Source organism: Streptomyces sp. TOM-9, assembly GCF_056858595.1.
The window spans coordinates 5582140-5638196 of the sequence record NZ_JBXEQB010000001.1 but is presented as its reverse complement, the minus strand read 5'-3'; the positions used below and the strand labels follow the sequence as shown (position 1 = coordinate 5638196).

Below are 56057 nucleotides of genomic sequence, written 5' to 3'. Positions count from 1 at the left end.
TCGACCCGCGGTTCGGGAAACTGCTGCTCGTACCGGTGGCTCTCGGTGCCCGGCACCACCTCCGGCGCGGGTGCGTCCGGAACATACACGGGAGCAGCCGTCGCGGTATGCCCGGACTGGTGGACATCGGACTGCGGCGGCCAGTACTGGACCTGCCGGAGGTCGGGGTCGGCGTACCGGTTGGGGTCGGTCTGCTCGGGGTCCCAGTTCGGTGGTGGGCTGGAACGGCTGAACCAGGAGTCAGTCTGTTCGCTCATTGCTGCTTCCTGATGTCGAAGCCGAAGAGGGACTTGGACGCACGCTTGCGGAACTCACCGAGGGCGAGCGGGCTGATCTCGATGCGCCAGTCGGCGCGCTTCGGGATGTTGAACCACACGAACCCCAGGACGTCGTCGTTCGCCTCGACGCCGTCGAAGAGGTCGTTGACGTCGGCCCGGCGGCGCTGTCCCTCCTCTGAAGCGGTCTCGGCGATGAAGAACGGCTTCTTGGTGAAGCTCCTGATCTGGTCCATCGTCGGGCCGTACAGGGTGTCGAAACTGGTCGCCCCGGTCATGGTGTAGTAGCCGATCATCCCGGCCCAGTCCACGTAGGCGTCGCCGGGGTAGAACGGCTTGAGCTTGACCTTGGGCATCGGGTTGATGATGTTCGGGGTCCAGACCCAGATCACGTTGGTCGCGCCCTCGTCCTCGAACACGTCGTGGACGTGCCGCCAGGCGCGTACGAAATCGGCGGGGGTCGCCTTGGTGCGGCCCCACGGGTACCAGTTGCCGTTCATCTCGTGGCCGAAGCTGATGGCCACGGGCAGGTTGAGGCGGACGATGTCCTGCGCCATGGTCTTGATGTACTCGTCCGAATCGCCGTCCGCGATGGACTTGAGCGAGGGCTTGAAGGGCTCCCAGGCGATGAAGGGCAGTGCGCCCGACTGGTAGATGTGACGTACACCGCTGGTGTCGAAGCCGTCACCGAAGGCGGTGTAGAACTCCAGCACATTGGGCTTCTTGCCGGTCTTCGCGGTGAACTTCTCGACCGCGTCGAGGGACCTGGGCACACCGTCCAGCGCGACCCCCAGGTACTTGCCGTCCGGCTTGAGCAGCGGGCTGACGTCGTAGGGCGTGACCGGCGCTGCCTGGTCGGCGCCCCCGGCGGCGCCCGGTCCGGCGGCCTTGTCGCCCTGCCCACCGGCGCTCCCCGTACCGCCGGTCAGACCGCAGCCGGTCATCAGCATCAGGCAGGCCGTGAGCAGGGCCAACAACGGCAGGGTGCGCCGGGACATCGCAGTGAAGTGGTGAGTGGACACAGGGATCAGATGGCTTCCCGGGAACGGGGCTGGACCAGGACGCGTCCGACCACCACGGCGTAGAACAGCCCGGAGGCGAGGACGAGGGCGAAGTCCAGCGGATTCATGGTGAGCATGCGCCAGGTGGCGGCACCCACCCAGACGACGGCCGTGCCACCGCTCCAGACGACCATTCCGGTCCAGAAGCGCCTGGTCTTGTTCTTCTTCGCCCCGCTCGATCCGGTCGGCTGCCACCCCATGCGGTTCCTGCGGAGGATGTCCCAGATGGCGAAGAGGTGCGCCCAGCCGTACATCATCCGGGCCGCCCACGCCTCCAGACGGTACGGATTGCGGTGCCAGAGCGGGAAGATCAGCGTGGTGTACAGCAGGCTGGGAATGATCAGGCCCATGTACTCGATCCGCAGCTTGCCCGGCATCGCCATCAGCAGCACGATCGGGATCAGCGGCGAGAGCAGGGTGAAGAGCGCGGTGTGGATGTAGTAGAAGAAGCCGGACATGTAGCACATCCGGGATTCCGGCCGCAGGTTGGCCTTCCAGAACTTCTTGCTGCCCAGCAGGCTCATCGAACCCGAACACCAGCGGTACTGCTGGTTGAAGAACGCGCCCGCCGTGTCCGGGCAGACACCCGTGGACAGGGCGACCGGGACGTAGCGCAGGTCCCAGCCGAGGCCACGCAGGTCGAAGCCGGTGTGGACGTCCTCGGAGTGCTCGATGAGCGTCGTACCGCCGTTGGTCTCCAGGGCGGCCCGCCGGTAGACGGCGCAGCTTCCGACGCAGATCGCGCCGTCATTGCTCTGCCGGGACACCTGGACGGAACGGTAGAAGAGTTCCTGCACCGCGCCCGCACCGCGCTCGATCCAGTTCTGGGAATCGAGGATCCGGAAGAACTGGGGGGACTGGACGATGCCCACGTCCGGGTCGTTCTCCATGTAGGGGAGAAGTTCCTCCAGGAGATCCTCACGGGGGGCGAAGTCGGCATCGAGGATGAGGATGTACTCGCCATCGGAGTTCTGGAAACCGAAGTGCAGATTGCCGGCCTTCTTGAACCAGCCGCGCTTGTGCCGGGTTCCGTAGACGAAGCCGAAATCCACCGCCATGGACGCGAGCTCCGGGCTCGCACCGTCGTCGAGGACGTAAGGCGTCACCACACCGGGATAGCGGTCGCGCAGCCGGGCAACGTGCGTCCAGGTGTTGTGCAGGACCTCGATCGGTTCACCGCACACGGGCAGGAACACGTCGACGGTCGGATAGCGCTCCGGCCGCCAGCCGCGCACCAGCGCACGGTGCGCCTTGAAGTCGAAATCCTTGGTGAAGCCGTTGACCTTCAGGGAAACCAGGTAATACACCACGGTGAACAGCAGGAACGGCATGTACAGCCACAGCCACGGGGAGGACCCCACCAGCGCGATCTGGCTCACTACCAGACAGCAGAAGCTGATGACGGAGAAACAGGTCAGCACCCACAGGTTCCGGCTGGTGTAGGAGTACTTCTCTTCGTTGTCGGGCGGCTGCGGCAGTAGGCCGCGCAGCGTGCGGACGGGCTGCCCGCGCTTCAACCTGCGATGCGAGGCATCCCTGCCTGCGCCCGCGGCCGTGTACTCGTTCGTAGTGGTGGTCATTAGGTTGTCCCCCCCAGGAAGACTCCTGAGTATCCTCAGCCAACGGATGAGGAGCATACGTGAACACTTTTGAGAGATCCTGAGTGCCTGGAGCGACAAAACGGCACGCTTCCGGCATGCAAACATGGCCGATACACGATCGTGACGAGTCGCCGGAGTGATGTACGTCTCAATGAATTCCTGGTTCCGCATATCGGCCTGCTCCGCCGCGCTCCTCCTGGTCACCGCCTGTGCAGGCCGGGGAGCCGTTCCCGCCCCGCGCCACACGACCGGTCCGGCCCTTTCGGATAGCGTGTGCACGTCAACTCAGGAGCCCTATCCGCAGCGCCTGGTGAAGGCCGACAAGTACAGCATCGAGCCGAACCGATGGAACGCCGCGAAGGGCACCCTCTGCCTGAAAGCCCCCGGAGACACCGGATTCACCGTTTCCGAGGCGCGAGGACTCGTCCCCAAGAACGCCAAGGCCCCACTGGCCTACCCCAACATCGCCACCGTGCCCGGCACCGCGGGACTCCCGGTGCCCGTCGCCGAACTGGGGGACGCGACCAGCGACTGGACCGCCCGGCCCGCCGCTTCGGGCTCGTACAACCTTGCGTACGACCTCTGGTACAGCCCGGACAAGGACAGCTGCGATCCCGCCGGGAGTGCAGAGCTGATGATCTGGCTCGACGCCACCGACAACGTCGCACCGGCCGGCAGCCGACTCCCCGGGACGGTGACGCTGGGTGACGCCTCCTACGGAGTCCACACCGCCCACGTCACCGGCGCCCATAGCGTGATCAGTTACGTCAGGACCGAGGCGACCCGCAGCGTGCGTGGGCTCGACCTGCGCCTGTTCACGGCGGACGCCCTCCAACGCGGTTTCGTCCCTGCCGAGTCGTACCTGTGCAAGGTCGCCGCGGGCTTCGAGATCTGGAGCGGCGGAGTGGGTCTGCGCACCTTCTCCTTCGCCTTCCACAACAGCACCGGCCTGCCGACCGGGATCGTGCGGTCCGGGGCGTCGGGAATCTGCCTGGCACGGAAGGACGGATCCGGTGCCGGCGACCCGGTCGTCACGGGGCCCTGCGGCGGCACCGCCGGCAAGACCGACTGGACGGTGGCCAATGACGGCACGCTCCGCACCGGCGGACGTTGCCTCCACGCAGACGGGGACCGTGCCGTGCTCGCCGACTGCGACGGAAGCCCTGCCCAGCGGTGGGCGGCAGGGACCGCGCGGAGCCTGCGCAGTACGAACGACGGCCGCTGCCTGGACACCGTGAACGGCTCACTCGCCGTCGGCGTACCGGTCGAACTGCGGCCCTGCCATCAGCACCCCGCACAGCATTGGCGGCTGCCCTACAACGGTCTGCCGTCACAACGATGACCTATCATCTCATCCGCACATCCTCCACACATGTGAGCGAGACCGGCGGGGGGCGATCCGTCGGGTCAGGGCGCGCCGACTTCCGATCAGAAAGACCGCCTGATGACTGCTGATGGAACCTGGATAAGACCCGAGGGATCCGGGGGGCGCTCCGCCACCAGGCCCGTCCCGGGCACGATCGGCCGGCCCGGCCCGGACGATTCGGGCACGATGCCGCTCGGCACGGTCTCGCAGGAAGCCGCCGCTCGCCGCGCGGCGGACAGAACGGCCCGCCGGGGTCTGCAGCCGGTCGCCAAACCCCCGAAGGCCGTCTTCAGGACGGACTGGCTGCCGCTGCTCTTCGTCCTCCTGGTCCAGGCGGTCCTCTCGTTCCGACTCACCGGCGCCAACACGGCGTTCGTGGACGAGGGCACCTACATCTACTCCGGTTACCAGGAGATCGCGCACCTGGTGCACGGAGACCCCGTCGCCGACTACCAGGGCTTCTTCTCCGGCTCCCCCATGATCTACCCGGTCGTGGTCGCGACCGCCGACATCATCGGCGGCCTGCGCGGGACGAGGCTGCTGAGCCTGGTGTTCATGCTCTCCGCCACGCTCGCGGTTCACCTGGCCACCCGGCGGATGTACGGCTCGGTGGCGGCGTTCTTCGCGGCTGCGCTGTTCGTCGCCACCGGACCCACCCAGTTCCTCGGCGGCTACTCCACCTACGACTCGATGGCGCTCGCGCTGCTCGCCTGGGCGGGCTACTTCGCGGTACGGCTCACCACCGGAGGCGGCTACCCCAGCATGGTCATGGCCGGCGTCGCCATGTCCCTGGCCGACTGGACGAAGTACGCCTCGCTACTGTGGGCCCCCGTCGTGATCGGCGTCGCGGTGTTCGCCGGACACGGAGGTTCCCCCTGGGAGCGGTCCCGCTGGCGGCGTGGCATCGAGTTGACCGTCGTCTGGCTCGTGGCGCTCCTGATACCGGCCGTCGGCGCGAAGGCCCACATCGCCGGCTTCACGCACACCACCCTCATGCGGAACCCGGGCACCGATGCCGCCTCGTACGTCGCCGGGGAAGCCGCCAAGTGGGTCGGGCCGCTGCTGGTCCTGGCCCTCATCGGAGTGCTGGTGACCCTGGTCGCCGCCCGGCGCGGCACGGCCGCCCGAGCCGACGTATGGCTGGCACTGGTGCTGTTCGTCGCGGGTCTGCTCGCCCCGGTCAACCAGGTCCGCATCCACACCTGGCTCTCGCTGCAGAAGCACGTCGACTTCGGCGCCTGGTTCGCCTGCATCGCGGTCGGCGTGCTGCTCGCCCGGGTCTTCGCCGGCCTCCGCAACAGGGTCCACGTCGGGGCCGGCGTACTCGTCACCGCCCTCGTGGTCGGCCCGCTCTGCTACGTCGGGGCGAGTCAGGCCTCGCACATGTACGGCGAATGGCCCGACTCCTCCGGTCTGGTCTCCACCATGCGCCCCTACGTCCACAAGGGAAGCGACGAGTACCTCGTCGAGAACTACGACGTACCGGCCTACTACCTGCGCGAGTCCACCAACTGGCAGCAGTGGCAGGACCTCATCGGCAAGAGCTACACCGACCCGGAAACCAAGAAGACGCTCACCGGAGCCCCGGCCCTCCAGGCCGCCGTCCAGGACCGCGTCTACTCGATCGTCGTCCTGGACTTCACCCAGACCCCCGACATCGACACGGCCCTCCAGCCCGCCCTCAAGAAGGCCGGGTACCGCGTGCACAAGGTCATCAAGAGCACCCGGACCGGCGACGGCACGTACACGGTCTACTTCGCTCCGGGCTTCGGTACGAAGTGACGCCGGGCGCCGGGAAGTAGGCCGAGGGCAGCCCGTGGAGGGGCGCACCGTCGCCGGGCGGCACGAGAAGGCCGGCGATGTGCTGACGGTGCGTCCGTCCTCCGGGCGGGCGGCGAGCGCCGGCAGGGTCCGTTGCGGGTGTGCTCCTCCCGCGGCTCGTCGTTCCGGGTGAGGAAACGGATCAGGAACGCTCGCGAAGTGCCTTTACGGGACACCACGGTGCTGCTCTAGCATCCGTGGTGTGACTGACCCCGTGGAAAACCCGGAAGACGCGGCTGCCGCTCCTGGGCGGAGCCCCTGGAACACCCCGTCCGCTCCCGAGCCGTCCGCGGCGCCGGGCGGTTACGGGTACCCACAGCACCACATACCCGAGCAGCAGCCCGGGTACGGGCAACCCGGCTTCGGGCCGGCCACCGGCTACCAGCAGCCCTCCTACTCGCCCCAGCCCGACTGGCAGGCCCTGGCCGACGCCAACGAGACCAGACAGCGTCGCCGCCACAGACTCAGGACGGGTCTGATCGTCCTGGTGGCGTGCGTGCTCGGGGTGGGAGCGGGCGTCGTCGCACTCCACTACACGAAGGACACGGACGACACGGCCGCCCCGTCGCCCTCCCCCAGCGCGTCGGCCTCCCCCTCCGCCACGGCCGATTCGCCGACGGTCCCCGGGGAGGACAACGCCCTCGCGGACAAGTCCGGGCAGAACAACCTCATCCTCGGGCCGGACGCCGGGGTGAGCAAGGTGACCAACGGCTTCGTGGTCAGGCTCAGGAGCAACGGCAATTCCTACGCCCAGTCAGCTGCGCAACTGATCGACGTCACCAAGAGCTTCAGCATCTCGGCATGGGTCTACAACGAGGCCCCGGGCGGTTCCCGCTCCGCGATCAGCCAGGGTGACGGGGTCTCGCCCTCGTTCAGCCTGGGCCGGGAGGCCTCGGGCGCCGACCGCAAGTGGGTCTTCAAGGTGCAGACCGCCGACGGCGGGGCGGACAGCACGGTCCTGCAGGCCGAGGCGGCCGCGAACGTCAACACGGTCGGCCAGTGGGCTCTGCTCACCGGCACGTACGACGCCGGGAAGAAGACGATCGCGCTCTACGTGGACGGGAATCCGGCCGATTCCACGAAGGTCCCCGGGATCTGGGCCGGAAAGGGTCCGCTGCAGCTCGGCCGCGTCCGTACGCACGGGGTGTGGGGAGGTTACTGGGCCGGCGTCCTCGGTCACGTCATGGTCTGGGACAAGGCACTGGCACCGGACCAGGTGGCGGGCCTCAAGAAGGGCGGGGCGGGCGGGGACGCCAAGCCCATCGCCTCTTGGCTCGTCGGCTGACGAGCGCTTTTGCCCGTTCGCCATCACGAGTTGGTCACACCATCGACAGTGGTTCGCGGTATTGGACTAGAGTCGCATCCGTTCCGCACATCATTGACTGCCGGGTGAGCGGCGAGCTTCGTTGGCCGGAGTTCCCCGTCATCGCCACCAAGCGTCGGCGATCCTTCCCATGCACCGAGATGCCTTGCGGAGAAACTCATACGGGCTTGCCGCCCCGACGAGCGCCCGGGGGGGATGACACATGAGAAGCCTGTCCGGAGTCGTCCCTGCGTACGGTGAAGTGTCCCCCCTGCCCGGTGTCACGGCCCCGGCGGCCGGGGGCCGGGAGACCGCAGAGCGGTGCGGAACGACATGACCGAACCGGCCGACGAGCCCGACGAGCCCGGCGACCACGCTCCGGAACCGGACCCCGAACCGGATCAGCCGTCACCCCGCCAGGCACCTGTGGACCAGCAGGACCCTGAGACACGCCGTCCCCCGGCCTCGCCGCGACGCAGGATCGCCGGTGCGGCGGTGGCCGTGGTGGTCGCCGTCGCTCTGGGGGCGGGGCTCTGGTCGGTGCCGGCGGTACGCACGGTGCTGCTGCAGTCCTTCACCCGGCAGCCGGCCCCGTTCACCGAGATCTACTTCACGGCTGCGCCCCGCTTCGACGGCAGCACGCTGATCGTCCCCGTCGCCGTGAACGCCCACGGCACGGGCCCCGCACCGCTGCGGCTGAAGCTGACGCTGGAATCGGCCAAGGGCAAGGTCGTGGCCACCAGGACGGTGGGGCTGAAACCGAAGGACGGCAAGGCCGTGCCCGTCGTCACGCGCTTCACCAAGACCACGGGCACGACGCTCGTACGGGTGGCCCTCGTCGGGCACGAGCAGACATTGCACTACAACTTCGTGACGCCGAAGGCCGTGACCGGGCCGCTCGGTACGCCGCCCCCTGACGTACGAGACTGAAGCCTGATGCGACGCACCATTCTGCAGATCACCCCGTACTACCCGCCCCATCTGGGCGGGCTCGAACGCGTGGTGGAGCACCTCGCCATCCAGCTCGGGCAGCGCCACGACGTGCGGGTCATCACCACCGCCCTCGGTGCCGACGGCGGACCGCGCCGCTACGGCGCCGGCCGGGTCACCATACGGCGGCACCGCGCGGTCGAGGTCGCGCACACCGCGCTCGCACCGGGCCTGCCCGTCTCGCTGGCGGTGCGCGCGCCCCGCGACGCCGTGCTGCACGTGCACTGTGCGCACGCGTTGATGCCCGAGCTCGTCGCCGTCATCGCCCGCATGCGCGGACAGCGCTTCATCCTCCACTTCCACCTCGACGTCGAAGCCTCCGGGCGCTTGGGTGGGCTGCTGCCCGCCTACAAGAAGCACGTCTTCGGACGGTCGATGCGCGCCGCCGCCGGGGTGATCGTGCTGACCGAGGAGCAGGGCGCCTTCGTCCGCGAGACGTACGGCGTCCGGGCGGACAGGGTGTTCGTCGTCCCCAACGGCGTGGGGGCCGGCTACTTCATGCCGGTGCGGGAGACGGCACAACGTCCCTTGCGGTTGCTGTTCGTCGGCCGTCTGAGCTCGCAGAAGAACGTGGCACGGCTGCTGGAGGCGACGGCCCTGCTGCGGGAGCCGGTGCAGCTGCGGATCGTCGGCGACGGCGAGCTGCGGGAGAAGCTGGAGGCGCACGCCGCCGAACTGGGTCTGCGGAACGTCGAGTTCTCGGGCGGGCTCCTCGGCGAGCACCTGGTGCGGGCGTACGCGGACGCCGACGTCTTCGTGCTGCCCTCCGACCGGGAGGGCATGCCGCTGGTCGCCTTGGAGGCGATGGCCGCCGCCCTGCCGGTCGTCGCGACCGACGTCCCCGGCACCGCCGAACTGCTCAAGGGTGTCGGGCTGCTGGCCGCTCCCGAACCGGCGGCGCTGGCCGCCGCCATCGACTCGGTGGCCGCCGACCCCGGTCTGCGCCTGCGGCTCGCCCGCAGGAGTGCCGCGACCGCCCCCGACTACTCCTGGGAGGCCGTGGCAGCCCTGGTCGAGCAGGTCTACGCCCACGTCTACCCAGAGGCCGGCGCATGACGGCCCGTGGCACGGGAAGCAGCGGTCGGCGCACGACCTCCCGCCCGTCGTGGGCCGTCGTGGCGGACGACGCGGACGACGCGGATCTGGACAGGGAGCCGGAGCCGGCCGAGAGCGACGCCTCGCCGGCCGGGTCCGGGCACGAACGGAAGCGGCAGGGCCGGGGCCCGCGCCGCCACGCGGCGTCGGCGGGCGATGCCCAGGCCGCCGGCCTGCGGCTCCCGGACCTCGTACGGGGACGCCTCGGGGTGCTGCTCGCCATCGCGGTGGCCTGTGTCGTGGAGATGCTGCCCGGCGTGCCCGGGGTGCTGCTGACGGTGGCCGGCCTGTGGCTGCTGTTCGGTGCGCCCGTCGCGGTGTGGCGCGGCGTCGCCTCCCGGGTGGTGTCCACCAGGGACGGCAGCTTCCTGCTCGCCGTCGGCATGGCGGTCATCACGGATCTCGTGATCGCCCTCGCCGTGAACACGGTGCTGCCGCTGGCCGGGGTGGAACGCCCGCTGACCAGGGTGTCCCTGGCCGGGGCCACGGCGCTCACGCTCATCGTGATCGGCGCGTTCGTGCCGGAGGAGGAACGGACCGACAAGAGCAGGTCCTGGCTCCGCGACGGACTGCCGCCGGGCGCGATCCCCGTGGGGGCGTTCGCCGGCGTCGCCCTGGTGCTGTCGGTCGCAGGGCCCATCAGGCTGAACAACGGCTACGGCGGGGCGGTCAGCACGGCTGCGATGCCGGCCGTCATCGCGCTGCTGGTCCTGCTCATGGTCCGCCGCCGGCGCTACCCGGTCAGCGTCCTCGAGACCGGTCTGTTCCTCGGCGCGACCGCGCTGCTCATGCTGAACTCGTTGCGCGGCTGGTCCATCACCGGACACGACATCCAGCGCGAGTACGAGTACTACCGGCTGACGCTCGGCGGATCGCTCTGGGACGTCTCCAAGTACCCCGACGCCTACAACGCCTGCCTCAGCGTCACGCTGCTGCCCGTGAGCGTGTTCCGGCTCACCGCGATCCCCGACGTCTACATCTTCAAGATCGTGCTGCCGGTGCTGTTCGCGCTCACTCCGGTGCTGGTCCACCGCTCCGTCCGCAACGTCGCACCGCATCTGGTGTCGCTGTTGTCGGCCGTCTTCTTCATGCTCTTCCCCACCTTCCTGTCCGACATGACCTTCCTGGGCCGCCAGGAGGTCGCGTTCGTGCTGCTCGGTTGCGGCATGGTCGTGCTCACCGACTCCGGGCGGCCCCTGCGCGTGCGGCAGATCGCCTTCGTGGTGCTGCTGGCCGGCATCACGCTCTCGCACTACTCGACGATCTACGTCGTGATCGTCGTCCTCGGGGTCGCCCTCGTCGCCGACGTGATCTGGCGCACGGCGGACCGCTACAAATCCAGGCGCGCGCGCAAGCGCACATACCGCCCTACCGTGGCCGCACCCTTCCTGACCTGGTGGATCGTGGCGGGGGCAGCGGTCATGGCGCTGGCCTGGGCGGGCCCGGTCACGCACACGAGCGGGCAGCTACGGAGCACGCTGAGCGCGGTCGTGCAGGAGATCAAGAACCCGGGGCACGCGCGCGCCGGTTCGTCCGACACCTCGTACAGCCTCTTCGGAGGCGGGCCCTCGCTGACGGCCGAGCAGCGGCTGGGCGACTACCGCGAGGAGACCGTGCGGGAGACGGCCGCCGACCGGGCGAAGGGGACGTACCTGCCCCTCGGGACGGTGGACGCCTACCCGACCCCTGTCGTGCCCAAGCAGAACATGGCCCCCACCGCCGCGGGGCGGGTGCTGGAAGGCATCGGCCTGAAGGCGACCACGGTCAACTCCCTGCTGCGCCAGTTCACCGCCGGCCTGATGCAGCTCCTGCTGATCATCGGCCTCATCGTCATCGACGTCGGGCGACGCGGGGCCTTCCGCCCACGGCGCGAGCAGACCACGCTGGCCATCGGCGCCATCGCCCTCCTCGGGGTCCTCACGGTCGTGCCCCAGCTCTCCGTCGACTACGGCGTGCTCCGCGCCTTCCAGCAGGGCCTGTTCTTCTTCGCGCCCTTCATCGCGGCGGGCATGCTCTCCGCCCTGCGCTGGACCGGGCGCCGTCGGGCCGTGACGGTGTACGCGCTGGTGGTGGCCCTCTTCCTGGACCTCACCGGCGTGGTGCCCAAGCTGCTGGGCGGCTATCCGCCGCAGTTGCAGCTCAGCAACGCCGGCCAGTACTACGACGTCTACTACCCGAGCGCCGAGGAGCGCATGGCCGCCTACTGGCTGTCGCAGCGCTTCGCGGCCGAGGGCAAACCGTCCCTGGTGCAGACGGACCGCTTCACCTTCTACCGGCAGCAGACCATCCTGACCGGACCCGTCGTGGGCGACGTCTTCCCGACCAGGCTGCGCACCGACTCCTACGTCCTGCTGGGCACTTCGACCGTGCGCACCGGACGCATGACGTTCTCCTACCGGGGCGACCTCGTCACCTTCCGCTACCCCACGGGCCTCCTCGAGGCGACCAAGAACGAGATCTACAGCAGCGAGGGAGCGAGGATCTACCGATGAGGGTCCTCCTGGTCAGCCACTACTACCCGCCGCACGTCGGCGGCATCGAGAACGTCGTCCGGATGGAGGCCGTGCACCTCGCCGCACGCGGTGCCGACGTCACGGTGCTCACCAGCGGCGCGCGCAGCGCGATCAGCCAGGAGGACGGCGTACGCGTCGTCCGTGTCGCGGCGTGGAACGGCGCGGAGCGGGCCGGCGTGCCCTTCCCCGTCCTGTCGCCCCGGGTGCTGACGGCCGCACTCCGCTGGGCCCGCCGGGCCGATGTGGTCCATGTGCACGACTGCCTGTACCTGACCTCGTGGACGGCCGGACTCGCCTGCGTGCTCACCCGCACCCCGCACCTGGTCACCCAGCACGTCGCCCTGGTCGAGCACCCGTCCGCGCTGGTGCGCGGGGTGCAGCGGGCCGTGTACGCCGTCGCCGGACGCGGCCTGCTGCGGCGGGCCCGTACCGTGATCACCCTCAACGCCTCGGTCGCGGAGTTCGTACTCCGCCACGGCGCCCGTCCCGCCCGGGCCCGCCACCTCGCGAACGGCGTGGACACCGCCCTCTTCCGGCCGGCCGCCTCGGTCGAGGAGCGGGCGCTGGCCCGCAAGCGCTTCGGGCTGCCGCAGGACCGGCCGCTGGTGCTCTTCGTGGGGCGCCTGGTGCCGAAGAAGGGCTACGACCTGCTGCTGTCCGGCTACGACCCCTCCGCCGGCTACGACCTGGTGTTCGCCGGGGACGGCGACTCCGCCGCCCTGGCGGGCCGGCCGGGCGTGCACCACCTGGGCGGGCTGCCCCCGCTGGAACTGGCCGAGGCGTACCGGGCCTGCGACGTCTTCGCGCTGCCGTCGACCGCGGAGGGCTTCCCCCTCACCGTCCAGGAGGCCATGGCCTCCGGCCTGCCCGTCGTCACCACCGACGACCCCGGCTACGCGCCCTACCGCCTCGACCGGTCGCGCGTCACACTGCTGGACCGGGACGCCGAGGGGATCCGTTCCGCGTTGTCCGCGCTCGCCGGGGACGAGCGGCGGCGCGAGCGCATGGGCCGGTACTCGCGCGAGCTCGCGACGACGGCCTTCGCCTGGGAGGAGCACGTGAGCGCGCTGGCCGAGTGCTACCGCGAGGCGGCGGGAGCGACCACCCATGGCTAGGAACGGCAAGCGTGCCCTGTCGCAGGACCAGGTGTACCGCAACTCCTTCTTCCTGATGGCGTCCACGGTGACCACGGCCGGACTGGGCTTCGTCTTCTGGGTCGTGGTGGCCCGCTTCTACACCCCCGAACAGGTCGGACTCGCCACATCGCTCATATCGGCGACCTCGCTGATCTCCTATCTGAGCCTGTTCGGACTGAACAGCACGCTGATCCGCTTCCCCGCGCCGGCCGCCTCCCGCAACGGACAGCTCACTCAGTCCCTCGTGCTGGTCGGCGTGGTCTCGTCCGTGATCGCCACCGTCTACCTGCTCGGCCTGCCGGTCTACGCGGAGAAGCTGGTCTTCGTCCGCGACCACGCGTCGGCGGCCGCCGCGTTCGTGATCTTCTGCATCTGCGCGGCGGTGAGCCAGCTGACCTTCTCGGTCTTCGTCAGCGCCCGCATGGCCCATCAGAACGCGCTGGTCTACGGCCTGCTCCAGGGGTTGGTCAAGCTGGCCCTGCCGGTCGCCTTCGTCGCCTACGGCTCGGTCGGCATCCTCGGGGCCAACGGCGGCGGCTACGTGGCGACGGCGCTGGTCTCGCTGATCCTGATGCGCCGCCGGCTCGGCTTCCGGTTCCACCTGCGCGCCCGCGGCACCCGGATGCTGGAGCAGTTCCGCTTCTCCCTCGCGAGCTACGTCTCCAGCCTGCTCAACCTCGCGCCGCTGCTGGTCCTCCCGTTGATCGTCCTGGAGCAGTTGGGCGCGGCGGCGGCGGGCTACTACTTCATCGCCTTCCAGATCGCCAACCTGCTCAACTCCGTGTCGTTCTCCGTCGGTGAGGCGGTGTTCGCCGAGGTCTCGTACGATCCCTCGCGCTTCTCCGTACTGCTCCGCCGGTCCGCCGGCATCATCGCCGCGGTGCAGGTGCCCTCGGTCCTCGTCGTCGCCTCGGGCAGCGGACTCCTCCTGCGGATGTTCGGAGGTCCCTACGCGGACCGCGCGCAGACGCTGCTGGCCGTGCTGGCCTGCGGAGCCCTCGCCGTCGCACTGAACACGTGGGCCAGCTTCGCCCTCAAGCTCGCCCGGAAGATGACGCAACTGGTCCTCAGCAACGTCGTCTACGCCGTGGTCACCATCGGTCTGGCCGCGCTGTGGGCGCCGCGCGGACTGGTGTGGCTCGGCTGGGCCTGGGGCGTGGGCAACCTCGCCAGCGGTCTCTACGCCGCCGTCGCCCTGTTCGGCAAGCGCGCGGCCGTGCCGCAGCTGCAGGCTCCGGAACCGGGCATCCCCGTGGAAGAACCCGAAATGAGCCCAGTCGAGGGGTACCACCGGTGAGAATCGTCGTCATCAACGCGTACGTGCGGGAGAACGCGGGGGACGCCGCGCTGCTGTCGGTCTGCCTTCGCCACGTCAAGGAGGCCTTCCCGGGCGCCACGCTCGCCATCGCGGGCATGGAGGACGCCGATGCCCACCCCTCGTTCGAGGGGGTGGCCAACCTCGGCTCGATCCGCCGCCACGTCGCCGACGGCGGGGTGTCCCGGTCCCGGCGCCTGCTGCGCAAGCTGCTGGTGGCTCTCGTGGGCACGGCGGCGCTGCTGCTGCCACGGGCCGTCGCCGACGTGCTGCTGAAGCTGCTCCCCGCGGAAGCGCGCCGGGAAGCCGCCGCCGTGTGCGAGGCGGACATGGTGGTGTCCATGGGCGGCGGGTACCTCCTCGCACGGCCCGGGCTGGACGGATACCAGAACGTGTTCTTCGTCCTGCTGCCCGCGCTGCTGGCGCAGAAGGCGGGGGTGCCCGTGGTCTTCGCGCCCCAGTCCTTCGGTCCGTTCCCCGGCAGGCCGCAGCGCCGGCTGGTCGGCCACGTGCTGCGCCGCGCGGCGCTGGTGCTCGCACGCGAGGACGTGAGCGTCGGTCTGCTCCAGGAGTGCGGCGTGTCCGCGCGGCAGGTGCGGCGTGCCGTCGACTCCGGCTTCGCCTTCGCCCCCGAGGTCACCTCCAACTGGCGCGGCAGGCTCCAGGTCGGGGCCCAGGAGCCGCTGGTGGGTCTCACCGCGCGTCGTTGGCTCGCTCCGGCCGCCCAGGAACGCTACGAGCGGGCGCTCGCCGGGACGATCGACGCGCTCCAGGCGGACGGGGCCCGCGTGGTGCTCATCCCCCAGGTGACCACGGACTACCTCGGCGACGACGACCGCATCGTCGAACGTCGTGTGGCGGACTACTGCGCGACCGCGCCGCTGCGGATCGAGGAGCGTGTCGACTACCGCGACCTCAAGGGTCTGTACGGCGAGTGCTCCCTGCTCATCGGGACCCGCTTCCACTCGGTGATCTTCTCGCTCACCAGTGGGGTCCCGTGCGTCGCGATCGAGTACGAGCACAAGACACGGGGCATCATGGCCGACCTCGGCCTCGGTGAGTGGGTCGTGCCGATCGCCGAGGTCACCCACCCGGGCCTGTGGGCACTGGTGGACAAGCTCCGCGCGAACCCCGAGGAGTACCGTGCGGTGCTCCAGCAACGGCTGCCCGCGTACATCGCCCGGGCGGAGGAGTTCCCCGCCCTGCTCCGCGCCGCCGCGGGCACGGTCGCATGACCCGCACGGTGGCGGTGGTCGCCCCCTATTACCCGCCCAAGGTCGGCGGCGTGGAGAACTACGCGGCCCGGATCGCCCGCGCGGTCGGCGAGGCCCAGGGGCTGCGTCCGGTCGTCATCACGACACGGCTTTCCGGACTCCGCACCACCGTGGACGTCGAGGAGGGCGTGCAGGTCATCCGGCTCGGCGCCTGGCTGAAGCTGTCCAACACCCCGCTCAGCCCCCTGTGGCCGCTGCAACTGCGCCGCTGGCTGCGCCGGACCGGGGCCGAGGTGGTGAACGCCCACGCCCCGGTCCCCGGGCTGGCCGACCTGGCGGTGGCGGTCTCCGGGAAGCGGCCGGCCGTGCTCACCTACCACGCGGGCTCGATGCACAAGGGCGAGCCCGGCAGTGGTGCGGCGGACCGGCTCATCGGCCTGTACGAACGCCGCGTGCTGCCGCGGGTGTTCCGGCGGGCGCGGACGCTGGTGGCGGTGTCGCCGGTCTCGCTGGCCGCCGGGCACCCGCAGGCGGTCGAGATCACCCCCGGCGTCGACGTCGGGCGCTTCACCCCCGGGCGGCCCGCCTCGGAACGTCCCCGGACGGTCGTGTACGTCGGCCGCATGGACCGCTCGTCGGCCTGGAAGGGCGTCGACGTCCTGGTGAGGGCGTTCGCCGGGCTGGCGGCCGAGGTGCCCGATGCGCGGCTGCGCCTGGTCGGCGGCGGCGACGCGGTGCCGGACCATCTGCGGCTCGCGGCGGAACTCGGCGTCGCGGAACGGGTGGAGGCGGCCGGAGAGCTGACCGGGGACGCCCTGGTCGACGTGGTGCGGACGGCCGCCCTCGCGGTGCTGCCCTCGCGCACCGAGGCGGAGTCCTTCGGCATGGTGCTGGTCGAGGCGATGGCGTGTGGCACCCCGGTGGTGGGCTCCGCCGTGGGGGGCATCCCGCACGTCGTGACGGACGGCGGGACCGGGCTCCTGGTCCCGCCCGGCGATCCCGGCGCGCTGGCCGCCGCGTGCCGCAAGGTGCTGACCGACGCCGCACTCGCCGACCGGCTGGGCGCGCGGGGCCGGCAGGAGGCGGAACGACGTTTCGCCTGGGACGGCCTGATGGAGCGCTACATCAGGCTGTTCCGGTCGCTGTAGCGACGGCCGGCCCGCGGGCCGCTACTTCTTCTTGCGCTCGTAGGCGGCTATCGCCGCCTTGAGCGCTTCGAAGGCCGGCTTCTTCGTACCGTCGTAGCTGCGCATCCCGTAGTAGAGCGACCGTGACTTCTTCTCCTCGGGGCGTGCCTGGTCCTGGTCGGTGTACCAGAACATCGCCTCGACGTACGGGTTCGCCACCACGGCCGGGATCGTGTCGGTGGCGATCTCGGCCTGGCGGGCCTGCGTGACGTGCGTGGTCCCCGGGGGGGTCACCTTGCCGTCCGACACCTCACCGGGCCCACTGGTCGGTGCTCCCGTCTCGGTGAGCCAGATGGGCATGTCGGGGGTGCCGTACTTGTCCAGGATCCCCACCAGGTTCTCCCGGAAGTTGCTGATCCGCTCGAAGGCGGTGCCGGTGCCGGGTGTCGCGCTGGGCAGGGTGGGATAGTTGAACGGGTGGTAGCCGACGGCGTCCACGTACTTGTTGCCGCCCAGCTTGCAGACGGCGGTCAGGAAGTCCGTCTGGGAGAGCCTGTGGCGCGCGGGCTCGGTCTTGGCCACCGCGAGGCCGCCCATGATGACGTACGCCTTGGGGTCCGCGGCCCGCAGGGCCTGGCTCGTCGCCCGGAGGAGGGTGGTGTAGCCCTTCGGGTCGGCGGCGGGCTTCCAGAAGCCGATGTTCTCCTCGTTCCACACCTCCCAGGTGTGGATCCCCATCGCGGAGTACCGCTCGGCGGCCAGCTTGGCGAAGCTGGCGAAGATCTCGGGGTCGGCGGGTGCGCAGCTCTGGCCGGACGTACAGCCCGCCGCACGCGCCCACTTCGGGGTGTAGGCGAGCACAGGGAGCACCTTCAGACCGCGGGCCTCGGCGGCCTTGGCGACCCGGTCGAAGCGGTGCCACGAGTAGGTGTAGGGCGAATCCGGCTGGATGTTGTTCCACGACAGGTCCATCCGGACCCAGGTGACGCCGACCGCGACCGCGTCGTCCAGACCCCGTGCGAGGTCCGCGTCCGACTTCCACGTCAGGGTGTCGCCGTACGAGATGCCCATCTTCACCTCGCGCACGCCGCCGCCCTCCGCCTCGGAAGGCGACGACGACGGCTTGCCGGTGACGGGCGGCGAGGCCGCCGGGCTCTTCGACGGCATGGACGCGGCGACGACGGTCGCGACCGCGGACACCACGAACGCCACGAGGGCGACGAGCAGGCGCTGCCGTCGACTGGGATCCTTCACCATGCGCACAGCGTAGGCCAATCATTCATCAGGTCCTCCCGCCCCAGGACGTGCCCGTCAGGCGGTGTAGTGCTCGCTCGGCACTCGTTCCCACTCCTCGTCGCTCCCTTGGGACGACTGCGCCTGCCCCTGCGCGGACATCAACGGCGCCGGTTCGGGCCGCGTGGAGCGGTCGTACCACTGGGCCCGGGTGTCGGTGCGCAGAGCGTTGTCCCGCAGCCGGTGGCGGAACAGCTGCGCCAGGTTGGCCACGCCGTCGGACAGCGCGTTGAGCTTCACCTGGCCACCGCGGGGCCGGTACTCGATGGGCACCTCCATGCAGCGGAAGCCCTCCCGCACGGCGGCGTTCTTGATCTCCTGCGAGAAGCCCATCCCGTCGGAAGTGACCTTGAGGGTCTCCCAGATGTAGCGGCGGAACACCCACATGCCGCTCTGGGAGTCGCGTATCCCGCTCTTGAAGAGCACGCGGCTGAGGAGGCTGAGAGCGTGGTTCGCGACGGTGTGGGAGGGCTTCATCGCCGCACGGTTCTCCGGGCCGAGCCGGTTGGTGTTGAGGAACTCGACCTGGTGCTCGTCGACGATCCTCAGCAGCCGGGGCAGGTCGTCGAAGGGGTAGGTGCAGTCGGCGTCACCGGTGGCGATCACGTTGCCGTACGCCGCGGCGATCCCGGCCTTGTAGGCGTTGCCGTAGCCGCGCAAGGGCTGGTGGACGACCCTGGCTCCGTAGGACGCGGCTATCTCGGCGGTGCCGTCCGTGGAACCGTTGTCCGCTATGACCACCTCGACACCCCAGCCCTCCGCGGCGAGTTCTTCGAGCGGGATCGTCCCGAAGACGTGCGGCAGGTTCTCGGCCTCGTTCAAGGCGGGAATGACGATGGACAGAGTGGACACGGCAGGCTCCCCCAGCTGGCAGTGTGCGCAGAGGCCAAGTCAAGACCCGGCTTCCGTGCTCTCCCACCCCCCAGCCGGACCGTCCGATGGCATCGAACACTGTAGACGACGGTTAGCACAGCAGAACCACGGATACGCGATCGTAACCGAAAATCACATGCTCATCCACGGCACTTAACCTTCCGGTTGTCGCCGTTCACCCGTAAGTCCCCCTTCCACACGGAGATGTGACGATCCATCAGGGACCGCTCCGGAACCGGCTCGGCCGAACACCCCCTGCTCCGCGCGGCATCCGCCGGCCGGCCACGGAACGCACCGGGGCCCGTACCGCCGGGCGGCGGTACGGGCCCCTGGAGCCTGGAACGGCGGTCAGCGGTGGTGCGTCGGCGACACGGTGACCTCGACCCGCTGGAACTCCTTCAGTTCGGAGTAGCCGGTCGTGGCCATCGCGCGGCGCAGCGCGCCGAAGAAGTTCATGGAGCCGTCGGGCGCGTGCGAGGGGCCGAGCAGGATCTGCTCGGTCGTGCCGGCGGTGCCCAGGTTCATGCGCTTGCCACGCGGCAGTTCCTCGTGCGTGGCCTCCATGCCCCAGTGGAAGCCGCGGCCGGGTGCGTCGGTGGCGCGGGCCAGCGGGGAGCCCATCATCACCGAGTCGGCGCCGCAGGCGATCGCCTTGGGCAGGTCGCCGCTGGAGCCGAAGCCCCCGTCGGCGATGACGTGCACGTAGCGGCCGCCGGACTCGTCCATGTAGTCGCGACGGGCCGCGGCCACGTCGGCGACCGCGGTCGCCATCGGCACCTGGATGCCGAGGACGTTGCGGGTGGTGTGGGCGGCGCCGCCGCCGAAGCCGACGAGGACGCCCGCGGCACCGGTGCGCATCAGGTGCAGCGCCGCGGTGTAGGTGGCGCAGCCGCCGACGATGACCGGGACGTCGAGCTCATAGATGAACTGCTTCAGGTTGAGCGGCTCGTGGGAGCCCGACACGTGCTCGGCGGAGACCGTCGTGCCGCGGATGACGAAGATGTCCACGCCCGCGTCGACCACGGCCTTGGAGAACTGCGCGGTGCGCTGCGGCGAGAGCGCGGCCGCCGTGACCACACCGGCGTCGCGCACCTCCTTGATCCGCTGGCCGATCAGCTCCTCCTTGATCGGCGCCGCGTAGATCTCCTGCAGGCGCCGGGTGACGGAGGCGTCGTCCAGCTCGGCGATCTCGGCGAGCAGCGGCTCGGGGTCCTCGTAGCGGGTCCACAGACCCTCGAGGTTGAGCACGCCCAGGCCGCCGAGGTTGCCGATGCGGATCGCGGTCTCCGGGGAGACCACGGAGTCCATCGGGGCCGCCAGGAAGGGCAGCTCGAAGCGGTAGGCGTCGATCTGCCACGCGATCGAGACCTCCTTGGGGTCCCGCGTACGGCGGCTCGGGACGACGGCGATGTCGTCGAATGCGTATGCCCTGCGGCCGCGCTTGCCCCGCCCGATCTCGATCTCAGTCACTGTCGCTATGCCTTTCCTTCGTGGCCTGCCCGTCCAGTATCCCAGGCAGGGCAGCCGGAAGCCCGCGGCCGTGCGGCGCCGCGGGCTCCGGGTGATCCGCTCGTACCGGTCAGCGGGTGTGGTAGTTCGGCGCCTCGGTGGTCATCTGGATGTCGTGCGGGTGGCTCTCCTTGAGCCCGGCCGCGGTGATCCGCACGAAGCGGCCCTTCTCCTTGAGCTCGGGGATGGTGTGGGAGCCGACGTAGCCCATGGAGGAGCGCAGGCCGCCGATGAGCTGGTGGGCCACCGCGGAGAGCGGGCCGCGGTAGGGCACCTGGCCCTCGATGCCCTCGGGGACGAGCTTGTCCTCGGAGAGGATGTTGTCCTGGAAGTAGCGGTCCTTCGAGTACGACTTGGCCTGCCCGCGCGACTGCATCGCGCCGAGCGAGCCCATGCCGCGGTAGGACTTGAACTGCTTGCCGTTGATGAAGAGCAGCTCGCCCGGCGACTCCTCGCAGCCCGCGAGGAGGCTGCCCAGCATGACGGTGTCCGCGCCGGCCGCGATGGCCTTGGCGATGTCACCGGAGTACTGCAGGCCGCCGTCGCCGATCAGCGGGACACCGGCCGGGCCGGCCGCGAGGGAGGCCTCGTAGATCGCCGTCACCTGGGGCGCGCCGACACCGGCGACCACCCGGGTGGTGCAGATCGAGCCGGGGCCGACACCGACCTTGATGCCGTCGGCGCCCGCGTCGATCAGCGCCTGGGCGCCGTCGCGGGTGGCGACGTTGCCGGCCACCACGTCGATCTTGATGTTGGCCTTGACCTTGGCGACCATGTCGAGGATGCCGCGGCTGTGGCCGTGCGCGCTGTCGATGACCAGGAAGTCGGCACCGGCCTCGACCAGCCGCTGGGCGCGGAGGAAGGCCTCGTCGCCCACGCCCACCGCGGCGCCGACCAGCAGGCGGCCCTCGGCGTCCTTGGCGGCGTTGGGGTACTTCTCGGCCTTCACGAAGTCCTTGACCGTGATCAGGCCCTTGAGGCGGCCCTCGTCGTCGACGAGCGGCAGCTTCTCGATCTTGTGCTTGCGCAGCAGGTCCATCGCCTCGACGCCGGAGATGCCGACCTTGCCGGTGACCAGCGGCATCGGCGTCATGACCTCGCGGACCTGCCGGGAGCGGTCGCTCTCGAAGGCCATGTCGCGGTTGGTCACGATGCCCAGCAGCTTGCCGGAGGCGTCGGTGACGGGGACGCCGCTGATGCGGAACTTGCCGCACAGCGCGTCGGCCTCGGCGAGGGTGGCGTCGGGGTGGACGGTGATCGGGTCGGTCACCATGCCGGACTCGGACCGCTTCACCAGGTCGACCTGGTTCACCTGGTCCTCGATGGACAGGTTGCGGTGGAGCACGCCCACGCCGCCCTGGCGGGCCATCGCGATGGCCATCCGCGCCTCGGTGACCTTGTCCATCGCCGCCGACAGCAGCGGGATGTTCACGCTGACGTTCCGGGAGACCTTCGAGCGGGTGTCGACCTGGTTCGGCACGACGTCCGACGCACCTGGGAGCAGCAGCACATCGTCGTAGGTGAGTCCGAGCAGCCCGAACTTATCGGCTACTCCGTCGGCGTTCAGCGTCATGACACCTTCCCCATGGTCTTGCCCGGCGAGATGTTCAATGCTAATGGCTCCCGCGCGAAACCAATTCCGCCCCTGGTGCGGGGGCCGGGGGCGGCGTGCGCTAGGCGCTCAGCCCGGGAGCACCCGCGGCGGCTTCCTCCGCCAGGGCCCGCAGCCGGGACAGCGCGCGGTGCTGCGCCACCCGGACGGCGCCCGGCGACATGCCGAGCACCTGACCGGTCTCCTCCGCCGTGAGGCCCACGGCGACGCGGAGCAGCACCAGCTCCCGCTGGTGCTCCGGGAGGTTGGCGAGCAGCTTCTTCGCCCACTCCGCGTCGCTGCTGAGCAGCGCCCGCTCCTCGGGCCCGAGCGAGTCGTCCGGCTGCTCGGGCATCTCGTCGGAGGGCACGGCCGTCGAGCCCGGACCGCGCATGGCGGCCCGCTGGAGGTCGGCGACCTTGTGTGCGGCGATGCCGAAGACGAAGGCCTCGAAGGGCCGGCCCTGGTCCCGGTAGCGGGGCAGGGCGCACAGCACCGCGAGGCAGACCTCTTGCGCGAGGTCGTCCACGAAGTGGCGCGCGCCACCCGGCAGCCGCGACAGCCTCGTACGGCAATAGCGCTCGGCGAGCGGGTGCACATGGGCGAGCAGGTCGTGCGTCGCCTGCTCGTCGCCGTCCACGGCTCGACGTACGAGTGCCCCTATGGCTGTCTCATTGCCGGTGGCCTCGTCGCGCATCCGTCCATAGTGCATCGCCGCGGGCCGCTCCGTGGGCTCACACCCGTGGTTGTGCTCCGAAGCGTTATGCGGCGCGCCGTGCGGAGCGTTCCGAGGGACCGCACCGGCCGTAGTCATGTCATGCACCCGCCGCCCCGCCCGACCGTGTCCCCGAGAGTCCATGCCTCAAGCATGCGCCCTCGGCGCGGAAACCGGTACGAGCGGGGCAGCCGCACAGCTGCCCCACAGCTCATCGGCCCCTCCAGCCCTCGAAGCCGCTGCCTCAGCGCACCAGGCCCCAGCGGAAGCCGAGCGCCACCGCATGGGCCCGGTCCGAGGCGCCGAGCTTCTTGAACAGGCGTCGCGCGTGCGTCTTGACGGTGTCCTCGGAGAGGAAGAGCTCGCGGCCGATCTCGGCGTTGGAGCGGCCGTGGCTCATGCCCTCCAGCACCTGGATCTCGCGGGCGGTCAGGGTCGGGGCGGCGCCCATCTCGGCCGACCGCAGCCGGCGCGGGGCGAGCCGCCAGGTCGGGTCGGCCAGCGCCTGGGTGACCGTGGCCCGCAACTCGGCGCGCGAAGCGTCCTTGTGCAGGTACCCGCGGGCACCGGCGGCGACCGCGAGGGCCACCCCGTCCAGGTCCTCGGCGACCGTGAGCATGATGATGCGGGCGCCGGGGTCGGCGGACAGCAGCCGCCGTACGGTCTCCACACCGCCGAGGCCGGGCATCCGGACGTCCATGAGAATGAGGTCCGAGCGGTCGGCGCCCCAGCGGCGGAGGACTTCCTCGCCGTTGGCCGCGGTCGTCACGCGCTCCACGCCGGGCACGGTCGCTACCGCGCGGCGCAGGGCCTCTCGGGCAAGCGGGGAGTCGTCGCAGACGAGAACGGAAGTCATGACCGTCCTCCGCAGCTGATCCGCGTCACGTTGAGCCTCCAGGCTGTACGAATCGTTCACCGGTGGGGATGACGGCCTCGGGCGTCTGCCCGATTAGTTCGACCGCCAACCACTTCCGCACCTTCAACGACCCTCACTCGAAAGAGTTACGGAGTTTGGCGGCCGACTCCCGCACTCTCCGTGCGCGGACCGACACGGATCAGCAACGTCGCAGGTCGCGGCTGTTCGCCGGGCCCCAAAAACCCGCACAACGGGCGCCCGCTTGCAGCACACATCAGCCGCCGACCGGGGGGCAATGTCAGATTTTGCCTGTTTGGAGGCTTTTTACCCGCATGGCGGGAGTTCGTTGGCGATTTTGTGATGAATCATATTTACATCTACTTCGACAGTAGATGTAACGTCGACAGCACCCTCCCAGAGCTTCGCGCCTGGACGGTGTCCCTGCAGCCCACCTCTCGAGGAGATGAGCAATGGCAGACTTCTCCCGCCTCCCGGGCCCGAACGCCGACCTCTGGGACTGGCAGCTCGTCGCCGCCTGCCGCGGTGTCGACAGCTCCCTGTTCTTCCACCCCGAGGGAGAGCGCGGCGCCGCCCGGAGCGCGCGTGAGGCGGCGGCGAAGGAGGTGTGCATGCGCTGCCCCGTCCGCGCCGAATGCGCGACGCACGCTCTGACGGTCCGCGAACCCTACGGGGTCTGGGGCGGACTCACCGAGGACGAGCGCGAGGAGATGATGGGCCGGTCCCGCAACCGGGTCATGAGCTCGCACGCCACCGGCAGTCACTGACCCACCGGACATCAGCCACAGAGGAAACGTTTCACCACAAGACGGACGTCCGCCTCCGCGCGGACTCGGACCGAAGGGCGGTCGCGCAGAGCCGCGAGACGCAGCCGCCCGAGCATCATGTCGACGGCCGGCACTGGGCCAGGTCGGGCAGCGTCACCGCGGCCACATCACGGCGTACGGCCGGCCGGAGTGCGCGCACGGCCACTCCGCGCAGCCGTACCGCCTCCAGCGCGAGGCCCGGCTGCGCCGAGACGCCCATCCCTGCGGCCACCGGGCCGACGGCCGCCGGGTAGTCGTCGGTGGCGAAGTCGATGCGCGGCTCGAAAACCCGCCCGCCCGCACAGCCCGACCAGGTGCCGGCGGCAGTGCGGGCAGCCCGCGATCCACGGTTCGTCGGCCAGGTCGGACGTCCGCACCGGACCACCCCCGCGCGCCGGCGGGTGCCCGGCGGGAAGCACCGCGAAGAGCCGGTCGGACAGCAGCGGCCGCATCAGCAGCCCCTCCCACGCGGCGGCCCGCTCGCCGCCGCCCTCGTCCTCGTCCTCGTCCTCGTAGCGGCAGGCCAGCGCCGGTTCGCACTCACCGGCACGCAGCATCTCCACCGCCCGCGGCGGCTGCGCCCCGGCCAGGGTGATCCGTACATCCGGGTGCGCGGCGCGCATCGCGGCCGGCGCGGTGGGGACCAGGGACGGCCCCGCGCTCGGGAACGACACCAGCCGCACCCGCCCGGCGCGCAGGCCCCCGATGGCCGCGACCTCCTCCTCCGCGGCGGCCAGCCCCGCCAGGATGCCGCTCGCGTGCCGGGCCGGCGCCTCGCCCGCCTCGGTCAGCCGGGTGGTCCGACCGCCGCGGACCAGCGGCGGGGTGCCCGCGGCGAGCTCCAGCGCCTTCGTCTGGTGACCAGCCAGCGGTTGCCGGGATGGGCGTCGAGCAGGTCGCGGAGCAGGCCCGGGCGCGGCGGCCTCGGCGTCCGGGATCTCGTCGATGCCGTCGACCAGCAGCAGCCCGCGGCCCTCGGTCAGGACCCGGGTCTCCCAGCCCGCGGGCTGCGTCCCGGCGAGCGGGCAGCCGGCAGCGGCGAGGAAGCCGGGGGGCGCGGGCAGGCGTTCGCCGTGGGCCGGCTGACCGCCGGCTGGGTGCAGCCCAGTTCCCGCGCGGCGCCCGACAGCGAGCCGGTACGGGCCACGACGCGCGGCACACGGAGGTGGCGGGCCTCGAACACGCCCCGAGCACAAGCGTTCCTTGGGGATGGCGTTCAGTGATCGCCGATGGACTTTGGGCAGCCCGGGGCTCAGGCTGAGGAACCATGGACATCGCCGGGGAATTCGCGCTGGACGCCGGGATCACCTACCTCAACACCGCCTCCTCGGGCATCGGCCCGCTCCGCTCCGTCGAGGCGCTGCGCACCGCCGTGGCCGCCTGGTCCGACGGCACCGACAACTGGGTGCGCGACGAGCGCGTCCTGGGCGCCGCCCGCGCCGCCTACGCCCGCCTCACCGGGGTCGCCGCCGACCGCGTCGCGGTCGGCTCCTCCGTCACCACGCACGTCGGCATGATCGCCGCGGCCCTCCCCGCCGGGGCGGAAGTCGTGCTGGCCGACGGCGACTTCAGCTCGCTGGTCAACCCCTTCGCCTCCCGCGCCGACGTCGTGACGCGCACCGTGCCCCTGGAGGGGCTCGCCGACGCCGTACGTCCCACCACCGACCTCGTCGCGGTCAGCGCGGTGCAGTCCGCGGACGGCCGGGTCGCCGACCTCGCCGCGGTCCGCGAGGCCGCGTCGCGGCACGGGGCGCGCGTGCTCGTCGACGCCACCCAGGCGGTCGGCTGGCTCCCGCTGCGCGCGGACGGCCTCGACTACGTCGTGTGCGGCGGCTACAAGTGGCTGCTCGCCCCGCGCGGGGTGTCCTTCCTGACCGTGCGGGAGGGCGCCGAGGACGGGCTGTCGGCGCAGTTCGCCGGCTGGTACGCGGCCGAGGACCCCTGGGGCGACTGCTACGGGCCGGTCGCGCACCTCGCGCGTTCCGCCCGGCGGTTCGACGTGCTGCCGCCGCTGCTGCCGTACCTGGCCGGGGCGGCCTCGCTGGGGCTCGTCGAGGAGCTGGGCGTCGAGGCCATCGGCGCCCACGACGTCGCGCTGGCCGAGCGCTTCCGGGCGGGCCTGCTGCGGCTCGGCCACAAGCCGGTGCCCTCCGGCGCGCAGGACTCGGCGATCGTGGCCGTCCCGGGCCTGGGCGACGCGGCGGAGCGGCTGGCCGCCGCCGGCATCCGCGTCTCGGCCCGCGCGGGCAACCTGCGGGCGGCCTTCCACCTGTACAACACCGAGGCGGACGTCGACCGGCTGCTCCGGGTGCTCGCGGGCTAGTCCCCGGCGTCCGGCGCCGGTCGCCGGAAAAGACCTCGCCGGGTGCCGGGCGGGAGCCGTACGGTCGCGGGATGAAGCTGCTCTCGGTGAACGTGGGCCGGCCCCGTCCGAACCCGTGGAAGACCAGCGGGACGACCGGCATCGACAAGCTCCCGGTGCCGGGCCCGGTGGCGGTGACCGCGCCGGGCCCCAAGGGCACCGGCGCGGTCGGCCTCGCCGGCGACCGGGTGTACGACGTGGCGCACCACGGCGGTGCCGACCAGGCGGTCTACGCCTACGCGCGCGAGGACCTCGACACCTGGGAACGCGAACTCGACCTGCCGCTGCGCAACGGCATGTTCGGGGAGAACCTGACCACCTCGGGGCTGGACGTCAACCAGGCCCTGATCGGGGAACGCTGGCGGATCGGCGGGCCGGGCGGCGCCGTCCTGGAGGTGTCCTGCCCCCGGATCCCCTGCGCCACGTTCCAGGGCTGGCTGGAACAGGGCGGCTGGATCAAGACGTTCACCCGCGCCGCGCTGCCCGGTGCCTACCTGCGGGTCGCCGAACCCGGGGAGGTCCGGGCGGACGACCGGATCGAGGTCGTCCACCGCCCGGACCACGAGGTCACCGTCGCGCTGACCTTCCGCGCGGTCACCCTGGAGCCCGCGCTGCTCCCCCGGTTGCTGGCGGCGGACGCGCTGCCGCAGGACGTGCGCGCCGCGGCCCGCGGACGTACGGGGGCTCACTAGCCTGCGGGGCATGACGACTTCACTGATCACGGGAGCCACCGCGGGGATCGGCGCGGCGTTCGCGCGCCGGCTGGCGGGGGACGGTCACGCCCTCGTCCTGGTCGCCCGCGACGAGCAGCGGCTGGAGGAGTGCGCGCAGGACCTGCGGCGCGCGTACGGGGTGACCGTCGAGGTGCTGCCCGCCGACCTGTCGGCGGACAAGGGCATCGAGACGGTCGAGGCACGGCTGCGCGACCGCGGACGCCCGGTCGACGTGCTGGTCAACAACGCGGGCTTCGGCAACCGGGGCGGCTTCGGCGACGTGCCGATGACCGACGAGCTGACCATGCTCAAGGTGCACTGCGAGGCGGTGCTGCGGCTGACCGGCGCCGCGGCCGGCGCCATGCGGGAGCGCGGGCGCGGCTTCGTGATCAACGTGGCCTCGGTGGCGGCCTTCGTGCCGCGCGGCACGTACGGGGCCAGCAAGGCGTGGGTCGTCAGCTTCACCCAGGGCGTGGCCCGCGACCTGGCGGGCACCGGGGTGCGGCTGCTGGCGCTGTGCCCGGGCTTCGTCCGCACCGAGTTCCACCAGCGGGCCGGGATGGACACCGGCGGCATCCCCTCCTGGGCGTGGCTGGACGCCGACAAGGTGGTCGCCGCGGCCCTGCGCGACCTGGCCCGCGGCCGCTCCCTCAGCGTGCCCGACCCCCGCTACAAGGTCGCGGTGGCGGCGGCCAGGCTGGCGCCGGTCGGGGCGCTCGGCCGCGTCTCGTCGAAGGCGGGGAGGCGCTTCGGTCCGGCCTACCCCCGCGACTGAGACCGGCCGTCGAGGCAGCGCGGGCCGTCCCCGGCCGGGACAGCCCGAAGGCCCCCGTTCCCGGCCGGGAACGGGGGCCTTCGCGGTCCAGCTCAGTGGGAGTGGCCGTGACCGTGGCCGTGACCGGCCTCGGCGGGCTCCTCCTCCTTCTTCTCCACCACGAGGGTCTCGGTGGTGAGGAGCAGGGACGCGATGGAGGCGGCGTTCTCCAGGGCGGAGCGGGTGACCTTGACCGGGTCGATGACGCCGGACTTCACCAGGTCGCCGTACTCGCCGGTCGCGGCGTTGAAGCCGTGGCCCTTCTCCAGCTCGGAGACCTTGGAGGTGATGACGTAGCCCTCCAGGCCGGCGTTCTCGGCGATCCAGCGCAGCGGCTCGACCGCGGCGCGGCGGACGACCGCCACACCGGTGGCCTCGTCGCCGGTCTTGCCGAGGTTGTCGTCCAGCACCTTGACCGCGTGGACGAGCGCGGAGCCACCACCGGAGACGATGCCCTCCTCGACCGCGGCGCGGGTCGCGGAGATGGCGTCCTCCAGACGGTGCTTCTTCTCCTTGAGCTCGACCTCGGTGGCCGCGCCGACGCGGATGACGCACACGCCGCCGGCCAGCTTGGCGAGGCGCTCCTGGAGCTTCTCGCGGTCCCAGTCGGAGTCGGTCGAGGCGATCTCGGCCTTGATCTGGTTGATCCGGCCGGTGATCTCCGAGGACTCGCCGGCGCCGTCGACGACGGTGGTGTCGTCCTTGGTGACGGTCACGCGGCGGGCGGTGCCGAGCACGTCCAGGCCGACCTGGTCGAGCTTGAGGCCGACCTCCTCGGCGACGACGGTGCCGCCGGTGAGGGTGGCGATGTCGCCGAGCATGGCCTTGCGGCGGTCACCGAAGCCGGGGGCCTTGACCGCGACCGCGTTGAAGGTGCCGCGGATCTTGTTGACCACCAGGGTCGACAGGGCCTCGCCCTCGACGTCCTCGGCGATGATCAGCAGCGGCTTGGAGGCACCGGCCTGCAGGATCTTCTCCAGCAGCGGGAGCAGGTCCTGGATGGAGGAGATCTTGCCCTGGGTGATGAGGATGTACGGGTCCTCCAGGACGGCCTCCTGGCGCTCCTGGTCCGTCACGAAGTACGGCGACAGGTAGCCCTTGTCGAAGGCCATGCCCTCGGTGAAGTCCAGCTCCAGGCCGAAGGTGTTGGACTCCTCGACGGTGATGACACCGTCCTTGCCGACCTTGTCGATCGCCTCGGCGATCAGCTCGCCGACCTGCTTGTCCTGGGCGGACAGCGCGGCGACGGCGGCGACGTCGTCCTTGCCCTCGATGGGGCGGGCGGTCGCGAGCAGCTCGTCCGAGACGGCCTTGACGGCGGCGTCGATGCCCTTCTTCAGGGCGGCCGGGGAGGCGCCGGCGGCGACGTTGCGCAGACCCTCGCGGACCAGCGCCTGGGCGAGCACGGTGGCGGTGGTGGTGCCGTCACCCGCGATGTCGTTGGTCTTGGTCGCCACCTCCTTCACCAGCTGCGCGCCGAGGTTCTCGTACGGGTCGTCGATCTCGACCTCACGCGCGATGGTCACACCGTCGTTGGTGATGGTCGGGGCGCCGAACTTCTTGTCGATGACGACGTTGCGGCCCTTGGGGCCGATCGTCACCTTCACGGTGTCGGCGAGCTTGTTGACGCCACGCTCGAGGGCGCGACGGGCGTCCTCGTCGAACTTCAGGATCTTGGCCATACCGGCGGAATTCCTCGTCTTTGGGTTCTCGTCAAAGACCGCGCCCCGGGTCCCCGGTCCGTGCGAGGACTCGGTGTGCCCGGGGCGTGGTCACGGCATTTCTCGGTTACGAGCGGCGCCGGTATTTACTTCTCGACGATCGCGAGGACGTCGCGAGCCGAGAGGACGAGGTACTCCTCGCCGCTGTACTTGACCTCGGTGCCGCCGTACTTGCTGTACAGCACGATGTCGCCGACCTTGACGTCGAGCGGGATGCGGTTGCCGTCCTCGAAGCGACCCGGGCCGACGGCCAGGACGACGCCCTCCTGGGGCTTCTCCTTGGCGGTGTCCGGGATGACCAGGCCGGAGGCGGTGGTCTGCTCGGCATCCAGCGGCTGGACCACGATGCGGTCCTCGAGCGGCTTGATGGCAACCTTGGTGCTGGTGGTCGTCACGATCCGACCTCCCCCTTCAAAGGGCTCACGGGAGTGTCTGTCTGGGGTGGCGACCTGGTAGGCCCGTCGTCGCGGGTGCCGGACCTGCCCGTCGCGTTTGTGCTGGCACTCGGCATGGCTGAGTGCCAGGTCCGAGATTAGGACGCGCTTAGCACTCGGTCAAGCGGAGTGCCAACGCCGCGCCGCACGATCCGCGCTCACCCGGGGGTGACGGGGTGCCCGGACGCGCGGTTCCGGGCCCGGCGCGCCCGTGCCGCTCACCGGCGGACGGCGCTCCACGCGCCGAACGCGGCAAGGGTGAACCCGTCGCGCAGCTCGCCCGAGCGGACCGCCCCGGCGATGGCGTCCGGGCCCCACCAGCGCGCCTCGGCGACCTCGCCGTCCCCGGCGGCACCGGGCCGGGCCACGGCGTCCCCGGCGACGGCCACCTCGACGACGGCCACCTGGCTCTCCAGCAGCCCGGAGTCGACGTCCAGGACCGCCACCACCGTCGCCGCCGAGCCCACCAGCCCGGTCTCCTCGGCGAGTTCACGCAGCGCGTCGGCGGCGGGGTCGGCCTCGCCGAAGCCGCGCGGCAGCTCCCAGGCCCAGCGTCCCACCGTGGGCCGCCACTGACGGACCATCAGCACGTCCTCACCCCGCCGGGCGAGGACCACGACACCTGTGCGACCGCCGCCGACCCGGACCCGGTGCAGCTCGACCTCCGCCCCGGACGGCAGCCGGTAGGTGTCGAGGTGGACCTCGCACCACCGCCCGCCCTCGGCGTCGCCGTACGCCTTGCGGCTCCCGGTACGGGCCGCCTCGCCGTCCATCAGACCGCCCCCCGCGGCGTCGCCGGGAACTCCATCACGTCGTACCGGCCCCGGTAGTCCCGCAGGCGCGGCAGCCCCGCGGTCACGGCGGCGACGAGCACGGGCGTCAGGGCCCCGGCCGCGCCGGCCGCGAACGAACCGAGCGCCCCCTGGCCGAGCACCCCCGCGGCGACGCTCAGCCCGCCCGCCGCCAGGGACTCGGTGCCGAGGCCGCGGACCGCCCGCGCGACGCGCCGCACGCGGGTCACCGGCACCTCGTCCCCGCGGCCTTCCGGAGGCTCCTTGGTCCGTCCGCCGAGCAGGTCGCCGACCTCCTGGAGCGCGGCGAGGTCCTGCCGCCCCCACCACGCCCCGAGGGCGTCCTCGGCGTCGTCGGTGAAGCGCTGCCACTGCGCCGCGGTCAGCAGCCCGAGCCGCAACTCGAAGCGGGTCGGCCAGGCCACCACCCGGGTCCGCTCCCCCAGCGCCTCGGCATCCGCCCGCGGTACGCCGTGCCGGGTGGCGCTCACCCCGAGCGCGCACCCCTCACCGGCGGCGATCGCCCGGTAGTACGTCTCGTCGAAGGCGTCGCGCAGCGTCCGTCCGTCGGCCCGCACCTGCGGGTCCGGGTCGTGCAGCAAGGCGTCCAGCCGCTCGTGCACGCGGCTGCGGTGGGGCATGCCGTCCACGTCGAACTCCCCGCCGGTCCACGCGGCGAGCACGGCCCGTCCCGCGTCACCGGCGAGCACCCCGGGCGGGGGCGGGGGCTGCACGGCGTACGCGGCCCGGTAGTCGGCCGGCCGCAGCGGGCTGACCTCCAGCTGGCCGCGTCCGGCCGCCTGCAGCCACTCGTCCCAGCGGGTGACCATGCGCCGCCGCAAGGGGGTGCCGAGGACCCCGGTCGCCGCGAGCAGCCGGTCCGCCGTGGCGGCCGGACCCTCCGCCGCGAGCCTCGCGGCGGCGGCGGCCGGGTCGGCGCGGGCGGCGAGCTCGTGCTGCAGGCGCAGGCAGCGCTCGTCGGGGAGCGGCAGCGAGGAGAAGAGGAAGCCGCGGGAGAGGAGTGCGACGAGCTGTCCCGCCAGGTCGGCGTCGCGGGCGTTGACCCGGATCGGCATCATCGCCCCGCCGCCGACGGCGCGCAGCGCGAGCTCGTCGAGGAGTTCGGCGGGCCGCAGCACGGCGAAGGCGGCGCCGTCGAGCAGCTGGGAGTAGGCCAGGAAGAGGCCGCCGCCCTGGAGGACCTCCCAGCGCAGCCGCCCGAGCAGTTCCGCCCGGGTCCGCGCGTCCACACGCTCCACCGGGGCGGCACGGCCTGATGCTCCGGCGCTCAGCGTGGCCCGCTGCCGTAAGGAGTCCCATTCCGTGCTGAGCACGGCCGTCATCCGTCCCCCCTCGTCCACACGTACCGGGCCAGTCCAGCACGCACCGGTGCCGCGGGACAATGGACGGCGTGGATCTTGACGCGTTCTCGGCTCTCCTGACCGACGAGGGGCAGTCGCTGCTGACCTCCCTGCGGGACTACGACCCCGCCGCCGAACTGGCGACCGCGACACGGCTGCGGCGGGAGCACGACGCCGCCCTGGTGGCGGCGGCGCTGACGCAGGCCCGGCTGCGGCAGCGGGCGGCGGCGAAGTTCGGGGAGGACGCCTACCGGATGTACTTCACGCCCGACGGGGTCGAGCAGTCGACGCGCGCCTCCGTCGCCCGGCACCGGGCGGAGCGGTTCGCCGCGCTCGGGGTGCGGCGGCTGGCGGACCTGTGCTGCGGGATCGGCGGGGACGCCGTCCCGCTGGCCCGCGCCGGAGTGGAGGTGCTGGCGGTCGACCGCTCCCCGCTGACCTGCGCGGTGGTGCGGGCGAACGCCGAGGCGCTGGGGCTGGCCGATCTGATCGAGGTGCGCTGCGCCGATGTGACGGAGATCGCCACGGACGGCTTCGACGCGGTGTTCGCCGATCCGGCCCGGCGCGGCGGACAATCAAGAGGTGCAGCGCGCAGCGCTTCGCAAGAAGGTCGGTGGCGGGCGACGGGCGGGCGGATCTTCGACCCCGAGGCGTACTCCCCGCCGCTGTCGTGGGCGGTGGCGACGGCGCGGAAGGCGCCGCTGGCCGCCGTGAAGGTGGCGCCGGGGATCCCCCACGAGGCCGTGCCGGAGGACGCCGAGGCGGAATGGGTCTCCGACCACGGCGACGTGAAGGAGGCCGTGCTGTGGTTCGGCACCGCGCCGGGCACCCGCCGCGCGACCCTCCTGCCGTCGGGCGCCACGCTGCCCGCCGCCGGGCTGCCCGACCCCCAGGTGCGCCCCGTGGGGCGCTGGCTGTACGAGCCGGACGGCGCGGTCATCCGGGCCCACATGGTGGCCGACGTGGCGGCGCAGGTCGGCGGCGGGCTGATCGACGGGACCATCGCGTACGTCACCTCGGACGAGCCGCACACGACGCCGTACGCGACCGCCTACGAGATCACCGACGTGCTGCCCTTCAACCTCAAGCGGCTCAAGGCCCTGCTGCGCGAACGCGAGGTCGGCGTGCTGACCGTCAAGAAGCGCGGCTCGCCCGTCGAGCCGGAGGAGGTGCGCCGCCGCGTCAAGCCGCAGGGCCCCCACGCGGCCACGGTCTTCCTCACCCGTGTCGCGGGCGCCCCGAGCATGCTGCTGGGCGGCCCGGTCCGCGGCTGAGGCGCTACGTCCGGCGCAGCAGGCGCCGCGCGGCGCCCGGCACGTCGGTGAGGGCAGCGGCGAGGACGGTGGGGTCGCAGCTGCCCAGCGCGGGGCCGGTGTACCCCCAGACCGCGCCGATCGACGGGATCCCGGCGGCCGCCGCGGCGGCGACGTCGGAGGGGCTGTCGCCCACGAAGCAGGCGCGGCCGGGCGGCACCCCGAGACGGTCGAGCGCGAGCAGGATCCCCTCCCCGGAGGGCTTGGGCGCCGCGTCGCCCCATCCGACCACCACGCCGAAGTGCGCGGACAGCTCCGCGGGGACGAGCCGCGTCACCCGGCTCGCGGGCTGCATGGTCACCACCCCGATCGCCGTGCCGGAGGCCGCGAGGTCGCGCAGCACGCCGACGGCGCCCGGGAACGGCGACGCACCCCACGTGGCGAGGGTGAGCGCGTCCTCCCAGGAGGCTCCGAACACGGTCTCCTCGTCGGTCACGCCGAGACGCGCCAGGAGTTCGTGATGGGGAAGGTGGTCGAGCCCGGCCGGCAGACGGCTCTCGTCGACGGGCTCGCCCAGGGCGGCACGGGCGACGTCGAGGATCGCCCGTCGCATCGCCCGCCGGCTGTCGAGGAGGACGCCGTCGAGATCGAAGAGGACGGCACAGCCGGAGTCGGTCACGCGTACTTCGCCACCTGCGAGAACGCCTCCCGGACACCGGTCGTCCGGCAGGACGCCTGCTCGGGGGGCGGCGCCGAGCAGAAGCCCGGTTGCGATCGACGCCGGACCCATCATACGACCGGCCCTCCCGCGCCCCGGGGCTAGGCCGTGACCCCCACCGACTCGAAGCGCCAGCGGTGGACGGCCCGCCGGGCCAGGCCGTCGCCGGGCTCGGGCAGCTCGGGCAGCTCCGCGTCGTACGGGGCGTCCCACCAGGTGATGACCAGGACCCGGTCCTGAGGGGCGGAGAAGGTCTCGCGGCGCAGCGGGGCCGGGGACAGCGTCCGTTCGCGGGCCCACGCCAGCAGCTCGGGCCCGCGCCCCTCGACGGCGCGGGCCTCCCACATCAGGGCGACGGTCACGAGTAGAGGTTGTCCTTGCTGAGCTCGTGGAGATGGTCGTGATCGTGGTCGTGGTCGTGCGTGTGGCCGGGCACGGACACGTCCGTCACCTGCAGCGAGGAGTCCGCGGGCAGGTCCCACGTGGAGGACGGCCGGCCGCGGGCCACCATCTCCGCGCCGAGGGCCGCGACCATGGCGCCGTTGTCGGTGCACAGCTTGGGGCGCGGCACGCGCAGGACGATGCCCGCGTCCTCGCAGCGCTCCTGCGCCAGCGAGCGCAGCCGGCTGTTGGCCGCGACACCGCCGCCGATCATCAGGTGGTCGACGCCGTTGTCCCTGCAGGCCCGGATCGCCTTGCGGGTGAGGACGTCGACGACGGCCTCCTGGAAGGACGCGGACACGTCCGCGACCGGCACCTCCACGCCCTCCCGGCGCTTGGACTCGATCCACCGGGCCACGGCCGTCTTCAGGCCGGAGAAGGAGAAGTCGTAGAGCGGGTCGCGGGAGCCGGTCAGGCCGCGGGGGAAGCGGATCGCGTCCGGGTCGCCCTCGCGGGCCGCGCGGTCGATGGCCGGGCCGCCGGGGAAGCCGAGGCCCAGCACGCGGGCGACCTTGTCGAAGGCCTCGCCCGCCGCGTCGTCGATGGTGGAGCCCAGCGGGCGCACGTCGCCGGTGATGTCGGGGGCCAGCAGCAGCGACGAGTGGCCGCCGGACACCAGCAGCGCCATCGTCGGCTCGGGCAGCGGCCCGTGCTCCAACTGGTCCACGCAGATGTGGGAGGCCAGGTGGTTGACCCCGTACAGCGGCTTGCCGAGCGCGTAGGCGTACGCCTTGGCCGCGGACACGCCGACCAGCAACGCGCCCGCGAGCCCGGGGCCGGCGGTGACGGCGATCCCGTCGAGGTCGGAGGCGGCGACGCCGGCCTCCTTCAGCGCGCGCTGGATCGTGGGGACCATCGCCTCCAGGTGCGCGCGGCTGGCGACCTCGGGGACGACGCCGCCGAAACGGGCGTGCTCGTCCACGCTGGACGCGATCGCGTCGGCCAGCAGGGTGTGCCCGCGTACGATGCCGACACCGGTCTCGTCGCAGGACGTCTCGATGCCGAGGACAAGGGGCTCGTCAGCCATGGGTGGTCTCTGTTCCTTGTAGTCCCGGTACGTCAGGGGATGCCGGCAGCTCGCCGAGCCTCATCACGAGCGCGTCGACGTTGCCCGGCTGGTAGTAGCCGCGGCGGAAGCCGATCGGCTCGAAGCCGAAGCGCGCGTACAGCCGCTGGGCGCGGACGTTGTCGACCCGCACCTCCAGCAGCACCTCGTGGCACTCGAAGGCGGTGGCCCGGCGCAGCAGTTCCCCGAGCAGCAGCGCGCCGAGGCCGGTGCCCCACTGCTCGGGGGCGACGCCGATGGTCTGCACGTCCCCGGTGCCGCCGACGGCGGCCAGGCCCCCGTAGCCGATGATCCGCCCGGCCTCGTCCTCGGCCACGACGTAGTGCCGGGTCGCCGACGGGTGCCGCGCGTCGGCCAGTTCGGACCAGAACATGCCGCGCGACCACGCGTCGTCCGGGAAGAGCCGGTGCTCGAGCTCCATCACCGGGTCCAGGTCCCACCAGCGCATCTCGCGCATCAGGGCGGTCACTTCGGCAGGACCGCCTTGTAGCCGGCCGGCACCTGGGCGTCCGGGCGGCGCAGGTAGAGCGGCAGCGCGGGGAGGAAGTCCTCGCCGTCCGCCAGCTTCACGGCGGCGAGCGCGGCCAGCGCGGCGGCGGACTGGTCGGCGGGCGGGCGGACGTCGGTGAAGGCCTCGGGGTACAGGGCGGCGCCCGCGCCGACCGCGGGCACCCCGGCGACCTCGCCGGCGATGTCGCCGGGCCGGTCCACGGCCGGGTCGGTCACCCGGGCCCGCGGGCCCTCGTACCGGGCCCAGTAGACCTCCTTGCGGCGGGCGTCCGTCGCCACGACGAACGGCCCCTCGATCCCGGCGGCGTAGGCCAGCCCGTCGAGGGTGCAGATCCCGTGGACGGGGACGCCGAGCACGTCGGAGAAGGAGACCGCGGTCACCAGACCGACGCGCAGCCCCGTGTACGGGCCGGGGCCGACCCCGACCACGATCCCGGTCACGTCGCCCAGTCCGGTCCCCGCCTCCCGCAGCACACGGTCCACGGCGGGCATCAGCAGCTCCCCGTGCCGTCTCGCGTCGATCTCCGTCGACTCGGCGAGCACGCGCCGGCCGTCGTGCAGGGCGACCGTCACGGCGGGGGTTGCGGTATCGAAGGCAAGCAGCAGCACGCGTTCAGCCTACGGCGTTCACCGGGGTGGCCCTGCCAGGACGGGGGCACCACCGCGGCCCGGGACGGCGCTCCCGTCGCCGTGCGGCACGGCTGCTAACGTCAACCCAGCGTGACGCCCACCTCCGGAGGAAAGCCGTGGCAAGGATCGGTTCAGGGACGATCGTGACCGGACTGACCGCAGCCGCACTGGCCGCCGTCGGCGTGCTCGCCGTCCAGGCCTCCAGCTCCGCCAGTGAGATGGCCAAGGGCGTCCGTCCCACGGACACCGGCGGCCGCGACACCTCCCTGGCGGCCTCCGCCTCGCCCTCGCCGAAGCGGACGGACGAGCTCCCCGCGGCCTCCGGCAGCGGCAGCAGGGTCGTGTACTCGCTGCGCGCGGACCGCGTGTGGCTGGTCGGCGACGACGGGAAGGTGCGCTCCACGTACAAGGTCGTCCCCGGCACCGTGGACCCCGCCCCCGGCAGCTACTCCGTGACCTCCCGCAGCGCCACCAGCGTCGGCGGCGACGGCGTGGCCGTCGAGAACGTGGTGCGGTTCACGACCGTCGACAGCGTGGTGATCGGCTTCAGCGCGGCGAAGGACGGCTCCCTGCCCGACGCCCCGCCCCCGGGTCAGCAGACCGGCGGCATCCGCGAGAAGCGGAAGGACGGGGCGGCGCTGTGGAAGTTCGCGACCGTGAACACCAAGATCGTCGTCGTGCGCTGATTTCCCCCGGACGAGTGAACGCCCACCGGGTCCACCCGGCGGGCGGCGGGCACCTCGTGTCCCGCGGCCCGTCCGGACCGGTCCGGACGGCCTCCGCCTGGGCGGCGTCCGTCTAGGCCGCGTCCGCCTCGGGGCGCCGCGTGGGTTCGTCCTGCGCCGTGTCCGGTTCCGGCTCCTCGGGCTCCCCCGGCGGGGTGCACACCGCGTTCGCCGCCGCGGCCGCCGCCAGCAGCGCCTGCATCGAGTAACCCTGCTCCGGCTCCGGGGCCGTGTGGGCCGACATGGATGCCTCCTGGGTCCGACGGGGGTCGGGTTAGGCAGCCCTAACCAACTCCTGGACTCCAGCAGAACACGGCGGACGTGCCGTACGCAACATCTTCCCGACACCTTGTCGGAACGGTTACGCGCTCAGACGCCGAGCCCCGCCAGGTCCTCACCGGCCCAGCGCCCGCCGACCCCGGTGACGACGACCTCGCGCACGTCGTGGTCCTCCTGCCCGTTCGCGGCGACCTCGCCCACCGCGCGGTGGATCACCAGCTGCAGCCGGTCGTCGGAGAGCTCCTCGACCTTGCCCTCGCCCCACTCGACCACGACCACCGACTCCGGCAGCGAGACGTCGAGGTCCAGGTCCTCCATCTCGTCGAGGCCGCCGGTCAGCCGGTACGCGTCCACGTGCACCAGGGCGGGGCCGCCGCCCAGCGAGGGGTGCACCCGCGCGATCACGAAGGTCGGCGACGTCACCGCGCCCCGGACGCCCAGGCCCTCGCCCAGGCCACGGGTCAGCGTGGTCTTACCCGCTCCCAGGTCACCGCTGAGGACGACGAGGTCGCCGGCGCGCAGCAGCGGCGCGAGACGGCGCCCCAGCTCGCGCATCTGGTCGGGGGTCTTGACGGTGACCCGGATCGCTTCCATGCCGATGGCTTCCATGCCCATGTGCCCGAATGCTACGCGCCGCCGGAGACCACGCGGTCCGCCCTGCCCGGCCCGGCGGGCGGCGGCACCGCCAGTTCGCGCAGCGCCTGCGGGACCGCTGCGCGCGAGGCGTCGGCCGCCTCGGCGAGCAGCGCCGCCAGGTGCGTGTTGACCAGCTCGGGGTGTTCCAGCATCACCAGGTGCCCGGCCCCGGGCACCACCACCAGCTCGGTGTCCGGCAGGCGCTCGGCGATGGACCGGCTGTGCTCACTGGGCGTCAGCAGGTCCTTGTCCCCGGCCAGTACGAGCCCGGGCAGGCCGTCCAGCACGTCCAGGGCCTCGCTCTTCTCGTGCTCGGTGAAGGCCGGGTAGAACTCGGCGACGACGTCGATCGGGGTCGACTCGATCATCCGCTCGGCGAAGCGCGCGACGCCCGGGTCCACCTCGGAGCCGAAGGAGTAGCGCTTGATGATCCCGGCGAAGAGGTCGGCCGTCGCCCTGCGCCCCCGTTCCACCAGGTCGACCTGGGTGCCCAGGATCCGCAGCACCCCCGGCGCCAGCGCCCGCAGCGCCCGCGCGCCGGCCGCCGGCAGGCCCAGCGTCACGCTGGCCAGCCTGCCGGAGGACGTGCCGACGAAGGCGAAGCCGGCCACGCGCTCGGCCACCACCTCGGGGAACTGGTCGGCGAACGCCATGACCGTCATGCCCCCCATGGAGTGCCCGACGAGCACCAACGGGCCCTCCGGCGCTGCGGCGTCGATCACCGCCTTCAGGTCGCGGCCGAGCTGGTCGATCGTGGCGGGCTCGCCGTCCGCCTGGTCCTTGCCCCGGCCGGAGCGGCCGTGGCTGCGCTGGTCCCAGTAGACGGCGCGTATCGCCCCGCGCAGCGCGGCGCGCTGGAAGTGCCAGGAGTCCTGGTTGAGGCAGTACCCGTGGCAGAAGACCACGGTCAGCGGCGGCGCCTGGCCGCCGCGGCGGAAGAACTGCCAGCGTCGCGTCGGCGCGGCCGCGTCGATCGCCGCCGGGTCCGCCTCCTCGACCTCGTAGTAGATCTCGGTGCCGTCCTCCGCGGCGACCCGGCCCGGCATCCCGCGCAGCGAGCCGTAGGGCCCTGCCAGGTCGAGGGCGAGCCGGGCGCGTTTGCGCATGCTCCGGCCCACCGTGGCCCGCTCCAGCGCCACGCCCGCGGCGGCACCCGCCGCGACGACGCCCACCGCCGCGCCGACGATCCCGGCGCGCTGCCAGCGACCCGAAGCGGCGGCCGCTTCGGCCACCGCCTCGATCGCCGTCCCCGTTGCCCTACCGCTCTCGGTCATGGTCGTATCGCTGCTTCCCCTTGGCTACGCGTTTACGTACCCACGTAGACGCGCGGCACCCGGGTCCCGATCCGAGTGACGATCTCGTATGCGATGGTGCCCGCCGCCCGTGCCCAGTCCTCGGCGGTCGGCTCACCGCGGTCACCAGGGCCGAACAGTACTGCCTCGTCACCCGCGTCGGCGCCGTCGCCCCCGAGGTCGACCACGAACTGGTCCATCGCCACCCGCCCGGCGACCGTCCGCCACTTGCCCGCCACCAGCACCGGGCCGGTGCCCGAGGCGTGCCGCGGGACGCCGTCGGCGTACCCGACGGGCACCAGGGCGAGGGTCGTCTCGCCGGGCGTCGTGTAGTGGTGCCCGTAGGAGACCCCGTGGCCGCCGGGGACGCGCTTGGCCGAGGCCAGTCGCGCCGACAACGTCATCACCGGGCGCAACCCGAAGTCGGCCGGGCCGCCCACCTGCGGGACCGGCGAGATCCCGTACATCGCCACCCCGGTCCTGACCAGGTCGAAGTGCGCCTCGGGCAGGGTCAGCGTGGCCGGGGAGTTCGCCATGTGCCGGACCTCGGGGCGCAACCCGGCGCGCTCCGCGGTCTCCAGAGCGCTGTGGAAGACGGCGAGCTGCGCCGCGATGGAGGGGTGGCCGGGCTCGTCGGCGCACGCGAAGTGCGACCACAGCCCGGTGACCTTGACCAGGCCCTCGGTCTCGGCTGCGCGGGCGGCGGCGACGAGGTCGGGCCACTCCGCGGGCTGGGCGCCGTTGCGGCCCAGGCCCGTGTCGGCCTTCAGCTGGACGCGCGCGGTCCGGCCCGCGGCCGCGGCGGCCTCCGCGACCTCGCGCAGCGCCCACAGCGCGCTGACCGTCACGTCGACGTCCGCCTCCACGGCGGCCCGCCAGGGCCCTCCCGGCGTCCACAGCCAGCACAGCACGGGGGCCGTGATCCCGGCCGCGCGCAGGGCCAGCGCCTCGTCGGGCGTCGCCGTGCCGAGCCAGCCCGCGCCCGCCTCCAGGGCGGCCCGGGCGCACGGCACCATCCCGTGGCCGTAGGCGTCCGCCTTGACCACGGCCATCAGCCCGGAGCGGGGCGCGCGGGCGCGCAGCGCCGCGACGTTGGACCGCAGGGCGGCGAGGTCGATCGTGGCCTGGGCGCGCAGATTCGTCTCATCCATCGCGCCCAGTGTCTCAGGCCGGCCCTGTGCCGCCGTCACGTGGCGGGTTTCCTGCCCCACACGTACACCGCTTCCTGGATCTTCAGGAGGTTCCACAGCAGGCGCGCGTTGCGGTTGGACAGGTTGATGCAGCCGTGCGATCCGGGCGCCTTGTAGACGCTCCCGGGAGTGGCGTGCATCGCCTGGCCGCCGCTGAAGAACTGGCTGTAGGGCATCGGGGCGTCGTAGATGTCGGAGACGTGGTCCTTGTGGCGCCAGTAGACGGAGAAGCGGCCGGTACGGGTGAGGTAACCGCTGCGGCCGCTGCGGATGGCGACGGGGCCGAAGACGACCTTGGTGCTGCCGCTCTGCACCCACAGCAGCTGGCGGTTGAGGTCGATGCAGACGATGCGCTTGCCCCGGGCCGGCGCCGGGCACCGGCGGGAGGCGTTGGGGCCCTTCCTGGCGGCCTCGTCGAGACGGAGGTAGCCCCAGGTGGTGGGGCCCGCGAAGCCGGTGGCGGGCACGATGCCCTTGGCCTTCTGGTAGCGGCGGATCTGCGAGCAGTCGGCCTCGGACTGCCTGCCGTTCACGCGCAGCCGCAGCCGCTTCTCGACCTCGCGCTGGTAGGGGCCGGTGAAGGACGTGCAGTACTCGGCGGGCTCCGGGTTAGACCCGTCCTCCTCGTCCTCCTCGTAGTACGGGTCCCCGTCCTCCTCCTCCTCGGCGGCCCGCTCCTGCTGGAACGTACGGGCCCGCTCGACGTCCTTGGCCGGTACGAACTCCACCAGCTGCGGATCCACCCAGTCCTCGCCCTCGTCCTCGGAGGGCACGGCGCTGCGCGTGGGCCCGGTCGGCGCCAAGCCGATCGTGCGGGGCAGCGCGCCCTGGTCGGGGGTGTCGACCTGCCGGGAGGCGGCCGGGCCGAAGGGGACCCCGGGGACGAGCCGGTCCACCGGCACCGGCCAGTCGTCGTCCGCGGCGGCCGTCGTGTGCGCACCGAGCGCGGCAAGGGCGACCACTGCCGCGGTGAGCAGCCGGACCCTGCTTCTGGCATACGTTCCCATGAACACACAAATTGACGTGCGGCCGCCCGGCGGAACGCCACGTCGGCGGACTCCACCCGTTTCGCCCAGTCGATTGACGGCGGGTCAGGACCTGATGTCGCGCCAGGCGTCGGGAAGGGCGGCGGCCACGTCGTGCGCGGCGATCGGCGCGCCCACCGGGCCCGCGGCGACCCGCGCCGACAGACCGTGCAAGTAGGCGCCGACGGAAGCCGCGTCGCGCGGGACGAGCCCCGCGGCCAGCAGGGACCCGGTGATACCGGAGAGCACGTCACCGCTGCCGGCCGTGGCCAGCCAGGACGTCCCCGTGGGATTGACCCGGACCGGCACCCCCGGCTCCGGGGACGCGACGAGCGTCGTGGAGCCCTTCAGCAGCGCCGTCGCGCCGAACGCGTCGGCCAGCCTCCGTACGTGGTCCAGCCGCGCCGCCTCCACCTCCTCGCGGGCCACGCCGAGCAGCGCCGCCGCCTCCCCCGCGTGCGGGGTCAGCACGGTGCCCGCGGCGCGGGAGCGCACCACGGCCCGGTCCAGCAGCCGCAGGCCGTCCGCGTCGACGAGCACGGGCACGTCCGAGGCGAGCACGTCGTCCACCGAGCGCCGCGCCTCCGGCCCGTCGCCCAGCCCCGGGCCCACCACCCAGGCCTGCACCCGGCCCGCCTTGTGCGGCGGCCCCGCGGACACCAGCGTCTCCGGGAAGCGGGCCAGCACGGCCCGCGCCCCCGGGCCCACGTACCGCACGGCCCCCGCGCCCGCCCGCAACGCGCCCGCCACCGCGAGCACGGCGGCCCCGGGGTAGCGCTCCGAGCCCGCGACGACGCCGATCACGCCACGCCGGTACTTGTCGCTCTCGGCGTCCGGGCCCGGCAGGAGGGCGGCGACGTCGGCGTGCTGCAGCGCCTCCAGGTCGGGCGGGGTGCCGTCCAGGAAGGGGCCGAGGCCGATGTCGACCAGGCGCAGGGCGCCGGCGTGCTCGGCGGCCGGGTCCACGAGCAGGCCCGGCTTGTACGTCCCGAACGTCACCGTCATGTCGGCCCGCACCGCGGCGCCCCGTACCTCGCCGCTGTCCGCGTCCACCCCGCTGGGGAGGTCCACGGCGACCACGACCGCCCGCGAGGCGTGCGCGGCCTCCGCCAGCGGCACCGCCTCGGGGCGCAGCCCGCCCTTGCCCCCGATGCCCACGATGCCGTCCAGCACGAGGTCGGCACGGTGGATCAGGGCCACCGCGTCCACGTCCTCCGGGGCGGCGGCACGGCCGCCCGCGGCACGCAGGGCCGCCAGGCCACCGCGGTGCGCCTTCTGCGGCGCCACCAGGACGGCGGTCACCCCCGCCCCGCGCCGTGCCAGGCGCGCCCCCGCGTACAGCGCGTCGCCGCCGTTGTCCCCGCTCCCGGCCAGCACGACGACGCGGGCCGCGTAGACCCCGCCCCCGGTGCCGAGCGCGTTCGCGCACGCGGCCGCCAGCCCGGCCGCCGCCCGCTGCATCAGGGCCCCCTCCGGAACCCGCGCCATGAGCGCCCGCTCCGCCGCCCGTACGGTCTCCACGCTGTACGCCACCCGCATGCGGCCATGTTCCCACCGCGGGGCCGTGGTTGCGCGCCGTCCGTGTGCGCGGGTTGTTCGCGCCTGCGGCCGGCATCCCCCACCGCCCGCCCTCCCCCAGCCTTCGGCCGGGGGGACCCCATCCGGCGCGGTCAGTGACCGCCTCGCTGCGTACGTGTGGGGTCGGTGCCGCGCCGGGGCACGCCCCCAGCCTTCGGCCGGGGGGACCCCCATGGGGCACCCCGCCACACCCCCTCCTGCCGGTTGGGACGACTAACGGCCGGTGGGGGTTCGAGAGCGGTCCGGGGTTGCCGCAGGTGCCTTTCCGAACCCCCACCGGCCGTCATGCGCCCACGCAGCGGGAGGGGGTGTGGCGGGGTGCGCCCGGAAGCGACGAGCGGCGAACCCGGGCGCCGAACGACGTGGACGTAAACCGCGAGCGCTGTGGGGTCCCCCCGGCCGAAGGCTGGGGGAGGGAGGGCGGGGAAACCCCCAACCGCAACCACAACCGCGCCGCACACGACAACCGGGCCCCACAGAACGTCGCCCGGACCGGGTCAGCCCTCGGCGACGACCACCGCGGACGCGACCCCCGCGTCGTGGCTGAGCGAGATGTGGAACGTCCGCACCCCCAACTGCTCGGCCCGCGCCGCCACCGTCCCCCGGACGATGAGCCGCGGCTGCCCCGAATCCTCCGTGACGACCTCCGCGTCCGACCAGTGCAGCCCCCCGGGCGCCCCCAGCGCCTTCGCGACCGCCTCCTTCGCGGCGAACCGCGCCGCGAGGGAGGCGCCGCCCCGGCGGGCCCCACTGGGGAGGTGGAGCTCGCCGGGGAGGAAGAGCCGTTCGGCCAGGCCGGGCGTGCGCTCCAGGGACTGCTCGAAGCGGTCGATCTCGGCGACGTCGATGCCCACCCCGATGATCACGGCGTGCTCACTCGACCGTGACGGACTTCGCGAGGTTCCGCGGCTGGTCGACCTCGTTGCCGCGGGCCGTGGCCAGTTCGCACGCGAAGACCTGCAGCGGCACGGTCGCGACCAGCGGCTGCAGCAGCGTCGGGGTCTGCGGCACCCGCACCAGGTGGTCGGCGTAGGGGACGACGGACTCGTCGCCCTCCTCCGCGATGACGATGGTGCGTGCGCCGCGGGCCCGGATCTCCTGGATGTTGGAGACGATCTTGTCGTGCAGCACCGAGCGCCCGCGCGGCGACGGCACGACCACGACGACGGGGAGGTCCTCCTCGATCAGCGCGATGGGGCCGTGCTTGAGCTCGCCGGCGGCGAAGCCCTCGGCGTGCATGTAGGCGAGTTCCTTGAGCTTGAGCGCGCCCTCCAGGGCGACGGGGTAGCCCACGTGGCGGCCGAGGAAGAGGACGGTGTTCTTGTCCTTGAGGGACCGGGCCAGTTCGCGGACCGGCTCCATGGTCTCCAGGACCTGCTCGACCTGACGGGAGATCTGGGAGAGCTCGCGGATGACGGCGAGGATCTCGTCGCCCCACTTCGTGCCGCGCACCTGGCCCAGGTAGAGGGCGACGAGGTAGCAGGCGACGACTTGGGTGAGGAACGCCTTCGTGGAGGCGACGGCGACCTCGGGGCCGGCGTGGGTGTAGAGCACCGCGTCGGACTCGCGCGGGATGGTGGAGCCGTTGGTGTTGCAGATGGCCAGCACCTTGGAGCCCTGTTCGCGGGCGTGCCGCAGGGCCATGAGGGTGTCCATGGTCTCGCCGGACTGGCTGATGGCGACCACCAGGCTGCGCGGGGCCAGGATCGGGTCGCGGTAGCGGAACTCGCTGGCGAGCTCCACCTCGCAGGGGATGCGGGTCCAGTGCTCGATCGCGTACTTGGCGATCATTCCGGCGTGGAAGGCGGTGCCGCAGGCGACGATGACGATCTTGTCGACCTCGCGCAGCACGGAGGCGGGGATCCGTACCTCGTCGAGCGTCAGCAGGCCGCTCGCGTCGATCCGGCCCAGCAGCGTGTCGGCGACGGCCTTGGGCTGCTCGGCGATCTCCTTGAGCATGAAGTAGTCGTAGCCGCCCTTCTCGGCGGCGGAGGCGTCCCAGTCGATGTGGTACGGCCGGACGTCGGCGGGCTTGCCCTCGAAGTCGGTGACGGTGACGCCCTCGCGGCGCAGCTCCACGACCTGGTCCTGGCCGAGTTCGATGGCCTCGCGGGTGTACGCGATGAAGGCCGCGACGTCGGAGGCGAGGAAGTTCTCGCCGTCGCCGACGCCCACGACGAGCGGGGAGTTGCGGCGGGCGCCGACCACGACGTCCGGCTCGTCGGCGTGGACGGCCACCAGGGTGAAGGCGCCGTCGAGGCGGCCGCAGACCTGGCGCATGGCCTCGGCGAGGTCCCCGGTGGAGGAGTAGGCCTCGGCGAGGAGGTGGGAGACGACCTCGGTGTCGGTCTCGGAGAGCAGGTCGTGGCCGCGCTCGGCGAGTTCGGCGCGCAGGGCGGCGAAGTTCTCGATGATGCCGTTGTGGACGACGGCGACCCGGCCCGCGTTGTCCAGGTGCGGGTGCGCGTTGGCGTCCGTGGGGCCGCCGTGGGTGGCCCAGCGGGTGTGCCCGATCCCGGCGGGGCCGCTCGGCAGCGGACGCTCGTCCAGCAGCTTCTCGAGGTTGGCGAGCTTCCCGGCCTTCTTGGCCGCGGCGAGCCCGCCGTCGGCGAGGACGGCGACGCCCGCCGAGTCGTACCCCCGGTACTCCAGGCGCTTCAGACCCGCGATGACGACGTCGAGGGCGGACTGGCCGCCCACGTATCCAACGATTCCGCACATGGGAAGAACTCTAGGCGGCGGACGGCGGACGTCGAACCCGACGGCGGACGCCGGTGGGCCCCGGACCGGGACGGTCCGGGGCATCCCGGGAGCGCGTTCAGCTGCGCGCGCGGTAGGCGCGCATCACCAGCGGGACGAAGACCACCGCGATCCCCGCGGCCCACAGCAGCGACCACATGACCGGTCCGGCGACCGCACCGGAGCCGGTCATCAACCCCCGTACGGCGTCGGCCAGGCGGGTGACCGGGTTCACGTCCGCCCACGCCCTGAGCCAGCCGGGCATGGTGTCCGCGCGCACGAAGGCGCTGGAGGTGAAGGTGAGCGGCATGACCAGCACGAAGCCGAAGGTCATCACCTTCTCCGGCTCGGAGACCAGCATCCCGATCAGCAGCGTCATCCAGGACATGGCGACCGCGAAGGCCAGCAGCAGGCCCGCCGCGCCCAGTACGCCGGGCACGCCGCCGTCCACGTCGAAGCCCATGAGCACACCCAGGCCCAGCATCAGCAGCAGCGACCACAGTTGCTTGCCGAGGTCCGCCACGACCCGCCCCATGAGCGGCGCGGAACGGGCGATCGGCAGCGAGCGCAACCGGTCCAGGACGCCCTTGGTGAGGTCGATGTTGAGGCCCATCGCGGTGTTCATGGTCGCGAAGAGGGCGTTCTGCACGATGATCCCGGGCAGCGCGTACTGCAGGTAGGCGTCCGGCGAGCCGGCCATCTGGCCGCCGAAGACGTAGGTGAAGAGCAGCACGAACATGACGGGCTGGACGCTGAGGTCCATCAGCTCCATCGGGTTGTGCTTGATCTGCACCAGGTTGCGCCAGGCGAGCGTGCAGGTCTGCTGCAGCCCGTCCCGGAGCCGGACCTTGGCGACCGGCATCACGTCCACGGTCACGGCGCTCATACCAGGGCCTCCGTCTTGTCCTCGTCCGTCGTCGTCTCCTCCACCGCGCGGTGCCCGGTGAGGGACAGGAACACCTCGTCGAGGCTGGAGCGGCGCAGCGTGAGCTCGCTCACCCGAACGCCGGCCTCGTCCAGCCGCCGTACGACGGCGGGCATCAGCTCCGGGTCGTTCACCGCGGCGGTGACCAGGCCGGACTCGATCTTCGTGGCGGGCCCGGCGACCACCGAGACCATCGCGTGGACCTTCTCCAGCTCCGCCGCGGCCATCGGCCGCACCTGCAGGACCTGGCCGCCGACCTGCTCCTTGAGCCCATCGGGCGTGCCCTCGGCGATCACCCGGCCGCGGTCGATCACCGCGATGTCGTCGGCGAGCTGGTCGGCCTCCTCCAGGTACTGCGTGGTCAGCAGCACCGTCGTACCGTCCCCGACCAGGCCGCGGACGATGTCCCACAGCTCGTTGCGGCTGTGCGGGTCCAGGCCGGTGGTGGGCTCGTCGAGGAAGAGCACCCGCGGCCGGCCGACCAGGCTGGCGGCGAGGTCGAGGCGGCGCCGCATGCCGCCGGAGTACGTCTTGGCGGCCCGGCCGCCGGCGTCGGCGAGCCGGAACTCCTCCAGCAGCCGCGTCGCCCGGGCGCGGGCCTCACGGCGCGGCAGGCCCAGCAGCCGGGCGATCATCAGCAGGTTCTCGTGGCCGGTGAGCATCTCGTCCACGGCCGCGTACTGCCCGGTGAGACCGACGAGCCCGCGTACGGCGCCGGCCTCCCGCACCACGTCGTGGCCGCCGACGAGCGCCCGGCCGGCGTCCGGCCGCAGCAGGGTGGCCAGGATGCGCACCGCCGTGGTCTTCCCCGCCCCGTTGGGGCCGAGCACGCCGAGCACCGTGCCGCTGCGCGCGGCCAGGTCCACGCCGGCCAGGGCCGTGGTCTCCTTGAAGCGTTTGACCAGGCCCTCCGCCTGGATCGCGTAACTCATCCGCGATGTCCTCCCCGTCATGGTTCGCTCGGTGTTGCTCCGTTGCGCACCACTGTCCCGGACGCCACTGACAACGGGCTGACATACCGCTGACGACGGCGCCGGCGCCGGCCCGGCCGACCCCGGCGTGAGCGCCGTTCACCGCGGCGCAACAATGAATCCGTGCCGCCGACGATTTCCCCCCACCCGACGCGCCGCCGCGCCGAGCCCACGCCGTACGTCGACCTGACGCGGGCCGAGTGGAGCGCGCTGCGCGACCGCACGCCGCTGCCGCTCACCGCGGACGAGGTCGAGCGCCTGCGCGGTCTCGGCGACGTCATCGACCTGGACGAGGTGATCGACGTCTACCTGCCGCTGTCGCGGCTGCTCAACCTCTACGTCGGCGCCACCCACGGACTGCGCGGCGCCGTCAACACCTTCCTCGACGACACCGGGGAGGGCCACGGCTCGCAGGCCGGCACGCCCTTCGTCATCGGGGTCGCCGGCAGCGTCGCGGTCGGCAAGTCGACCACCGCGCGCATCCTGAAGGCGCTGCTCGCCCGCTGGCCGGAGCACCCGCGGGTGGAACTGGTCACCACCGACGGCTTCCTGCTCCCCAAGGCCGAGCTCCAGCGCCGCGGGCTGATGTCCCGCAAGGGCTTCCCCGAGTCGTACGACCGGCGCGCCCTGACGCGCTTCGTGGCCGACGTGAAGGCCGGCAAGGACGAGGTGCGCGCGCCCGTCTACTCGCACCTGATCTACGACATCGTGCCCGACGAGGAGCTGGTCGTCCGGCGCCCGGACATCCTCATCGTCGAGGGCCTGAACGTCCTGCAGCCCGCCCTGCCGGGCAAGGACGGCCGTACCCGGGTCGCGCTCGCCGACTACTTCGACTTCAGCGTGTACGTGGACGCGCGCACCGAGGACATCGAGCAGTGGTACCTGGCGCGCTTCCGCAAGCTGCGCGAGACCGCCTTCCAGGACCCGCTGTCGTACTTCCACCGCTACACCGAGGTCTCCGAGGCGGAGGCCATGGAGTACGGCCGCCACACCTGGCGCGCCATCAACCAGCCCAACCTGCTGGAGAACGTGCTGCCCACCCGCGGCCGCGCGACCCTGATCCTGCGCAAGGGCCCCGACCACAAGGTGCAGAAACTCTCCCTGCGCAAGCTGTAGTCCACCGGCCGCCGGGTAGCCTGCCCCGCATGCTGCATCTCCGGATGATCGTCCCGCAGGGGAGCACCGACGAGGTCGTGTCCCTCGTCGAGGGGACCGTCGGCGCCACCCACGTCGCCGTGCTGCCCGGAGCGGCCCGCAACCCGCGCGGGGACATCGTCATGTGCGACGTGGCGCGCGAGGCGGGCGACGAACTGCTGCGGGCCCTGCGGCGCATGGGCGTCGCCGACACGGGCTCGATCGCGGTGGAGCACATCGACCTGTCGCTGTCGGCCCGCGCCGAGAAGGCCGAGGAGGACGCGCCCGGGGAGGGCGCGGACGCCGTGCTGTGGGAGTCGCTGACCGACGCGACCCACGAGGAGTCCACCCTCACCGTCACCTATCTGGCGTTCCTGGCCCTGGCGACGATGCTGGCGGCCTGCGGCGTGATGCTCGACAGCGCGATCCTGATCGTCGGCGCGATGGTGGTCGGCCCGGAGTTCGGCCCGCTGGCGGGGGTGTGCACCGGTCTGGTCCAGCGCCAGGGGCGGCTGGCCCGGCGCTCACTGGTGGCGCTGCTGGTGGGCTTCCCGGTGGCGATGGTGCTCACCGGCGGCTTCGCCTACCTGATGGACGTCCTGGGCGTCTTCGGCGTGGCCGACTTCACGGCGCCGCATCCGTCGACCGCCTTCATCTGGCAGCCGGACGCCAGTTCCTTCGTGGTGGCGTTCCTCGCCGGGATCGCCGGGATCCTCTCGCTGACCTCCGCCAAGTCCGGCGCCCTGGTCGGCGTGGCGATCTCGGTGACCACCGTCCCGGCGGCCGCCAACGCCGCCCTCGCCCTGACCTACGGCGACTACCGCGAGCTGTGGGGCTCCTCGGCGCAACTGGGCGTCAACCTGGCGGGCATCGTCATCGCGGGCGTCCTGACGCTGCTCGCCCAGAAGGGCTTCTGGGCGATGCAGCGCAGGCGGCGGCGTACGGTGCCGGGCGCGTCGTCGGACTAGCCGAGCGCGGACTTCACGACGTCGGCGAGCCGGCCGGCCACCGAGCGGGCGTGGTCGATGTCGGCGGCCTCGACCATGACGCGGACCACCGGCTCGGTGCCGGAGGGGCGCAGCAGCACGCGGCCGGTGCTGCCGAGCTCGGCCTCCGCCTCGGCCACGGCGGCGGACAGCTCGCTGGAGGACCCGACACGGCTCCGGTCGACGTCCCGGACGTTGACCAGGACCTGCGGCAGCCGCTCCATGACGGTGGCCAGCTCGGCCAGCGAACGGCCGGTGGAGACGACCCGGGCGGCCAGCATGAGGCCGGTGAGGGTGCCGTCGCCGGTGGTGGCGTGGTCGAGGATGATCACGTGGCCGGACTGCTCGCCGCCCAGCGCGTAGCCGTGCTCCTTCATCGACTCCAGCACGTAGCGGTCGCCGACGGCGGTCTGGATCAGCTCGATGCCCTCGCGCTCCATGGCGAGCTTGAAGCCCAGGTTGGACATGACGGTGCCGACGACGGTGTTCTTCCGCAGCCGGTCCGCCTCGCGCATGGCGACGGCCAGGACGGCCAGGATCTGGTCGCCGTCGACCTCGTTGCCCTGGTGGTCCACGGCCAGGCAGCGGTCGGCGTCGCCGTCGTGGGCGATGCCGAGGTCCGCGCCGTGTTCGATGACGGCGGCCTTGATCAGGTCCAGGTGGGTGGAACCGCAGCCGTCGTTGATGTTGAGGCCGTCCGGCTGGGCACCGAGGGTGACCACCTCGGCGCCGGCCCGGGCGAAGGCCTCGGGGGAGACGCGGGCGGCAGCGCCGTGGGCCTCGTCCAGGACGATCTTCAGGCCGTCCAGGCGGTTCGGCAGGACGCCGATCAGGTGGGCGACGTACTGGTCGAAGCCCTGGTCGTACTCGCGCACGCGGCCCACGCCGGCGCCGGTGGGGCGGTCCCAGGGGGCGCCGGTGCGGTGCTCCTCGTAGACGGACTCGATGCGGTCCTCGAGCTCGTCCGCGAGCTTGTGGCCGCCCCGGGCGAAGAACTTGACGCCGTTGTCGGGCATCGGGTTGTGGCTCGCGGAGAGCATCACGCCCAGGTCCGCGCCGAGCGCGCCGGTGAGGTAGGCCACGGCCGGGGTCGGCAGCACGCCCACCCGCAGCACGTCGACGCCGGCGCTGGCGAGCCCGGCCACCACCGCGGCCTCCAGGAACTCTCCGGACGCGCGCGGATCCCGTCCCACCACGGCCACCGGCTTGTGGCCCTCGAACGTGCCCGCCTCGGCGAGCACGTGCGCCGCCGCGACCGACAGTCCGAGCGCGAGCTCGGCCGTCAGATCCGCGTTCGCGACACCGCGCACACCGTCCGTACCGAAGAGTCGTCCCACGTCGTTACCTCCGAGATGTTGCCGTGCTCCGCCCCGTACTCGCCGGGCGTCCATCCGGTTATACGTCTATACCCCCCGGAATGCGTACGCCCCGGAGACGCACAAAGTGCCTCCGGGGCGTACGTGCAGTGCAGCGCGCGCGTGATGCTTAGCGCTTGCTGTACTGCGGCGCCTTGCGGGCCTTCTTCAGACCGGCCTTCTTGCGCTCGATCTCGCGAGCGTCGCGGGTCAGGAAGCCGGCCTTCTTGAGCGGGCCGCGGTTGTTGTCGACGTCCGCCTCGTTCAGCGCACGGGCGACGCCCAGGCGCAGCGCACCGGCCTGGCCGGAGATGCCGCCTCCGTTGATGCGGGCGATGACGTCGTAACGGCCGTCGAGCTCAAGGATCTTGAACGGCTCGTTGACTTCCTGCTGGTGCACCTTGTTGGGGAAGTACTCCTCAAGGGTGCGACCGTTGATCGTCCACTTGCCGGAGCCCGGGATGATCCGGACGCGGGCGACGGACTCCTTGCGGCGGCCCGTGCCGGCGGCCGGCTGCGGCTCGCCGAAGCGGGAGGCGAGGGACTCGGAGGTGTACTCCTCCGGGATCTCGATGGTCTCCACGATCTCGCCGTCCTCGACGAGAGGGGTCTCAGGGGTGGTCTCGGCCACGATGCTCCTCAGATGCTTTCTGTGTATCGGTGGTGGCCGGGACTAGCCCTGCGCGACCTGGCTGATCTCGAACGGAACCGGCTGCTGGGCACCGTGCGGGTGCTCGGCACCCGCGTACACCTTCAGCTTGGAGAGCATCTGGCGGCCCAGGCTGTTCTTGGGCAGCATGCCCTTGACGGCCTTCTCGATGGCCTTCTCGGGGTTCTTGTCGAGCAGCTCGTCGTAGCGGACGGAACGCAGACCGCCCGGGAAGCCCGAGTGGCGGTAGGCCAGCTTCTGCTGCTTCTTGTTACCGGAGAGGTGCACCTTGTCGGCGTTGATGATGATGACGAAGTCACCGGTGTCGACGTGGGGCGCATAAATCGGCTTGTGCTTGCCCCTCAGGAGGGACGCGGTCTGGGACGCCAGACGGCCCAGGACGACGTCCTGCGCGTCAATGACGTGCCACTGGCGCTGGACATCGCCGGGCTTGGGGCTGAACGTACGCACGGTCGTAGCCTTCGCTTCTTCAGTGAGTGGGTACTGACAAGGCCACCCGGACGATCACGACAGCCCTGTCACCCTGCGGCGACGCATACCGCGAGGTGAACGCTGGTCATCGGCCCGGTGGACCGGCGTAGCGGCCTCTCACGTGAGAACGAGCAAGCCAATACGCATAACGAACCTGCAGAATACCCGCGGCTGCCCGTTCGGGTCAAAACAGCCGGTGCGGGGGCGTGCCCGCACCGGCCGCCCCCGCCCGCACGCCCGCCTCGGGGGCGCCGGCCCCGGGCCCCCGCCCGGGACCCCGGTCAGCGCTCCCGCGCGACCCGCGTCTCGTCCCACACCGGTTCCGGCGCCTCCCGGACGACCCCGTCCGCACCGAAGACCAGGTACCGGTCGAAGCTGCGGGCGAACCAGCGGTCGTGCGTCACCGCGAGCACGGTCCCGTCGAACGCCTCCAGCCCCTCCTGCAGCGCCTCCGCCGACTCCAGGTCCAGGTTGTCGGTCGGCTCGTCCAGCAGCAGTGCCGTCGCCCCGGCCAGCTCCAGCAGCAGGATCTGGAAGCGCGCCTGCTGCCCGCCCGACAGCTGGTCGAAGCGCTGGTCGCCCTGCCGGTCGAGCTCGTAGCGCCGCAGGGCGGACATCGCCTTGCCGCGGTCGCGGGCGTGCTCGGTCCACAGGATGTCGACGAGGGTGCGCCCCGCCAGCTCCGGGTGCGCGTGCGTCTGCGCGAAGTGCCCCGGCACGACCCGCGCGCCCAGCTTCCACTCCCCCGTGTGCCGTACGCCGGGGTCGCCGGCCAGCAGCCGCAGGAAGTGCGACTTGCCCGAGCCGTTCGAACCGAGGACGGCCACCCGCTCCCCGTAGAAGACCTCCAGGTCGAACGGCTTCATCAGCCCGGTCAGCTCCAGCCGCCCGCAGGTGACGGCGCGCATGCCGGTGCGCCCGCCGGACAGCCGCATGCGGATGTCCTGCTCGCGCGGCGGCTCCTGCGGCGGCCCCGCCTCCTCGAACTTGCGCAGCCGGGTCTGCGCTGCCCGGTAGCGGGAGGCCATGTCGGGGCTGATCGCCGCCTGCTGACGGAGGGTCAGCACGAGCTTCTTCAGCCGGGCGTGCTCCTCCTCCCAGCGCCGTCGCAGCTCCTCGAAGCGGGCGAAGCGTTCGCGCCGCGCCTCGTGGTACGTGGCGAAGCCGCTGCCGTGCACCCACACGTCCGAGCCGGCCGGTCCCGGCTCGACGCTGACGATCTTCTCGGCGGAGCGGGCCAGCAGCTCCCGGTCGTGGGAGACGAACAGCACCGTCTTCCTGGTCTGCCGCAGCTGCTCCTCCAGCCAGCGCTTCCCGGGGACGTCGAGGTAGTTGTCCGGCTCGTCCAGCAGCAGCACCTCGTCGGTGCCGCGCAGCAGCGCCTCCAGCACCAGCCGCTTCTGCTCGCCGCCCGACAGCGTCCGCACCTCGCGCCACTGGGCCCGCTCGTACGGGACGCCCAGCGCGGCCGTGGTGCACATGTCCCAGACCGTCTCGGCCTCGTAGCCGCGGGCCTCGGCCCAGTCGCTGAGCGCCTGCGCGTAGGCCAGCTGGGCGGCCTCGTCGTCCTGCGCCATGATCTCCAGCTCGGCGGCGTCGACCGCGGCGGCGGCCGCGCGGATCCGCGGCGTCGCCACGGACACCAGCAGGTCCCGCACGGTGCGGTCGTCCCGCACCGAGCCGACGAACTGCGGCATGACCCCCAGCCCGCCGCTCACCGTGACCGTGCCGCCGTGCGGCTTCAACTCACCGGAGATCAGCCGCAGGAGGGTCGTCTTGCCGGCGCCGTTCGCCCCGACGAGGGCCACCGCGGCGCCCTCGCCCACCCGGAACGAGACGTCGCCCAGCAACACCCGGCCGTCCGGCAGGTAGTACTCCAGATGCGCAACGTCCACATGTCCCATGCTGTGGATTCTCGTAGCACGGTCGCCCGCCGCCAAACTGGTTTTCTCCTCTATAGAATCCGCGCCATGACTGACGGGCCGCTGCAGCCGTACCACCCGGACGAGGGATGGACCGCACCGCCGGGACGGCAGGGCGTCCCGGTCGTCCCCCGGGAGCGGCGCCACGTGCTCCTCGGACGGGTCGGCTCCGTCGGCTCCGGCCGCTGCTCCGCCGAGGCCGGCCCGCCGGCCTGCTGACCCCCCATGCCCTCCCTGCGTACGCTGCTGACCCTGCCCCGCATGCTCCGCCACGGCGCGGCCGTCGGGGCCGGCCTGCCACCGGACGAGGCCGTCCTCCTGGACGTCCCCGGCGTCCCGCTGCGCGGCGCGCTCGCCGCGGCGGGCACCGGCGACCACGGGCCCGCCCGGGAGCTGCTGTCCGCGACCCGGCTGGGCTGCCAGTGGGAACTGCGCGACACCTACGTCTGCGAACTGGCGCAGTTCGCGCTCCACAACCCCGGGTGGCTGGACGCCTGGCTCGCCGCCGCGCCCGAGGACCCGGACGCGGCGCTGGTCAAGGCCGACCTGTGCGTCCTCCAGGCCTGGGAGATACGCAGCGGCGCCCGCGCCTCCGAGGTCTCGCCGGAGCAGTTCAAGGCCTTCTTCGCGCTGCTCAAGGACGCAGTGCCGGTGATCGGCGCCGCCGCCGAGCTCAACCCCGCCGACCCCGTGCCGTGGCGCGTCGCCCTCACCCACGCGCGCGGCATGCAGTCCTCGCGGGAGATCTTCGACGCGTACTGGACCGAGGCCGTCGAGCGCGCCCCGCACCACTACGGCTGCCACGCCTCCGCCCTGCAGTACCTGTGCGCCAAGTGGTACGGCACCCACCGCGAGATGTTCGACTTC

At 72.3% G+C, this 56057-nt stretch carries 52 protein-coding genes and 2 pseudogenes (2 of these 54 only partly in view); 20 read left to right on the top strand and 34 right to left on the bottom strand.

Annotation, left to right across the window (positions count from 1 at the left end):
* The 3 genes in view from AC1VWI_RS26425 to AC1VWI_RS26415 are tightly spaced (at most 29 nt apart) and all read right to left on the bottom strand, a layout consistent with a single transcriptional unit that may run on beyond the window.
* On the bottom strand, nt 1-257 hold the 5' portion of the coding sequence (locus AC1VWI_RS26425) for an ArnT family glycosyltransferase (protein ID WP_499513483.1). It extends 1510 nt beyond the left edge of the window; the window shows 257 of its 1767 coding nt (coding positions 1-257); it begins with the start codon at nt 255-257; its stop codon lies beyond the left edge, outside the window.
* Entirely contained in the window at nt 254-1273 is a 1020-nt protein-coding gene (locus AC1VWI_RS26420; protein WP_499513482.1) for a glycoside hydrolase family 26 protein, read from the bottom strand. The genes AC1VWI_RS26425 and AC1VWI_RS26420 overlap by 4 nt, the downstream gene beginning before the upstream one ends.
* A gap of 29 nt (nt 1274-1302) precedes the next feature.
* Nucleotides 1303-2916: a glycosyltransferase family 2 protein gene (locus tag AC1VWI_RS26415; RefSeq protein WP_499513481.1), complete on the bottom strand. Its 1614-nt coding sequence runs from the start codon at nt 2914-2916 to the stop codon at nt 1303-1305.
* Between the two features lie 292 nt (nt 2917-3208).
* Between AC1VWI_RS26415 and AC1VWI_RS26410 the strand changes: the two genes are divergently transcribed.
* From AC1VWI_RS26410 to AC1VWI_RS26365, 10 genes are all read left to right on the top strand, one after another.
* Nucleotides 3209-4279, top strand: a complete 1071-nt coding sequence (locus tag AC1VWI_RS26410) for a ricin-type beta-trefoil lectin domain protein (protein ID WP_499513480.1) — start codon at nt 3209-3211, stop codon at nt 4277-4279.
* A gap of 210 nt (nt 4280-4489) precedes the next feature.
* Nucleotides 4490-6085 (top strand): ArnT family glycosyltransferase, encoded by a 1596-nt coding sequence (locus AC1VWI_RS26405; RefSeq protein WP_499513479.1) that lies wholly within the window; start codon nt 4490-4492, stop codon nt 6083-6085.
* A gap of 241 nt (nt 6086-6326) precedes the next feature.
* Complete coding sequence (locus AC1VWI_RS26400; RefSeq protein WP_499513478.1) at nt 6327-7409, top strand: LamG domain-containing protein; 1083 nt, start codon at nt 6327-6329, stop codon at nt 7407-7409.
* Nucleotides 7410-7760: 351 nt separating this feature from the next.
* Entirely contained in the window at nt 7761-8357 is a 597-nt protein-coding gene (locus AC1VWI_RS26395) for a hypothetical protein (RefSeq protein ID WP_499513477.1), read from the top strand.
* A 6-nt stretch (nt 8358-8363) separates the two neighbouring features.
* Nucleotides 8364-9473 (top strand): glycosyltransferase family 4 protein, encoded by a 1110-nt coding sequence (locus AC1VWI_RS26390; protein WP_499513476.1) that lies wholly within the window; start codon nt 8364-8366, stop codon nt 9471-9473.
* Between the two features lie 59 nt (nt 9474-9532).
* On the top strand, nt 9533-12004 hold the full coding sequence (locus AC1VWI_RS26385) for a DUF2206 domain-containing protein (protein ID WP_499513475.1): 2472 nt from the start codon (nt 9533-9535) through the stop codon (nt 12002-12004).
* Nucleotides 12001-13140: a glycosyltransferase family 4 protein gene (locus tag AC1VWI_RS26380; RefSeq protein ID WP_499513474.1), complete on the top strand. Its 1140-nt coding sequence runs from the start codon at nt 12001-12003 to the stop codon at nt 13138-13140. The genes AC1VWI_RS26385 and AC1VWI_RS26380 overlap by 4 nt, the downstream gene beginning before the upstream one ends.
* The gene (locus tag AC1VWI_RS26375; protein ID WP_499513473.1) at nt 13133-14458 is read left to right on the top strand and encodes a lipopolysaccharide biosynthesis protein; all 1326 of its coding nucleotides are present in this window, start codon (nt 13133-13135) and stop codon (nt 14456-14458) included. The genes AC1VWI_RS26380 and AC1VWI_RS26375 overlap by 8 nt, the downstream gene beginning before the upstream one ends.
* A complete protein-coding gene (locus AC1VWI_RS26370) occupies nt 14455-15711 on the top strand; it encodes a polysaccharide pyruvyl transferase family protein (protein WP_499513472.1) in 1257 nt (418 codons plus the stop codon). Before AC1VWI_RS26375 ends, AC1VWI_RS26370 begins: the two co-directional genes overlap by 4 nt.
* Nucleotides 15708-16838: a glycosyltransferase family 4 protein gene (locus tag AC1VWI_RS26365; RefSeq protein ID WP_499513471.1), complete on the top strand. Its 1131-nt coding sequence runs from the start codon at nt 15708-15710 to the stop codon at nt 16836-16838. The genes AC1VWI_RS26370 and AC1VWI_RS26365 overlap by 4 nt, the downstream gene beginning before the upstream one ends.
* A gap of 21 nt (nt 16839-16859) precedes the next feature.
* Here the strand turns inward: AC1VWI_RS26365 and AC1VWI_RS26360 are convergent, their stop codons facing one another.
* The 6 genes from AC1VWI_RS26360 to AC1VWI_RS26335 form a co-directional block, all read right to left on the bottom strand.
* Entirely contained in the window at nt 16860-18074 is a 1215-nt protein-coding gene (locus tag AC1VWI_RS26360; RefSeq protein WP_499513470.1) for a cellulase family glycosylhydrolase, read from the bottom strand.
* Nucleotides 18075-18128: 54 nt separating this feature from the next.
* Nucleotides 18129-18962 (bottom strand): glycosyltransferase family 2 protein, encoded by an 834-nt coding sequence (locus tag AC1VWI_RS26355; protein WP_499513469.1) that lies wholly within the window; start codon nt 18960-18962, stop codon nt 18129-18131.
* Between the two features lie 369 nt (nt 18963-19331).
* Nucleotides 19332-20453 (bottom strand): GuaB3 family IMP dehydrogenase-related protein, encoded by a 1122-nt coding sequence (locus AC1VWI_RS26350; protein WP_499513468.1) that lies wholly within the window; start codon nt 20451-20453, stop codon nt 19332-19334.
* A 109-nt stretch (nt 20454-20562) separates the two neighbouring features.
* Nucleotides 20563-22065 carry an IMP dehydrogenase gene (gene guaB / locus AC1VWI_RS26345; RefSeq protein WP_499513467.1) on the bottom strand — a complete coding sequence of 501 codons (1503 nt, stop codon included), beginning with the start codon at nt 22063-22065 and terminating at the stop codon, nt 20563-20565.
* A gap of 100 nt (nt 22066-22165) precedes the next feature.
* On the bottom strand, nt 22166-22780 hold the full coding sequence (locus tag AC1VWI_RS26340) for a sigma-70 family RNA polymerase sigma factor (protein WP_499513466.1): 615 nt from the start codon (nt 22778-22780) through the stop codon (nt 22166-22168).
* A gap of 262 nt (nt 22781-23042) precedes the next feature.
* The gene (locus AC1VWI_RS26335; protein ID WP_003948568.1) at nt 23043-23654 is read right to left on the bottom strand and encodes a response regulator transcription factor; all 612 of its coding nucleotides are present in this window, start codon (nt 23652-23654) and stop codon (nt 23043-23045) included.
* A 470-nt stretch (nt 23655-24124) separates the two neighbouring features.
* Here AC1VWI_RS26335 and AC1VWI_RS26330 point away from each other — a divergent pair, with 470 nt between their 5' ends.
* Nucleotides 24125-24439, top strand: coding sequence for a WhiB family transcriptional regulator (locus tag AC1VWI_RS26330; protein ID WP_319138961.1), 315 nt, complete (start codon nt 24125-24127; stop codon nt 24437-24439).
* A gap of 11 nt (nt 24440-24450) precedes the next feature.
* On the opposite strand, the pseudogene AC1VWI_RS26325 reads toward AC1VWI_RS26330, so the two are convergent.
* A pseudogene (locus tag AC1VWI_RS26325) lies at nt 24451-25353 on the bottom strand (LysR substrate-binding domain-containing protein); the annotation flags it as partial.
* A gap of 203 nt (nt 25354-25556) precedes the next feature.
* Nucleotides 25557-25661 (bottom strand): annotated as a pseudogene (locus tag AC1VWI_RS26320) (helix-turn-helix domain-containing protein); the annotation flags it as partial.
* An 84-nt stretch (nt 25662-25745) separates the two neighbouring features.
* Here AC1VWI_RS26320 and AC1VWI_RS26315 point away from each other — a divergent pair.
* The 3 genes from AC1VWI_RS26315 (at nt 25746) to AC1VWI_RS26305 (ending at nt 28328) form a co-directional block, all read left to right on the top strand.
* Nucleotides 25746-26801 carry an aminotransferase class V-fold PLP-dependent enzyme gene (locus AC1VWI_RS26315; RefSeq protein ID WP_499513465.1) on the top strand — a complete coding sequence of 352 codons (1056 nt, stop codon included), beginning with the start codon at nt 25746-25748 and terminating at the stop codon, nt 26799-26801.
* A gap of 71 nt (nt 26802-26872) precedes the next feature.
* Nucleotides 26873-27532: an MOSC domain-containing protein gene (locus AC1VWI_RS26310; protein ID WP_499513464.1), complete on the top strand. Its 660-nt coding sequence runs from the start codon at nt 26873-26875 to the stop codon at nt 27530-27532.
* Nucleotides 27533-27542: 10 nt separating this feature from the next.
* Nucleotides 27543-28328 carry an SDR family NAD(P)-dependent oxidoreductase gene (locus tag AC1VWI_RS26305; protein WP_499513463.1) on the top strand — a complete coding sequence of 262 codons (786 nt, stop codon included), beginning with the start codon at nt 27543-27545 and terminating at the stop codon, nt 28326-28328.
* Between the two features lie 92 nt (nt 28329-28420).
* Here the strand turns inward: AC1VWI_RS26305 and groL are convergent, their stop codons facing one another.
* From groL to AC1VWI_RS26285, 4 genes are all read right to left on the bottom strand, one after another.
* On the bottom strand, nt 28421-30049 hold the full coding sequence (groL, locus tag AC1VWI_RS26300; protein WP_499513462.1) for a chaperonin GroEL: 1629 nt from the start codon (nt 30047-30049) through the stop codon (nt 28421-28423).
* Between the two features lie 125 nt (nt 30050-30174).
* Nucleotides 30175-30483: a co-chaperone GroES gene (gene groES, locus AC1VWI_RS26295; protein ID WP_319158003.1), complete on the bottom strand. Its 309-nt coding sequence runs from the start codon at nt 30481-30483 to the stop codon at nt 30175-30177.
* Nucleotides 30484-30740: 257 nt separating this feature from the next.
* A complete protein-coding gene (locus AC1VWI_RS26290) occupies nt 30741-31295 on the bottom strand; it encodes an NUDIX domain-containing protein (RefSeq protein ID WP_499513461.1) in 555 nt (184 codons plus the stop codon).
* Complete coding sequence (locus tag AC1VWI_RS26285; RefSeq protein ID WP_499513460.1) at nt 31295-32656, bottom strand: hypothetical protein; 1362 nt, start codon at nt 32654-32656, stop codon at nt 31295-31297. Before AC1VWI_RS26285 ends, AC1VWI_RS26290 begins: the two co-directional genes overlap by 1 nt.
* Nucleotides 32657-32715: 59 nt before the next feature.
* On the opposite strand from AC1VWI_RS26285, the gene AC1VWI_RS26280 reads away from it, so the two are divergent.
* The gene (locus AC1VWI_RS26280) at nt 32716-33948 is read left to right on the top strand and encodes a THUMP-like domain-containing protein (RefSeq protein ID WP_499513459.1); all 1233 of its coding nucleotides are present in this window, start codon (nt 32716-32718) and stop codon (nt 33946-33948) included.
* 4 nt (nt 33949-33952) lie between these two features.
* Here the strand turns inward: AC1VWI_RS26280 and AC1VWI_RS26275 are convergent, their stop codons facing one another.
* From AC1VWI_RS26275 to tsaB, 5 genes are all read right to left on the bottom strand, one after another.
* The gene (locus tag AC1VWI_RS26275; RefSeq protein ID WP_499513458.1) at nt 33953-34606 is read right to left on the bottom strand and encodes an HAD family hydrolase; all 654 of its coding nucleotides are present in this window, start codon (nt 34604-34606) and stop codon (nt 33953-33955) included.
* Between the two features lie 140 nt (nt 34607-34746).
* Nucleotides 34747-35007 (bottom strand): hypothetical protein, encoded by a 261-nt coding sequence (locus tag AC1VWI_RS26270; RefSeq protein ID WP_499513457.1) that lies wholly within the window; start codon nt 35005-35007, stop codon nt 34747-34749.
* Nucleotides 35004-36113, bottom strand: a complete 1110-nt coding sequence (tsaD, locus tag AC1VWI_RS26265; RefSeq protein ID WP_499513456.1) for a tRNA (adenosine(37)-N6)-threonylcarbamoyltransferase complex transferase subunit TsaD — start codon at nt 36111-36113, stop codon at nt 35004-35006. The genes AC1VWI_RS26270 and tsaD overlap by 4 nt, the downstream gene beginning before the upstream one ends.
* A complete protein-coding gene (gene rimI, locus AC1VWI_RS26260) occupies nt 36106-36609 on the bottom strand; it encodes a ribosomal protein S18-alanine N-acetyltransferase (RefSeq protein WP_499516915.1) in 504 nt (167 codons plus the stop codon). Before rimI ends, tsaD begins: the two co-directional genes overlap by 8 nt.
* Before the next feature lie 8 nt (nt 36610-36617).
* Nucleotides 36618-37271 (bottom strand): tRNA (adenosine(37)-N6)-threonylcarbamoyltransferase complex dimerization subunit type 1 TsaB, encoded by a 654-nt coding sequence (gene tsaB, locus AC1VWI_RS26255; RefSeq protein ID WP_499513455.1) that lies wholly within the window; start codon nt 37269-37271, stop codon nt 36618-36620.
* A 164-nt stretch (nt 37272-37435) separates the two neighbouring features.
* Here tsaB and AC1VWI_RS26250 point away from each other — a divergent pair, with 164 nt between their 5' ends.
* Nucleotides 37436-37978, top strand: a complete 543-nt coding sequence (locus AC1VWI_RS26250; protein WP_499513454.1) for a hypothetical protein — start codon at nt 37436-37438, stop codon at nt 37976-37978.
* A gap of 112 nt (nt 37979-38090) precedes the next feature.
* Here AC1VWI_RS26250 and AC1VWI_RS26245 read toward each other — a convergent pair whose 3' ends face one another.
* The 10 genes from AC1VWI_RS26245 to AC1VWI_RS26200 form a co-directional block, all read right to left on the bottom strand.
* Nucleotides 38091-38261 carry a hypothetical protein gene (locus AC1VWI_RS26245; RefSeq protein WP_499513453.1) on the bottom strand — a complete coding sequence of 57 codons (171 nt, stop codon included), beginning with the start codon at nt 38259-38261 and terminating at the stop codon, nt 38091-38093.
* A 125-nt stretch (nt 38262-38386) separates the two neighbouring features.
* Nucleotides 38387-38911 carry a tRNA (adenosine(37)-N6)-threonylcarbamoyltransferase complex ATPase subunit type 1 TsaE gene (gene tsaE, locus AC1VWI_RS26240; protein ID WP_499513452.1) on the bottom strand — a complete coding sequence of 175 codons (525 nt, stop codon included), beginning with the start codon at nt 38909-38911 and terminating at the stop codon, nt 38387-38389.
* Nucleotides 38912-38922: 11 nt separating this feature from the next.
* Nucleotides 38923-40206, bottom strand: coding sequence for an alpha/beta fold hydrolase (locus AC1VWI_RS26235; RefSeq protein WP_499513451.1), 1284 nt, complete (start codon nt 40204-40206; stop codon nt 38923-38925).
* Between the two features lie 32 nt (nt 40207-40238).
* A complete protein-coding gene (alr, locus tag AC1VWI_RS26230; protein WP_499513450.1) occupies nt 40239-41375 on the bottom strand; it encodes an alanine racemase in 1137 nt (378 codons plus the stop codon).
* Between the two features lie 35 nt (nt 41376-41410).
* Nucleotides 41411-42421, bottom strand: coding sequence for a L,D-transpeptidase family protein (locus AC1VWI_RS26225; protein WP_499513449.1), 1011 nt, complete (start codon nt 42419-42421; stop codon nt 41411-41413).
* A gap of 84 nt (nt 42422-42505) precedes the next feature.
* Nucleotides 42506-43978: an NAD(P)H-hydrate dehydratase gene (locus AC1VWI_RS26220; protein ID WP_499513448.1), complete on the bottom strand. Its 1473-nt coding sequence runs from the start codon at nt 43976-43978 to the stop codon at nt 42506-42508.
* Between the two features lie 536 nt (nt 43979-44514).
* Nucleotides 44515-44883, bottom strand: coding sequence for a holo-ACP synthase (locus tag AC1VWI_RS26215; protein WP_499513447.1), 369 nt, complete (start codon nt 44881-44883; stop codon nt 44515-44517).
* Between the two features lie 7 nt (nt 44884-44890).
* A complete protein-coding gene (gene glmS, locus AC1VWI_RS26210) occupies nt 44891-46738 on the bottom strand; it encodes a glutamine--fructose-6-phosphate transaminase (isomerizing) (protein WP_499513446.1) in 1848 nt (615 codons plus the stop codon).
* Between the two features lie 97 nt (nt 46739-46835).
* A complete protein-coding gene (locus AC1VWI_RS26205) occupies nt 46836-47642 on the bottom strand; it encodes an ABC transporter permease (RefSeq protein WP_499513445.1) in 807 nt (268 codons plus the stop codon).
* Nucleotides 47639-48613: an ATP-binding cassette domain-containing protein gene (locus AC1VWI_RS26200; protein WP_499513444.1), complete on the bottom strand. Its 975-nt coding sequence runs from the start codon at nt 48611-48613 to the stop codon at nt 47639-47641. Before AC1VWI_RS26200 ends, AC1VWI_RS26205 begins: the two co-directional genes overlap by 4 nt.
* 162 nt (nt 48614-48775) lie before the next feature.
* On the opposite strand from AC1VWI_RS26200, the gene coaA reads away from it, so the two are divergent.
* Nucleotides 48776-49768, top strand: coding sequence for a type I pantothenate kinase (gene coaA, locus AC1VWI_RS26195; RefSeq protein WP_499513443.1), 993 nt, complete (start codon nt 48776-48778; stop codon nt 49766-49768).
* A gap of 29 nt (nt 49769-49797) precedes the next feature.
* Entirely contained in the window at nt 49798-50754 is a 957-nt protein-coding gene (locus AC1VWI_RS26190) for a DUF389 domain-containing protein (RefSeq protein ID WP_499513442.1), read from the top strand.
* Here the strand turns inward: AC1VWI_RS26190 and glmM are convergent.
* From glmM to AC1VWI_RS26170, 4 genes are all read right to left on the bottom strand, one after another.
* Nucleotides 50751-52109 carry a phosphoglucosamine mutase gene (gene glmM, locus AC1VWI_RS26185; RefSeq protein ID WP_499513441.1) on the bottom strand — a complete coding sequence of 453 codons (1359 nt, stop codon included), beginning with the start codon at nt 52107-52109 and terminating at the stop codon, nt 50751-50753. The two genes, AC1VWI_RS26190 and glmM, sit on opposite strands and share 4 nt — an antisense overlap.
* A 148-nt stretch (nt 52110-52257) precedes the next feature.
* On the bottom strand, nt 52258-52758 hold the full coding sequence (rpsI, locus tag AC1VWI_RS26180; RefSeq protein WP_319140461.1) for a 30S ribosomal protein S9: 501 nt from the start codon (nt 52756-52758) through the stop codon (nt 52258-52260).
* Nucleotides 52759-52800: 42 nt separating this feature from the next.
* On the bottom strand, nt 52801-53247 hold the full coding sequence (rplM, locus tag AC1VWI_RS26175; RefSeq protein WP_089229083.1) for a 50S ribosomal protein L13: 447 nt from the start codon (nt 53245-53247) through the stop codon (nt 52801-52803).
* A gap of 302 nt (nt 53248-53549) precedes the next feature.
* The gene (locus AC1VWI_RS26170; RefSeq protein ID WP_499513440.1) at nt 53550-55172 is read right to left on the bottom strand and encodes an ATP-binding cassette domain-containing protein; all 1623 of its coding nucleotides are present in this window, start codon (nt 55170-55172) and stop codon (nt 53550-53552) included.
* 66 nt (nt 55173-55238) lie between these two features.
* Between AC1VWI_RS26170 and AC1VWI_RS26165 the strand changes: the two genes are divergently transcribed.
* Both AC1VWI_RS26165 and AC1VWI_RS26160 read left to right on the top strand, forming a co-directional pair.
* Nucleotides 55239-55409 carry a hypothetical protein gene (locus tag AC1VWI_RS26165; RefSeq protein WP_499513439.1) on the top strand — a complete coding sequence of 57 codons (171 nt, stop codon included), beginning with the start codon at nt 55239-55241 and terminating at the stop codon, nt 55407-55409.
* 6 nt (nt 55410-55415) lie between these two features.
* Nucleotides 55416-56057 carry the 5' end (the start) of a hypothetical protein gene (locus tag AC1VWI_RS26160; RefSeq protein WP_499513438.1) on the top strand. The gene runs 1209 nt beyond the window's last position, so 642 of the gene's 1851 nt are visible here — the first part of the coding sequence; it begins with the start codon at nt 55416-55418; its stop codon lies beyond the right edge, outside the window.

What these genes read in the sequence shown, in the direction of transcription:
- AC1VWI_RS26420 (WP_499513482.1), bottom strand. Translation starts at nt 1,273, where the DNA reads ATGTCCCGGCGCACCCTGCCGTTGTTGGCCCTGCTCACGGCCTGCCTG.
- AC1VWI_RS26415 (WP_499513481.1), bottom strand. Translation starts at nt 2,916, where the DNA reads ATGACCACCACTACGAACGAGTACACGGCCGCGGGCGCAGGCAGGGAT.
- AC1VWI_RS26405 (WP_499513479.1), top strand. Translation starts at nt 4,490, where the DNA reads ATGCCGCTCGGCACGGTCTCGCAGGAAGCCGCCGCTCGCCGCGCGGCG.
- AC1VWI_RS26395 (WP_499513477.1), top strand. Translation starts at nt 7,761, where the DNA reads ATGACCGAACCGGCCGACGAGCCCGACGAGCCCGGCGACCACGCTCCG.
- AC1VWI_RS26390 (WP_499513476.1), top strand. Translation starts at nt 8,364, where the DNA reads ATGCGACGCACCATTCTGCAGATCACCCCGTACTACCCGCCCCATCTG.
- AC1VWI_RS26380 (WP_499513474.1), top strand. Translation starts at nt 12,001, where the DNA reads ATGAGGGTCCTCCTGGTCAGCCACTACTACCCGCCGCACGTCGGCGGC.
- AC1VWI_RS26375 (WP_499513473.1), top strand. Translation starts at nt 13,133, where the DNA reads ATGGCTAGGAACGGCAAGCGTGCCCTGTCGCAGGACCAGGTGTACCGC.
- AC1VWI_RS26365 (WP_499513471.1), top strand. Translation starts at nt 15,708, where the DNA reads ATGACCCGCACGGTGGCGGTGGTCGCCCCCTATTACCCGCCCAAGGTC.
- AC1VWI_RS26360 (WP_499513470.1), bottom strand. Translation starts at nt 18,074, where the DNA reads ATGGTGAAGGATCCCAGTCGACGGCAGCGCCTGCTCGTCGCCCTCGTG.
- guaB (WP_499513467.1), bottom strand. Translation starts at nt 22,065, where the DNA reads ATGACGCTGAACGCCGACGGAGTAGCCGATAAGTTCGGGCTGCTCGGA.
- AC1VWI_RS26340 (WP_499513466.1), bottom strand. Translation starts at nt 22,780, where the DNA reads ATGCGCGACGAGGCCACCGGCAATGAGACAGCCATAGGGGCACTCGTA.
- AC1VWI_RS26335 (WP_003948568.1), bottom strand. Translation starts at nt 23,654, where the DNA reads ATGACTTCCGTTCTCGTCTGCGACGACTCCCCGCTTGCCCGAGAGGCC.
- AC1VWI_RS26330 (WP_319138961.1), top strand. Translation starts at nt 24,125, where the DNA reads ATGGCAGACTTCTCCCGCCTCCCGGGCCCGAACGCCGACCTCTGGGAC.
- AC1VWI_RS26315 (WP_499513465.1), top strand. Translation starts at nt 25,746, where the DNA reads ATGGACATCGCCGGGGAATTCGCGCTGGACGCCGGGATCACCTACCTC.
- AC1VWI_RS26310 (WP_499513464.1), top strand. Translation starts at nt 26,873, where the DNA reads ATGAAGCTGCTCTCGGTGAACGTGGGCCGGCCCCGTCCGAACCCGTGG.
- AC1VWI_RS26305 (WP_499513463.1), top strand. Translation starts at nt 27,543, where the DNA reads ATGACGACTTCACTGATCACGGGAGCCACCGCGGGGATCGGCGCGGCG.
- groL (WP_499513462.1), bottom strand. Translation starts at nt 30,049, where the DNA reads ATGGCCAAGATCCTGAAGTTCGACGAGGACGCCCGTCGCGCCCTCGAG.
- AC1VWI_RS26290 (WP_499513461.1), bottom strand. Translation starts at nt 31,295, where the DNA reads ATGGACGGCGAGGCGGCCCGTACCGGGAGCCGCAAGGCGTACGGCGAC.
- AC1VWI_RS26285 (WP_499513460.1), bottom strand. Translation starts at nt 32,656, where the DNA reads ATGACGGCCGTGCTCAGCACGGAATGGGACTCCTTACGGCAGCGGGCC.
- AC1VWI_RS26280 (WP_499513459.1), top strand. Translation starts at nt 32,716, where the DNA reads ATGGACGGCGTGGATCTTGACGCGTTCTCGGCTCTCCTGACCGACGAG.
- tsaD (WP_499513456.1), bottom strand. Translation starts at nt 36,113, where the DNA reads ATGGCTGACGAGCCCCTTGTCCTCGGCATCGAGACGTCCTGCGACGAG.
- rimI (WP_499516915.1), bottom strand. Translation starts at nt 36,609, where the DNA reads ATGCGCGAGATGCGCTGGTGGGACCTGGACCCGGTGATGGAGCTCGAG.
- AC1VWI_RS26245 (WP_499513453.1), bottom strand. Translation starts at nt 38,261, where the DNA reads ATGTCGGCCCACACGGCCCCGGAGCCGGAGCAGGGTTACTCGATGCAG.
- tsaE (WP_499513452.1), bottom strand. Translation starts at nt 38,911, where the DNA reads ATGGGCATGGAAGCCATCGGCATGGAAGCGATCCGGGTCACCGTCAAG.
- AC1VWI_RS26235 (WP_499513451.1), bottom strand. Translation starts at nt 40,206, where the DNA reads ATGACCGAGAGCGGTAGGGCAACGGGGACGGCGATCGAGGCGGTGGCC.
- alr (WP_499513450.1), bottom strand. Translation starts at nt 41,375, where the DNA reads ATGGATGAGACGAATCTGCGCGCCCAGGCCACGATCGACCTCGCCGCC.
- AC1VWI_RS26225 (WP_499513449.1), bottom strand. Translation starts at nt 42,421, where the DNA reads ATGGGAACGTATGCCAGAAGCAGGGTCCGGCTGCTCACCGCGGCAGTG.
- AC1VWI_RS26220 (WP_499513448.1), bottom strand. Translation starts at nt 43,978, where the DNA reads ATGCGGGTGGCGTACAGCGTGGAGACCGTACGGGCGGCGGAGCGGGCG.
- glmS (WP_499513446.1), bottom strand. Translation starts at nt 46,738, where the DNA reads ATGTGCGGAATCGTTGGATACGTGGGCGGCCAGTCCGCCCTCGACGTC.
- AC1VWI_RS26205 (WP_499513445.1), bottom strand. Translation starts at nt 47,642, where the DNA reads ATGAGCGCCGTGACCGTGGACGTGATGCCGGTCGCCAAGGTCCGGCTC.
- AC1VWI_RS26200 (WP_499513444.1), bottom strand. Translation starts at nt 48,613, where the DNA reads ATGAGTTACGCGATCCAGGCGGAGGGCCTGGTCAAACGCTTCAAGGAG.
- AC1VWI_RS26190 (WP_499513442.1), top strand. Translation starts at nt 49,798, where the DNA reads ATGCTGCATCTCCGGATGATCGTCCCGCAGGGGAGCACCGACGAGGTC.
- AC1VWI_RS26170 (WP_499513440.1), bottom strand. Translation starts at nt 55,172, where the DNA reads ATGGGACATGTGGACGTTGCGCATCTGGAGTACTACCTGCCGGACGGC.
- AC1VWI_RS26165 (WP_499513439.1), top strand. Translation starts at nt 55,239, where the DNA reads ATGACTGACGGGCCGCTGCAGCCGTACCACCCGGACGAGGGATGGACC.